43 protein-coding genes and 2 tRNA genes are annotated in these 44,472 nt (G+C 67.5%); 30 read left to right on the top strand and 15 right to left on the bottom strand.

Going from position 1 to position 44,472, the window contains the following annotated elements; translation table 11 throughout:
* Positions 1-287: 287 nt before the first annotated feature.
* Both C461_RS01400 and C461_RS01405 read left to right on the top strand, forming a co-directional pair.
* Positions 288-1,616, top strand: coding sequence for a DUF7094 domain-containing protein (locus C461_RS01400; protein WP_007997990.1), 1,329 nt, complete (start codon positions 288-290; stop codon positions 1,614-1,616).
* 99 nt (positions 1,617-1,715) lie between these two features.
* The gene (locus C461_RS01405) at positions 1,716-2,246 is read left to right on the top strand and encodes a type IV pilin (RefSeq protein ID WP_080506235.1); all 531 of its coding nucleotides are present in this window, start codon (positions 1,716-1,718) and stop codon (positions 2,244-2,246) included.
* Positions 2,247-2,321: 75 nt separating this feature from the next.
* Here C461_RS01405 and C461_RS01410 read toward each other — a convergent pair whose 3' ends face one another.
* Positions 2,322-2,945 carry a methyltransferase domain-containing protein gene (locus tag C461_RS01410; protein ID WP_007997993.1) on the bottom strand — a complete coding sequence of 208 codons (624 nt, stop codon included), beginning with the start codon at positions 2,943-2,945 and terminating at the stop codon, positions 2,322-2,324.
* Positions 2,946-3,109: 164 nt separating this feature from the next.
* Here C461_RS01410 and C461_RS01415 point away from each other — a divergent pair, with 164 nt between their 5' ends.
* The gene (locus tag C461_RS01415; protein WP_007997995.1) at positions 3,110-3,973 is read left to right on the top strand and encodes a DUF6663 family protein; all 864 of its coding nucleotides are present in this window, start codon (positions 3,110-3,112) and stop codon (positions 3,971-3,973) included.
* Positions 3,974-4,047: 74 nt separating this feature from the next.
* Here the strand turns inward: C461_RS01415 and C461_RS01420 are convergent, their stop codons facing one another.
* Entirely contained in the window at positions 4,048-5,022 is a 975-nt protein-coding gene (locus tag C461_RS01420) for a C-terminal binding protein (RefSeq protein ID WP_007997997.1), read from the bottom strand.
* Between the two features lie 185 nt (positions 5,023-5,207).
* Between C461_RS01420 and C461_RS01425 the strand changes: the two genes are divergently transcribed.
* Complete coding sequence (locus C461_RS01425) at positions 5,208-5,516, top strand: DUF7536 family protein (RefSeq protein ID WP_007997998.1); 309 nt, start codon at positions 5,208-5,210, stop codon at positions 5,514-5,516.
* Between the two features lie 65 nt (positions 5,517-5,581).
* Here the strand turns inward: C461_RS01425 and C461_RS01430 are convergent, their stop codons facing one another.
* Entirely contained in the window at positions 5,582-5,863 is a 282-nt protein-coding gene (locus C461_RS01430; RefSeq protein ID WP_007997999.1) for a MarR family transcriptional regulator, read from the bottom strand.
* A gap of 375 nt (positions 5,864-6,238) precedes the next feature.
* On the opposite strand from C461_RS01430, the gene C461_RS01435 reads away from it, so the two are divergent.
* The 6 genes from C461_RS01435 (at position 6,239) to C461_RS01460 (ending at position 12,431) form a co-directional block, all read left to right on the top strand.
* A complete protein-coding gene (locus C461_RS01435) occupies positions 6,239-6,547 on the top strand; it encodes an EMC6-like membrane protein (protein WP_007998000.1) in 309 nt (102 codons plus the stop codon).
* Position 6,548: 1 nt separating this feature from the next.
* Positions 6,549-8,369 (top strand): ribosome biogenesis/translation initiation ATPase RLI, encoded by a 1,821-nt coding sequence (locus C461_RS01440; protein ID WP_007998001.1) that lies wholly within the window; start codon positions 6,549-6,551, stop codon positions 8,367-8,369.
* 192 nt (positions 8,370-8,561) lie between these two features.
* A complete protein-coding gene (locus C461_RS01445; protein WP_007998003.1) occupies positions 8,562-9,263 on the top strand; it encodes a DUF4129 domain-containing protein in 702 nt (233 codons plus the stop codon).
* The gene (locus tag C461_RS01450; protein ID WP_007998005.1) at positions 9,260-10,192 is read left to right on the top strand and encodes a DUF7269 family protein; all 933 of its coding nucleotides are present in this window, start codon (positions 9,260-9,262) and stop codon (positions 10,190-10,192) included. Before C461_RS01445 ends, C461_RS01450 begins: the two co-directional genes overlap by 4 nt.
* Positions 10,189-11,685: a DUF58 domain-containing protein gene (locus C461_RS01455; protein ID WP_007998007.1), complete on the top strand. Its 1,497-nt coding sequence runs from the start codon at positions 10,189-10,191 to the stop codon at positions 11,683-11,685. Before C461_RS01450 ends, C461_RS01455 begins: the two co-directional genes overlap by 4 nt.
* Positions 11,682-12,431, top strand: coding sequence for a DUF7519 family protein (locus C461_RS01460; RefSeq protein ID WP_007998009.1), 750 nt, complete (start codon positions 11,682-11,684; stop codon positions 12,429-12,431). Before C461_RS01455 ends, C461_RS01460 begins: the two co-directional genes overlap by 4 nt.
* A gap of 47 nt (positions 12,432-12,478) precedes the next feature.
* On the opposite strand, the gene C461_RS01465 is transcribed toward C461_RS01460, so the two are convergent.
* A complete protein-coding gene (locus C461_RS01465; RefSeq protein ID WP_007998010.1) occupies positions 12,479-13,432 on the bottom strand; it encodes an AAA family ATPase in 954 nt (317 codons plus the stop codon).
* A gap of 188 nt (positions 13,433-13,620) precedes the next feature.
* On the opposite strand from C461_RS01465, the gene C461_RS01470 reads away from it, so the two are divergent.
* Positions 13,621-13,887: an HAH_0734 family protein gene (locus tag C461_RS01470; protein WP_007998012.1), complete on the top strand. Its 267-nt coding sequence runs from the start codon at positions 13,621-13,623 to the stop codon at positions 13,885-13,887.
* A 58-nt stretch (positions 13,888-13,945) separates the two neighbouring features.
* Here C461_RS01470 and C461_RS01475 read toward each other — a convergent pair whose 3' ends face one another.
* From C461_RS01475 to C461_RS01485, 3 genes are all read right to left on the bottom strand, one after another.
* Positions 13,946-14,584 carry an L-threonylcarbamoyladenylate synthase gene (locus C461_RS01475; RefSeq protein ID WP_007998014.1) on the bottom strand — a complete coding sequence of 213 codons (639 nt, stop codon included), beginning with the start codon at positions 14,582-14,584 and terminating at the stop codon, positions 13,946-13,948.
* Between the two features lie 77 nt (positions 14,585-14,661).
* Positions 14,662-15,171, bottom strand: coding sequence for a redoxin domain-containing protein (locus C461_RS01480; RefSeq protein ID WP_049906200.1), 510 nt, complete (start codon positions 15,169-15,171; stop codon positions 14,662-14,664).
* A 1-nt stretch (position 15,172) separates the two neighbouring features.
* The gene (locus tag C461_RS01485) at positions 15,173-15,469 is read right to left on the bottom strand and encodes a glutaredoxin family protein (RefSeq protein WP_007998016.1); all 297 of its coding nucleotides are present in this window, start codon (positions 15,467-15,469) and stop codon (positions 15,173-15,175) included.
* Positions 15,470-15,599: 130 nt separating this feature from the next.
* Here C461_RS01485 and C461_RS01490 point away from each other — a divergent pair, with 130 nt between their 5' ends.
* Positions 15,600-16,982: a hemolysin family protein gene (locus tag C461_RS01490; RefSeq protein ID WP_007998017.1), complete on the top strand. Its 1,383-nt coding sequence runs from the start codon at positions 15,600-15,602 to the stop codon at positions 16,980-16,982.
* A 312-nt stretch (positions 16,983-17,294) separates the two neighbouring features.
* Here the strand turns inward: C461_RS01490 and C461_RS01495 are convergent, their stop codons facing one another.
* Positions 17,295-18,026 carry a DUF5781 family protein gene (locus C461_RS01495; protein WP_007998018.1) on the bottom strand — a complete coding sequence of 244 codons (732 nt, stop codon included), beginning with the start codon at positions 18,024-18,026 and terminating at the stop codon, positions 17,295-17,297.
* 96 nt (positions 18,027-18,122) lie between these two features.
* On the opposite strand from C461_RS01495, the gene C461_RS01500 reads away from it, so the two are divergent.
* Positions 18,123-19,187 carry a hypothetical protein gene (locus C461_RS01500; RefSeq protein ID WP_007998019.1) on the top strand — a complete coding sequence of 355 codons (1,065 nt, stop codon included), beginning with the start codon at positions 18,123-18,125 and terminating at the stop codon, positions 19,185-19,187.
* A gap of 82 nt (positions 19,188-19,269) precedes the next feature.
* Here the strand turns inward: C461_RS01500 and C461_RS01505 are convergent, their stop codons facing one another.
* Positions 19,270-19,992: a queuosine precursor transporter gene (locus tag C461_RS01505; protein WP_049906201.1), complete on the bottom strand. Its 723-nt coding sequence runs from the start codon at positions 19,990-19,992 to the stop codon at positions 19,270-19,272.
* Positions 19,985-20,206: a ribbon-helix-helix domain-containing protein gene (locus C461_RS01510; RefSeq protein WP_007998023.1), complete on the bottom strand. Its 222-nt coding sequence runs from the start codon at positions 20,204-20,206 to the stop codon at positions 19,985-19,987. Before C461_RS01510 ends, C461_RS01505 begins: the two co-directional genes overlap by 8 nt.
* A gap of 980 nt (positions 20,207-21,186) precedes the next feature.
* Between C461_RS01510 and C461_RS01515 the strand changes: the two genes are divergently transcribed.
* Together C461_RS01515 and ubaA are read left to right on the top strand one after the other, a co-directional pair.
* Positions 21,187-21,777: a 50S ribosomal protein L15e gene (locus C461_RS01515; protein ID WP_007998024.1), complete on the top strand. Its 591-nt coding sequence runs from the start codon at positions 21,187-21,189 to the stop codon at positions 21,775-21,777.
* Positions 21,778-22,008: 231 nt separating this feature from the next.
* On the top strand, positions 22,009-22,821 hold the full coding sequence (gene ubaA, locus C461_RS01520; RefSeq protein ID WP_007998025.1) for an SAMP-activating enzyme E1: 813 nt from the start codon (positions 22,009-22,011) through the stop codon (positions 22,819-22,821).
* A 37-nt stretch (positions 22,822-22,858) separates the two neighbouring features.
* Here the strand turns inward: ubaA and C461_RS01525 are convergent, their stop codons facing one another.
* The gene (locus C461_RS01525) at positions 22,859-23,248 is read right to left on the bottom strand and encodes a zinc ribbon domain-containing protein (RefSeq protein ID WP_007998026.1); all 390 of its coding nucleotides are present in this window, start codon (positions 23,246-23,248) and stop codon (positions 22,859-22,861) included.
* A gap of 122 nt (positions 23,249-23,370) precedes the next feature.
* On the opposite strand from C461_RS01525, the gene C461_RS01530 reads away from it, so the two are divergent.
* From C461_RS01530 to C461_RS01565, 9 genes are all read left to right on the top strand, one after another.
* Positions 23,371-23,751, top strand: a complete 381-nt coding sequence (locus C461_RS01530; protein WP_007998027.1) for a Rid family detoxifying hydrolase — start codon at positions 23,371-23,373, stop codon at positions 23,749-23,751.
* Between the two features lies 1 nt (position 23,752).
* Positions 23,753-24,028: a hypothetical protein gene (locus C461_RS01535; protein WP_007998029.1), complete on the top strand. Its 276-nt coding sequence runs from the start codon at positions 23,753-23,755 to the stop codon at positions 24,026-24,028.
* 27 nt (positions 24,029-24,055) lie between these two features.
* Positions 24,056-24,137: transfer RNA gene (locus C461_RS01540), tRNA-Ser, on the top strand.
* A gap of 198 nt (positions 24,138-24,335) precedes the next feature.
* The gene (locus C461_RS15695) at positions 24,336-24,503 is read left to right on the top strand and encodes a hypothetical protein (protein WP_007998031.1); all 168 of its coding nucleotides are present in this window, start codon (positions 24,336-24,338) and stop codon (positions 24,501-24,503) included.
* A 596-nt stretch (positions 24,504-25,099) separates the two neighbouring features.
* A complete protein-coding gene (thsB, locus tag C461_RS01545; RefSeq protein WP_007998033.1) occupies positions 25,100-26,746 on the top strand; it encodes a thermosome subunit beta in 1,647 nt (548 codons plus the stop codon).
* 177 nt (positions 26,747-26,923) lie between these two features.
* The gene (locus C461_RS01550; RefSeq protein WP_007998035.1) at positions 26,924-27,943 is read left to right on the top strand and encodes an alanine dehydrogenase; all 1,020 of its coding nucleotides are present in this window, start codon (positions 26,924-26,926) and stop codon (positions 27,941-27,943) included.
* A gap of 48 nt (positions 27,944-27,991) precedes the next feature.
* Positions 27,992-28,498: a dihydrofolate reductase gene (locus C461_RS01555; RefSeq protein WP_007998036.1), complete on the top strand. Its 507-nt coding sequence runs from the start codon at positions 27,992-27,994 to the stop codon at positions 28,496-28,498.
* Between the two features lie 75 nt (positions 28,499-28,573).
* On the top strand, positions 28,574-30,874 hold the full coding sequence (purL, locus tag C461_RS01560; RefSeq protein ID WP_007998037.1) for a phosphoribosylformylglycinamidine synthase subunit PurL: 2,301 nt from the start codon (positions 28,574-28,576) through the stop codon (positions 30,872-30,874).
* A 127-nt stretch (positions 30,875-31,001) separates the two neighbouring features.
* Entirely contained in the window at positions 31,002-32,132 is a 1,131-nt protein-coding gene (locus C461_RS01565; RefSeq protein WP_049906197.1) for an ABC transporter ATP-binding protein, read from the top strand.
* A 56-nt stretch (positions 32,133-32,188) separates the two neighbouring features.
* Here C461_RS01565 and C461_RS15730 read toward each other — a convergent pair whose 3' ends face one another.
* The 4 genes from C461_RS15730 to C461_RS01575 all read right to left on the bottom strand — a co-directional run bounded on the left by C461_RS15730 (position 32,189) and on the right by C461_RS01575 (position 35,190).
* The gene (locus C461_RS15730) at positions 32,189-32,338 is read right to left on the bottom strand and encodes a DUF7550 family protein (RefSeq protein WP_007998039.1); all 150 of its coding nucleotides are present in this window, start codon (positions 32,336-32,338) and stop codon (positions 32,189-32,191) included.
* 202 nt (positions 32,339-32,540) lie between these two features.
* Complete coding sequence (locus tag C461_RS15250) at positions 32,541-33,215, bottom strand: hypothetical protein (RefSeq protein WP_152418287.1); 675 nt, start codon at positions 33,213-33,215, stop codon at positions 32,541-32,543.
* 460 nt (positions 33,216-33,675) lie between these two features.
* Complete coding sequence (locus tag C461_RS01570; RefSeq protein ID WP_152418288.1) at positions 33,676-34,458, bottom strand: hypothetical protein; 783 nt, start codon at positions 34,456-34,458, stop codon at positions 33,676-33,678.
* 150 nt (positions 34,459-34,608) lie between these two features.
* Complete coding sequence (locus C461_RS01575) at positions 34,609-35,190, bottom strand: DUF7344 domain-containing protein (protein WP_007998043.1); 582 nt, start codon at positions 35,188-35,190, stop codon at positions 34,609-34,611.
* Positions 35,191-35,665: 475 nt separating this feature from the next.
* Between C461_RS01575 and C461_RS01580 the strand changes: the two genes are divergently transcribed.
* From C461_RS01580 to C461_RS01605, 6 genes are all read left to right on the top strand, one after another.
* On the top strand, positions 35,666-37,249 hold the full coding sequence (locus tag C461_RS01580; RefSeq protein WP_007998045.1) for a CARDB domain-containing protein: 1,584 nt from the start codon (positions 35,666-35,668) through the stop codon (positions 37,247-37,249).
* A 97-nt stretch (positions 37,250-37,346) separates the two neighbouring features.
* Entirely contained in the window at positions 37,347-38,297 is a 951-nt protein-coding gene (locus C461_RS01585) for a hypothetical protein (protein ID WP_007998047.1), read from the top strand.
* A gap of 302 nt (positions 38,298-38,599) precedes the next feature.
* Positions 38,600-39,763, top strand: a complete 1,164-nt coding sequence (locus tag C461_RS01590; protein ID WP_007998055.1) for a signal peptidase I — start codon at positions 38,600-38,602, stop codon at positions 39,761-39,763.
* Between the two features lie 2 nt (positions 39,764-39,765).
* The gene (locus tag C461_RS01595; protein WP_162138516.1) at positions 39,766-40,959 is read left to right on the top strand and encodes a DUF5305 domain-containing protein; all 1,194 of its coding nucleotides are present in this window, start codon (positions 39,766-39,768) and stop codon (positions 40,957-40,959) included.
* 87 nt (positions 40,960-41,046) lie between these two features.
* Positions 41,047-41,119: transfer RNA gene (locus C461_RS01600), tRNA-Gln, on the top strand.
* 879 nt (positions 41,120-41,998) lie between these two features.
* Positions 41,999-44,472, top strand: a 2,474-nt coding sequence (locus C461_RS01605; RefSeq protein ID WP_152418289.1) for a BGTF surface domain-containing protein, incomplete at its 3' end; no start/stop codon positions are given.

Below are 44,472 nucleotides of genomic sequence, written 5' to 3' on the forward strand. Positions count from 1 at the left end.
TGCCTTGCCAGCCCGCTCAGAGATGTGTATAAGAGACAGGGCGATCACCGCGACGAGGAGAACGCGAGGCGCGGGGCTCCGCATCAACTCAGGCCACTCATGCGCCGCTCAAAACGCTTTCCATACCCGGTTTCGCCGCCCGAAACGGAGAGCGATCCGCCCGCTTAGAACGGGCGATTCGTTCGGGTACGGTAGGCGAGCCGTCCGAGTGCGGGGCGCAGCGAGCGGTGCGTCCGGGCACGGTCATTGAGGTGGATTTTTTATATCCGGAGGCGAACCGGAGAGTGATGAGAGCCCTCCCGGCCGTCTTCGTGTTGCTGCTGGTTCTCGCGCCGATCGCCGGCGCGGTCGGCCCCGTTGCGGCCGGCGGTTCCGACGCGCTCGACCCCGTTGCGGCCGGCGGTTCTGCCGCGGATCCCTCGATCGTCGCTACCACTCCCGACCCGGTGATCACGTCCGAGACCGCCGCCGACGTTCCCGGCGACCGGCCACAGGTCGACGAAGCGAACCTCACGTTCCGGACGCTATCGACCCCGGCGGACGCGTCGTCGCGAGTGGAGATCGGACCCCGCGGAGCGAACCTCGGGTCGTCGCTCTCGTTCGGGGTCGACGAAACGGACGCCGCGATGGAGACCGCGGCCGTCGTCCAGCGTATCGAGAGCGCCGACACCGAGACCGAGCGACAGCGGGAGATCCTCGCCGCGCTCAGCCGGGTGGAGCGCGACGAGGTGAGCCTCAACAGCCGGCAGAACGAGGCGTTCCGCGAGCACGCCGCGGGCAACATCTCCAACCGAGAGCTGCTCGACGAGCTCGTTCGCATCGCGGCGACGGCCCGCGAGTACGACGAGCGGCTCGACGAGCTGAGCGAGCTCGCCGACGAGACCGACGGGTTCAGCTCACCGACCCGACTCGACGAACTACAGGTGGCGCTCCAGGTGTACGAGGGGCCGGTGCGCGACCAGGCGCTCGCCGCCGCCCGCGGCGAGACCGCCGCCACCGACATCTACGTCGAGTCGAGCGACGGCGCGGTCGTGCTCGCGACCATCGACGACGGCGAGTACGTTCGGGAGGCGTTCCGGACGGACCGCTGGGACCGCGGCGGCGGCGAGATCAGCAACGACGACGCGATCAACGCCACGGCCGCGGCGTACCCCGAGACGGCGGCGCTTCGCGAGCCCGACGCGTTCGGCGCCGGCTCCGTCCAACGAATCACCATCCCGCACGAGTTCGGCACCCTCCGCACGTTCGTCAGCGGCGGGACCGAACAGGTGTTCGTCGAACACCAGCGGATCGCCCTCGACGCGTTCCCCGACTCGGAGCCCGTCACGGAGAGCGGCGACGGCTTCAACGTGACCGTCGACCGCAGCTACGCGGGCGGCCCGGTGACCGTGACGGTCCGCGACGAGGAGGCGGGCGAACCGGTCGCCGACGTCACCGTCACGAAGAGCGTCGGCGACGGCGACAGCCAATCGATCGGATCCACGAACCGAAACGGCGTCGTCCGCACCCTCTCGCCCGCGGACACCTACCGGATCACCGTCGTCGACGAACCTCGCGTCGTCGTCGTCTCCGGTCTGGAGCCGATCGCGACGCCGCGGCCGGCCGACGACGCGTAGCCGCCACCACCGCTACCACCCCTACCGCCACTACCGCCCCCGGCAGACGCGCCGATTCACCGGCCGGCAGCTTTTATTCGATACCGCGGCAGTCCCTCCGTGCGTCTCGATACTCCTCGGAGCTCGCGTCCGCCGACGCCCCCCAACTCGCGTCCGCCGACGCCTCCCAACTCGTCTGACCGCGCGCTCGCGCCGGTCGCCGGCGTGCTGTTGCTCGCGATCACGGTCGTCCTCGCCGGCGGCGTCGTCACCGCGGCGCTCGATGCGCCCGCCGAACCCGCGCCCTCGGCGATGCTGTCGCTGTCGGCCGTCGACGACCGGATCGCGATCGCTCACCGCGGCGGCGACGCCCTCGACGCGAGCGAGCTGTCGGTCCGCGTTCGCGTCGACGGCGAGCCGCTCGACCGACAGCCGCCCGTCCCGTTCTTTTCGGCGGCCGGGTTCCATCCGGGACCGACCGGGGCGTTCAACGCGGCGAGCGCCGACCGGTGGCGCGTCGGCGGCACGGCGTCGTTCCGCGTGGCGGGGACGAACGACCCGACGCTCGAGCCGGGGCGGACGGTCACCGTCGAGGTCGCCGTCGACGGGCGTCCGGTCGCGACGCTGGAGACGGTAGTCGAACCGGCGTGAGAACTGACTTCTGGCCTCTCGGTTATCGACCGCCGAAGCCCGCGATCGTCTACTCTTCGGTGGTTGTGAACCCGTCTACTCTTCGGGGACCTGTGCGACGGTCGTGATCGCTCGCGGGCTCTGTGGCGTCGCGCGCTGGATGTGGTGTTCGAACTCCTCGAATCCCGCCGCCGAGAACATCCGGTCCGCCTCCGCCTCGTCGTAAAAGAGCATGATCGCGTCGGCGATCCGCTGGAGGACGCGGTTGTGCGGGTAGTCGGGGCCGACGACGAGCACCTGTCCGCCCGGCTTCGCGACGCGGCGGATCTCCGAGAGCCCCTCGACCGGGTTCGGCCAGTACTCGATCGAACCGGACGACCACACGATGTCGAAGGTGTCGTCTCGGAAGGGGAGTCGCTCGGCGTCGCCGCGGTAGAAGTTCACGCGGTCGCGTTTGCCGAACTTCTCGAACGCCTTCTCCATCTGGTGGACGCTCTGATCGAGTCCGTGGACGTCGTCGGCGTGTTCGAGCAGCCCCTCGGTGCCGAAACCGGTCCCGCAGCCGACGTCGAGCACTTTCGGGTCGTCGCCGAACTCAAGCCACGAGAGCGCCTCCGAACGCATCTCGTCGTTCCAATTGAACCGATTGACCTGGTCGTACACCTTCGAGAGGTACTTATAGAACAGGCGGGCGTTCGACTTGTTCTCGAGGATCCCCATTTACCGTTCCGTTGGGCCGCCCGCCCCATAACGACACGGATCCGGGGCGGAACGGCCGCCTCGACCGTCGCCCTCGCCGTCGGCGCTGTCGATGCCGGCTTTCGGCCTCCCTTGTTGACGCCCGCTTCCGACCGGCTTATCCGGCCGCCGACCGATCTCCGGGTATGGATCCGACGACGAGCGGCCGGTTCCGCGTGCACGACCGCCGCCCGCGCCCGGCCATCGAGGACGAGGGAGCGGACGGGGATCACGTCCAACTCGACGACCCGACTTCGGGAGGCGACGACCCGGCCCCGGGAGCCGACGCCGAGCGTCCGGACGAGTTCGTCCTCGTCGAACTCCCCGACGGTCCGGTGGACCCGAACGACCCGAACGCGGCGGATCAGTTCGACCCGCTGTACGCGACCGCTGAAGGATACGCGGGCGACCTCGCGGAGCGCGTGTCGGCGCTGGAACCCGGCTTCGTCGTCGAGGCGACTCTGGCGTGGACGGACGGGTCGGCTCGGTTCGTCGATATCGACGTGGTCCGCGAGAGTCGGTTTCACTTCGCCGACGAGGTGGAGGGGATGTTCGAGGCGGCCGTCGAGACGTGGCGACAGATCCGGGCCGACGGCGAGGCGGTCGGCTCGATCACGACACGCTCGAACGACGGCGATCCCAACGGCGCGCTCTATCTGTTCGCCGACGCGCCCGGCGGCGACACCTTCGCGGACCTCCGGGCGGGCCGGCTGCCGATCGAGCCGCTCGTCGCCCGCGTCAACGAATTCCGCGACGACGGGCCGCGAGAGGTGTTCGTGCTCCGACCGATCGCTCACGACTTCGTCGCCGTCTACGTCGTCTTCGACCGCGACGGCGTCCTCGCACAGACCGTCCGGGACACCTACGGGCTCGGGCCGGGGCTGGCCGCCGGGCTGGAAGCCGGCGAGTTCGAGGCGGCGAAAGCGGACTCCGGCGACGGCTCCGCCGACGAGGCGTCGGGCGACACCGGCGACGCCGACGGCGACTTCGACGCCCTCGATCGGCTGTAGCCGCGCTCCTTCTCTCGTTCTCCGGTGTCACTCGTCACGAGCGTCGACCCCGGTGTCCGACCGTCGTCGTCGTCTCAGAGCCAGTCGGCGTCGGGATCGACCCGACCGTCCGGGACCTCACCGTTGAGGACGGCGGCGACGTCGGCGGCGCCGCTCCGGTTCAGTTCGTCGCGGGCGTCCTCGCTGTACCACGCCGCGTGCGGGGTGACTACCGTGTCGTCACGCCCGACGAGGGGGTCGTTCTCGGGCGGCTCCGCCGCGAGCACGTCGAGCCCGGCGCCTTTGATCGCGTTCGCGTTCAGCGCGTCGAGCAGCGCGTCGGCGTCGACGACCGGGCCGCGGCTCACGTTGACGAGCACCGACTCTTCGCCGAGACGGTCGAGCGCGTCGGCGTCGACCATCCCCCGGGTCGCGTCCGTCAGCGGCGCGTAGACGCCGACGTGGTCGGCGCGGTCGAACAGCTCCTCGAACGCGACCTTCTCGACGCCGTACTCGGCCATCTCGTCCGCTTCGACGAACGGATCGTACGCGACGAGCTCGGCGTCGAACCCCGAGAGCTGCTCGGCCGCGCGCTGCGCGATGGGGCCGAACGAGACCAGTCCGATCGTCGACGCGCTCACGCGCCGTATCGGGCGGCCGACCGTCCAGTCCCAGCCGCCGGCGGCGACGGCGTCGTCGTATTCGTCCAGCGACCGCAGGCAGGCGAGCAGCAACGAGACCGAGTGCGTCGCCACTTCGTCGGTGCAGTAGTCTGGGACCCGCGTGACGGTGACGCCGTTGTCCGCCGCGGCCGCGACGTCGACGTTATCGACACCGACAGCCGATCGGACGACCACGCGAAGATCCAACCGATCGAGCGCCTCGGCGGTCACGGGCGTGTTGATGTCCGTCACGATCGCGTCGGCGCCCGTGGCGGCCGCGATCAGGCTCTCGGTCGAGTCGAACTCGGCGACCTCGACGGTGACCGGCTCGTCGACCGCCTCCTCGAGGACCTCGCGGTACGTCTCCGGGTCGATCATCTCGAACGCCGACAGCACGACTGTTGCCATGCGCGGCGGTTCGTGCTCACCCCACTTGACGGCTGTTACTGACGCGTTCAGCCGCTGAAAACACCGATTTTAGATCGTGACGGTTTCCGCCGCGATCGGACTGTTCGATCGCTTTCGCCCGCTCGACGGCGTGCCGCCCGCCGCCGTTCCGATGGCTCTTTGACCGCCCGCCGGGTAGGGCGCCCGTGAGCGACGACAGTTCGACGAAACCGCCGATGCTCGTCCTCCTGGAGTCGTTGGCGTTCTACCGGAACGTCCGGATCGGCCTCCTCTCCGGGGCGGCGCTCGCGGTTCTCCTGTACCTCGTTCGGACGCTGGAGCTGTTCGGCCCCGTGATCGACACCCGGGAGTATCCGCTGTTCGGTCCCGACGTGTGGTTTCTCCTCCTGGCGTTCGTGCTGGCGGCGACGTTCGGGCTGCTGGTGGCCATCGGACTCACGATCGCCGAAGCGGTTCGCGGCGCCCGTGACGTCTCTCCCGACCGCGACGCGTGAGCGGGGACCGAGCGAACGGCGGAACCGGCTTGCGTCTCGGACGGTGACCCAAACCGTCTCCGTCGTCAGTCGGCCGTGCAGGAGGCGTCACTCTCGTCGCCGGTGAACTCCTGTGCGGGCTCCGTGAGCTTGTAGAGGTTCTGCCGGGCGTCCGCGAAGTATACGTCCTCGTCGACGACGCCGATCCCTTCGAGCCGTTCGAGCGCGTACCGGACGGTCCGCGCGGACAGCATCGACTCTTGGACGATCCCCTTCTGGGTCAACGGTCCGTTGTATTCGAGCACCTTGAAAACGAGTTTGGCGCTCGGCGGGAGGTCGTCGAGACCCTCCGTTTGGGTTCCTTCCATCGTTACGAATCGAAACCGTACATCGTCATAAATGTTGATGGACCCTCGGCCGTTTCAGCGGATTTCGACGCAGATGCCGGCAATTTATTCTGGTAAAACTCCGAATACCGGCAAAAAAATCCGTTTTATCGCCGACAGACTGACCGGTCAGTCAGTACGATCGGCTCGCGCGCGCTCTCGGTCGGCGGCGGAACTCGGGTCGACGAGTGCTTTGGGTGTCTTTCAACTGATACGATTTCCCGGCCCGACGGCGCGGACGATCCGTGCCGACGGGCGCAGCCGCCGTCGTGTCGGACCCGAGCGGGCTCGCGTGACGTTCGGGACGAGTGGGGCCGGAACGAACGGCTTTTCACGGGCGCTCGCGGATCCGTTGGTATGAGCGACGACTCGGGGATAACGGGCCACACCCGAAGCGTAGTCGTCACGACGATCACCTGTCTCGCGGGGATCGCCGCTGGCGTCGTGTCGGCTATGTACGTCGGGACCGACGTGGCCGCCGCCGAGAGCACGACCCTCGTGTTGGTGATGGGCGCGTTCGTACTCGTCCAGTACCCGCTGTATAAGGTCATCGGGGTCGGCGACTTCGGCGTTAAGGATAACCTCTACGTGGCGTTTCTGACGTTCACGCTGTGGTTCATCAGCTACACCGTACTGGCAACGTCCACCGTGCAGTTGGGTGTCTAACATGGCGGACGACAGCATCGCCGTCGTCGACCTCGATCGGTGCCAGCCCGATCGGTGTAACTACGAGTGCGCGAACTACTGCCCGCCGAACCGGACGGGCAAAGAGTGTATCACCGAGCGCGGCCCCGACACCGTCGAGGGCGACCCGGATCAGATACACATCTCCGAGGAGATCTGTCTCGGCGAGACGTGCGGGATCTGCGTCGAGAAGTGCCCGTTCGACGCGATCGAGATCATCAATCTCCCGTCCGAACTCGACGAGGAGCCGGTCCATCGCTACGGCGAGAACGCCTTCTCGCTGTACGGGCTTCCGACACCGGAGCCGGGCAACGTCACCGGTATTCTCGGGCCGAACGGGATCGGGAAGTCGACGGCGGTTCACGGGCTCGCCGGCGAGATGATCCCGAACCTCGGCGACCACGAGGGCGAAGCCGACTGGGACCGCGTGCTCGACCGCTTCCGCGGGACGGGTCTCCAGAACTACCTCAAGTCGCTGAAAGACGGCGACGTCACCGTCGCCCGCAAGCCGCAGTACGTCGACCAGATCCCCAAGCAGTTCGACGGCAACACCCGCGAGCTGTTGGAGCGGACCGACGAGCGCGGCGCGCTCGACGAACTCATCGACCGGCTCAACATCCGGCCGGTGATGGACCAGGACATCGACTCCATCTCCGGCGGCGAGCTTCAGCGCGTCGCCATCGCGGCCTGCCTCGCCCGCGACGCCGACTTCTACTTCCTCGACGAGATCACCCCGTACCTCGACATCGGTCAGCGGATGGTCGTCGCGCGGCTCATCCGCGAGCTCGCGGACGACGACACCGCCGATCGCTCGATGCTCGTCGTCGAGCACGACCTCGCGATCCTCGACCTGCTCGCCGACACCCTCCACGTCGCCTACGGTGAGCCGGGCGCGTACGGGGTCATCACCGACCCCAAGTCGGTCCGAAACGGGATCAACGAGTACCTCAAAGGCTACCTCGACAACGAGAACATGCGGATCCGTCCCTCCGCGATCACGTTCGAGGAGCACGCTCCGCGCGTCTCCTCTCGCAGCGAGACGCTGGTCGAGTACCCCGACCTCTCGAAGTCGTACGGTGAGGGCGAGTTCGAGCTCCACGTCGAGGGCGGGGCGATAAACCGGTCCGAGGTGCTGGGCATCGTCGGGCCGAACGGGATCGGGAAATCGACGCTCGCGAAGCTGTTCGCGGGGTCGTTGGAGCCGGACACGGGCGACCTCGATTTCGCGCTCGACATCGCGTACAAGCCGCAGTACATCGAGATCGACCAGCCGATGCGCGTCGACGTCTTCCTCTCGTCTATCACCGACGAGTTCGGTAGCTCCTACTGGAACACGGAGATCGCCCAGCCGCTCCAGCTCGACCGGATCATGGAGCAGAACCTCGCGGACCTCTCGGGCGGGGAGCGCCAGCGCGTCGCCATCGCCGCGTGCCTCTCCGAGGACGCCGACCTCTACCTGCTCGACGAGCCCTCCGCGCACCTCGACGTCGAACAGCGGGTCCGCGCGACGACCGCGATCCGTCGGTACGCCGAGAACCACGACGCGACCGTGATGGTGATCGACCACGACATCTACATGATCGACCTCCTCGCCGACCGCCTGATGGTGTTCGACGGCGAGCCGGCCGAACGCGGCCACGCGACCCCGCCCCAGGACATGCGCGACGGGATGAACGAGTTCCTCGCGGACCTGGACATCACCTTCCGGCGCGACGAGCGAACGGGTCGCCCCCGGATCAACAAGCCGGGCTCCCAGCTCGACAGCTCACAGAAGCGCGACGGCGAGTACTACTACTCCGGTTAGTCGCTCGGATCGAACGGTTCCGGTTCTCAGAGACCGTTCGCCCCCAGTCCATCGTCTCAGTATAACCGTCTTGCGGCTGGTACGGAGTGTATACTAAACCCCCTTCGGTGTGCCCGTTCCGTGAATGCAGCTGATCCTCATCGAGTCGTCATCGAGTAGCGGCTGTCTGTCCGTCACGCCCTCTCTCGCGTTATGAACCGGTCACGACTCCTGTCGGCGGTGATCGCGCTGTTGGCGATCACGTCGTTGAGCGTCGCGTCGACGACGCTGGAGACGAGCCTGACGACCGATCCGGACGAGGAGATAAACCCGGACTGGGAGAACCTACCGATAGGTCAGAACGACGCGGCCGCGATTCAGGAGTCCATCGAGGGCGGGGGCGGGGAGGGCGGAGGCGGAGAGAGCGCCGCCGGTGCCGGCGGCGGTTCCATCGGTGGCTCGGGGTCCGCGGCCGATGACCGCTCGCTCCTCGACCGCCTGCTCGCGCTGTTGAGCCGACTCTTCCGTCTCCTCCTCCCGATCGTGGCGATTCTGGGAGTGGCTGCGGTGGCGTATCGGTATCGGGGAGCTCTGGTCGACTTCTTCGGGCGCGACTCCCGAACGACCCCTGCCGCCGAGCCGCGACCGGCGGCCGGACGCTGGCCCGGGACGGACCCCGAACACGACGTGGACCGGGCGTGGGTGGAGGTGATACGTCGGCTGGACCCGGACCGGCCCGAGACGACGACCCCGGACGAGTGCCGTGCGCTCGCTCGCGCTCGCGGCGTCGATCGCGACGCGGTCGAGTCGATCGTCTCCGCGTTCGAGCACGTGCATTACGGCGGCCGTTCGGTCGACGCGGAGATCGACCGGGCTCGCGAGGGGCTCCGCGCGCTGGAGGGCGGTGTGAAATGAACGACCGAACCGCCGCTCACGACCGCGAACTCGACGCGACGGACGCGACGGACGCGACGGACGCGACAGACGAGACGGACGCGACAGACGCGACGGACGCGACCGACGTGATCGGTCAGACCGGTCGCACCGAACACGGCGATCCGGACGCACGCCGAGTCGACGACGGGGGGCTGCTCGCCCGCCTCGGTCGGGCGACGCGCGTCCTGCTTCTCTTGGTGGGGGTCGCGACGCTCGGTGCCGGACTGCTCGTCGCGTTCGATCCGGAGACGGAGGAGGTGCTCCGGATCGACGCGGCGATCGAAGCCCTCGGGAGCGACTACGTGGTGCTGGCGGCCTTCGGCCTTCTGGCGGTCGGGATCGCGTTGCTCCTCGTGGCGACACAGCGCGTCCGCGGCATCAGCGAGGCGACCCCGCCGGCCGTCGAGGGGGTCCTGACGGCGACGTATCCCGGTGCGTCGTTCGACCGCGTCGGCGACGGGCGACTGAGTCGGCTCCTCTCCGCTCGGTCGGCGCCCGACCGTCGCCGTCGGCTCCGGGAGGCGGCGATCCGGGCGACGATGCGCGCGGAGGGCCGTTCGCGCACCGACGCCGGCCGTCGCGTCGACGAGGGCACCTGGACGAGCGACCCCGTCGCCGCATCCTATCTTTCCGCGTCGAGACGCGGAGTCCTGGGCGGTACCCTCTCCTCTCTGGGAGTCACCGGCGACGGCGATCCGGCCGACCGGACCGTCGACGCTATCCTGGCGAAGGCGACCGGTGAGAGGTCGGTGGTCCGGGACGGTGATCGGGCCGGGAACGAGGACCCGAATGCGGCAACCGTTCGCAACCCGGGCCGGGGTTCCGACCGGGACGCGGATCGGGACGCCGGCAGAGCTTCGGACCGCCGCTCGGACGAGCGGCAGACGACTCAGGAGGGTATTCAATGACGCCCGATATCGCCGCCCTCCGTCGCTGGATCGGTCGTTTGGAGCGTCCCGAACGGACTGCGGTCGACAGGGGACCCCAGCGGGGCTCGGCGACCAGAACCGACGGCGGGGGCACGGCCGAACCGGCGTCCGGGACGGACCGACCGTCATCGGTTCGGTGGACCGGTCGCTGGCGGGGGATCGCCGCCGTCGCGCTTCTCGCGGTGGCGATCGGCGTCCTCGCGGAACGGCCCTCGCTGCTACTGATCGGCGCGCTCGCCGGCGCGTACACGGCCTATCCGCGCCTCACCGCGACTCCCGACCCCGATCTGTCCATCCGACGGGAACTCGATCCGGCGTCGCCGGCGGACGGAGAGCGGGTGTCCGTGCGGACGACGATCACGAACGAGGGGGACGCGGCGCTCGCCGACCTCCGGGTCGTCGACGGAACCCCCGCGATGCTTTCGGTCTCGGACGGATCGCCGCGACGCGCGACGGCGCTGCTCCCGGGCGACGAGGCGACGATACGCTACGAGCTCCGGGCGCGCCCGGGCCGCCACGTCTTCCGGCCGACGACCGTGCTCTGTCGCGACGCGAGCGGGTCGGTGGAGGTCGAACGCCCACTCACCGCTGCGAGTTCCTTCGAGTGCGAAGCGGAGATCCCGACCGTCCCGCTGCGCGCGCAGAGCGGTCACCATCCGGGTCCGCTGGTCACCGACGACGGGGGCGAGGGGGTCGAGTTCTACTCCGTCGAGGAGTACCGGCGCGGGGACCCCGCGAATCGGATCGACTGGCGCCGATACGCGCGGACGGGCGAACTCACCTCGATGGCGTTCCGCACCGAACGGCTCGCGGAGGTGGTGGTGTGCGTGGACGCGCGGCCCGCGTCGTATCGGGCCGCAGACGAGACCGAACCCCACGCGGTCGCGCTCGGCGTCGACGCCGCCGACCGCATCGGCGACGCGCTGTTCGACGCGAATCACCGAGTCGGTCTGGCCGGGTTCGGACGGCACGTGTCCGTGCTTCCGACCCGAAGCGGTCGCGATCACGCCAGCCGGTTCCACCAGCGGCTGGCGACGGACCCGGCCTTCGGGCTGGATCCCCCGGAAACGGCACGCACAGTCGAGCGTGAGGGCGGGGCGGCCCCGTCCCGCTCCGTCACTGGAGACGGCCCGAGCGGCGGTGGCGCGGGTTCCGACGAGACCGAACCGCTCGACACTCAGCTGTCCAGAATTCGGGCCGAGTTCGGGGCGAACACGCAGGTCGTGTTGATCTCGCCGCTGTGTGACGACGAGGCCTCCCGCATCGCCCAGCGGTTCGAGAGCGGTGGGACCGCCGTCACGGTCGTCAGTCCGGACGTCACCGCCGCGGAGACCGCGGGCGGGCGCCTCGCCCGATTGGAGCGGGCCCAGCGGCTGAGCGCGCTGCGGAACGCGGGTATCCCGGTCGTCGACTGGACGCCGGCCCAGCCGCTCGGTGCGGCGATGACAGCGATCGTCGAGAGGGGCCGATGACGGCGCCAGACGCGGCGGGACCGACGGCGGTGCCAGACGGGGAGACCGCTCGGCTCGTTCGCCGACCGGCGGTCGCGAGCAGCGTCGTCGCCCTCGCTGCCGGCGCCGTTGCCGTGTCGCTCGTCGCCGACGCGCCCCTCCAGCGGGAGATCCTTCGGCTGGCCCTCGTCGGCGTCGTCGCCTTCGGGATCGGTGGACGACTCGCTCGTCACGGCGAGACGGCTCTGTCGGCCCTGGGCGCGCTGGTCGCGCTCGGTGGCGGGCTCGTCGTTCTCGTCGCGGTGGGACAGGCGGCCACGCAGCCCCCGCAGTTCATCGATCGGATCGAGTTGCTTCCCGGCATCGTCGGTCTATGGGTGCTCTCCGCGGCGCTCGCGCCGGTTCGGTTCCGGTGGAGTCGGGCCCTGATTGACGTCGGCACCGGCTTCGTGTTCCTCGGCGTGCTCGTGACGGGGGTGACACAGGGGGCGGGCACCGTCGCGCTTCTGCTCGCGGCGCTCGGGGCGATCCTCGCGCGGGACGCGGCCGAGAACGCGGTGTCCGTCGGCGGGCAGATCGGCGTGCAGCGCGGCGCGAGGACCGTTCGGGCCGAACTCGCTCACGCGGGCGTCGCCGCGAGCGTCGGCGTGGGAGCCATCGCGGTCGCGCTCGGCGTGGCCCGTCTCGGCGTCGACGGCCTCCCGTTCGGCGCGCTCGTCGCGCTCGTCGTCGGCAGCGCGGTCCTGGTCCTCGGCTCTGACCGGTAGCGTACGCCCGTCGGTACCACGTCGGGGCGAGCGTGCGGTCGCGACGCTCAGGGACGCAGCTGCGGCACCGGCAGCTCCGAGAGGATATCGTCGACGATCTCCGTCGTCGAAACGCCCGCAACGCGCGCGTCGGGAGTCACCACGATCCGGTGGGACAACGCGGACGTCGCCATCGCCTTCACGTCGTCCGGCGTCGCGTAGGTCCGGCCCATGAGTGCGGCGTGGGTTCTCACGACCTCGAAGAACCGCTGGATGCCCCGCGGCGACACGCCCGTGTTCACGCGCTCGTCCGTTCGCGTCGCGCGGGCGACGTCGACGAGGTACTGCCGGACGCCGTCCTCCACGCGGATCGACTCCGGAACGCGGCGGAGCTGCGTGAGCGTGTCGAGCGAGCAGACCGTTCGGACCGACGGCGAGGAGGCCTCGCGACCCGCGCGCCGATCGATCAGTTCGAGCTCGCCCGCTCGGTCGGGGTAGCCGAGGCTGGTCTTGACGACGAACCGGTCCTTCTGGGCGACCGGGAGCTCGAAGGTCCCGTCCATCTCGACGGGGTTCTGCGTGGCGATGACGACGAACGGGTCGGGGAGCGGGTGGGTCTCGCCGTCGACGGTGACCTGCCCTTCCTCCATCGCCTCCAGGAGCGCCGCCTGCGTCTTCGGCGGGGCTCGGTTGATCTCGTCCGCGAGCACGACGTTCGCGAACACCGGTCCGGGCTGGAACTCGAAGCTCCGGGTCTTCTCGTCGAAGACGTTCGAGCCGATGACGTCAGCCGGCAACAGGTCGGGCGTGAACTGGACGCGCAAAAAGGAGACGTCGACCGCGTTCGCGAACGACCGAGCCGTGAGCGTCTTTCCGGTTCCCGGTACGTCCTCGAGCAGGACGTGGCCGTCGGAGAGCAACCCGACGAGAACGGTCTTCAGCGTCGACCGCTCGGTGACCACGGCCGCGGCGATTCCGTCGAGGATCTCGTCGCTTCGTCGCTGCGCAGTCGCAGGATCCATACCGATCGGACTGGCGTCGCCCCGTTGGTTATACTCCTCATAAACGCGGGTTCGGTCGGCTTACCCGCCGGTTCGATCGAGCGTGTCGCGTCGTCCACGCGGATTCGACGAAGCGGTCTCACCGGTTTTCGGGGCCGTCGATCCGCCGTACCGAAGCGATTAAGCACGGAACCCGCAAACGACGGAGTATGCAACACCTCATCATTCGCGGCGACCCCGGTATCCGGCGGGACGCGGTGATCGAGTACGACGGCGAAGAGCTGGTCTGTTTCGGAATCAACGTGCAGGGCGGCTGGCACGGCCCCGACGAACCGCAGCTCTGGTGTACCGTCGGCACCGAAGACGAGCGCGAGGCGTACGACAAACGGGAGTACGTCCCCCACTGGCTCGACGTCGACTCGGTCGACGCCGCGGACGTCGAGGTCCTCAGCGAGAAGGGCGAGCTGTCGGTTTAACCGGATTACTCGTTCGTCGCGACGACCCGCTTTTCGCGCACCCCTCAATCGAACCCGCTCACACCGGCGGGTCTTCGAGCCACGCCTCGATCGCGCCGGCCATCGCGCCCCGTCGATGGATCGTTCCGGCCTCGGGGTCGACGACGGTGCTCTCGGTGCCCGGCGTCTCGCCGCCGTCGACGATCGCGGCGACCCCGTCGCGGATCCGTGCGTCGAGGTCGGCGATGCGGGTGACGCTGCCCGACCCCGAAACGTTCGCGCTCGTCGCGGTGAGCGGTCCGGTCTCGCGAAGCAGCGTCCGGGCGACGGGGTGGTCCGGCACTCGGATCCCGACGCGGTCGCTCCCGGCGGTGAGCGCGTCCGGCACGTCGGCGCCGCGTTCGACGATAACCGTCACGGGACCGGGGAGGAACGCGCGAGCAAACGCGAGCGCGAACTCGCTCGGCCGGGTGTGCCGGAGCGCGGCGTCGACGCTCGCGACGCCTAGCGAGAGCGGGTCCCCGCGGTCGCGCTGTTTGAGTTCGAAGACGCGCTCGACGGCGGCGGGGTCGAGCGCGTCGCCGCCGAGTCCGTACACCGTCTCCGTCGGATAGACGACGAGGTCGCCGTCGGCGACGGCGGCGGCGGCCCTGCGGAGGTCCTCGCGGTCCGGCGCCCCGTCCGTCGTTCGCCGAGGATCGTCGCTGTCGGTCGTCACGGGTTCCCGTTCGTGGGCATCCTGAAAAAGGGTGACGAGTGGGTGCGTCGCACGGACCGACCCGTCGGTGCGGCGGCTCAGTCGACGAGCCGATCGATCGCGTCGTCGATCTCCTCGGCGTCGGGGAACTCGGGGTGCTCGCTCGCGACCCACGCGTAGTCGACCGTGCGGTCGCCGTCGAGGAGGAAGACGGCGGGGCGCGTCTCCGTGATCCCCGTCATCCCGTCGATGTCGTGATCGAGGCCGTACTCCTCGACGACGCCCGCGCCGGGGTCCGAGAATATCCGTACGCCCTCGCCGCGCTCGGCGAGCAGGCGCTTGTGGGCGTACGGCGAGGAGATCGACAGCCCGAGCACTTGGAGGTCGTCGGCCCAGCCGTGCTCGTCGACCGCGTTGTAGAGGTACGTCGCCTGAAAGGCGCCGTCCATCGGGTGGAACAACAGGAGGGTCGGCTCGTCGACCGCGTCGTCGAGCGCGCTGTCCTCCCAGTACTCCGCGTTGACGAGCGGGCGGGTGAAGTCGGGCGCGGTGTCCCCCTCCTCGACGTGGTCCGCCTCGGGGAGGTCGACGACGTCGAAATCGACCATCTCAGGCACCTCCTTCCGCGTCGGCTGCGCGGCCCCCATCGGTCGCCGCGTCACCATACGTCCCTTCGAGGTACTCCACGATGTTGGCGCTCTCGGACATCGTCACACCGGTCTCGCGGTCGACGATGGCGGGGACGCTGCGGGCGCCGGAGACGCGCTTGACCACGTTGCGCTCGGAGTGCATCGGCTCGACGTATCGAGACCGGTACTCCAAGCCGAAGCGGTCCAGGGTCCGGACGACGCGCTCGCAGAACGGACACGCCTGCAGTCGATACAGGGTGATCTGTGGCTCGGTCATGTTCCCTCGTTCGACCGCGGGACGTGTAATCGTGTCGGCACCGGCACGCTCGCTCGGCCGCTGAACCGTCCGTCGACCCCGGTGGCCGAAAGTAATCCTTTAACCATCCGCCGCCGGAAGACGAATGAACATGGGCTTGTCGACGAGCACGCTGCTGACCGATCTGCTACAGGTGCCGATGCCGGGCGAGAACGCCGTGGTCGTCCTCGGTGTCCTCGCGATTGTGGCGCTGATCGGTCTGTCCGCGTTCTTCTCCTCCTCGGAGATCGCGATGTTTTCGCTGCCGCAGCACCGCGTCGACAGCCTCGTCGACGAGGAGGTCAGGGGCGCGGAGACGATCCGCGACATGAAGGAGAACCCCCACCGGCTGCTGGTGACTATTCTCGTCGGCAACAACATCGTCAACGTCGCGATGACCTCCATCGCGACCGCGCTGTTCGGGCTGTTTCTCACCAGCGGGCAGTCCGTGCTGGCGACGACGTTCGGGATCACGACGCTGGTGTTGATCTTCGGCGAGAGCGCGCCCAAGTCCTACGCCGTCGAGAACACCGAGTCGTGGGCGCTCCGAATCGCGCGCCCGCTGAAGCTCTCCGAGTACGCGCTGTATCCGCTCGTGGTGCTTTTCGACTACATCGTCAAGGGCGTCAACAAGGTGATCGGCGGGTCGGCGGCGATCGAGTCGACGTACGTCACCCGCGACGAGATCCAAGACATCATCGAGACGGGCGAGCGCGAGGGCGTCATCGAGGAGGAGGAACGCGAGATGCTCGACCGCATCTTTCGGTTCAACAACACGATCGCAAAGGAGGTGATGACGCCCAGACTCGACGTCACCGCGGTCGCGAAGGAGTCGTCGGTCGAGGAGGCGATCGAGACGTGCATCCAGGCCGACCACGAGCGCGTCCCCATCTACGAGGGAAACCTCGACAACATCATCGGCGTCGTGACGGTGCGGGACCTGGTGCGCGAACTGCGCTACTCCGAGGGCAAACCCTCCTTGGAGCGCGTCGTCAAACCGACGCTGCACGTCCCCGAGTCGAAGAACGCCGACGAACTGCTCGCGGAGATGCAGGACAACCGCCTCCAGATGGTCACCGTCATCGACGAGTTCGGGACCACGGAGGGGATCATCACCCTCGAAGACATGGTCGAGGAGATCGTCGGCGAGATCTTAGAGGGCGACGAGTCGGCGCCCGTCGAGTTCATCGAGGAGAACGTCGCCGTCGTGCAGGGCGAGGTGAACATCGACGAGGTCAACGAGATTCTCGACATCGACCTGCCCGAGGGCGAGGAGTTCGAGACGCTCGCCGGATTCGTGTTTAACCGCGCCGGGCGGCTCGTCGAGGAGGGCGAGGAGATCGAGTTCGACGGCGTCCGAATTCGGATCGAGCGCGTCGACAACACCCGGATCATGTCCGCGCGCGTCACCGTGCTCGACGTCGACGAAGACGGCGAGACGATCGAGAACGACGAGGCGAGCGGGGCCGAAACGACCGCGGACGACGCGGCGTAAGTCGATCGCCGGGCGGGGCTCGGCGGTGGCGGCTATTTATAAATCGTTGCCGGCGTGGTGGGCGCGACCGCGACGGCATCGGTCGGCTGTGCCCTGCCCTGTACAGCACCGCTCCGCACCTCACGCCTCCCCAGCCTCGTCGGCCGGCGCTTATAAGCGCCGGCCGACTCCCTCGCGCTCGGATTCGCGCCGCGTTGCGGCGCTCACCGGAGCGCGCCACCGTGTCGCTTATTTATAAGCGGTCGTCGCCGCGTAGATCCCGTCTGCAGACCGTGTGCTCTGTGAACGCCCCGCTTTCAGCAATCTATCTCCTTAAATAGCGTACGCGCGAGCGGCGTCGACGAGCGCCTTCCGGTAGTCGCTCTCGGAGGGGTCCGGGCCGAGCGCGAGGAAGCGATTCTTGAACGCGTCGACGTCGACGGCGTCGGTGTCGCTGCCGGCGACGCGCGCGAGGTCGTAGATCCGGTGTCTCGGTCCGGCGATGTCGTGGCGCTCGACGAGCGCGAGCGCGAACGCGGCGTTGACCGCGGTGATCTCCGGGTCGGCGCCGGCCGTGACGGGCGGGGCACCGTCGCGCGAGACGGTCGGCCTGTCCGCGACGGCGGCCGCGAGCGTCGACTCGAGGAAGCCCAAGAGTTTGTCCGCGGGCGCGACGGAGAGCGTGATGTCGTCGGCGTAAATGTCCTTCATGTGGTTCGCGATCTGGTAACAGTGCGCGAGCTTTCGGCGCTCCACCTTCTCACCGGAGAGCCCCAGATACAGCGCCTCCTCCGTCGACTGGATGTGGGAGGCGTGGCCCTCCTCGTAGCGAGCCATGTGCGAGAGCTCGTGTACGGCCAACTCGCGCGCCATCGCGCTGGTGGCGGCGCGTTTCGAGACGTTCAGCACGTGATAGCCGTCGTAGTGACCGGCCCACGTTCGCTCGTCGGGGTCCTCGCGGACTTTGACGTGGACGGGATCGGCGAGTGAACACTCGGTTTCGAACAGGTCGGCGGCGCCGAGAAACGGGTCGGGGGGTACGTCCCCCTGTACGCGGAGATCCATGCGTATGATTCACACGCGGGGCGCCGATAAGTCTCTTGCGCCCGTCTCGCGCCCGTGTCGGACACGCCTTTGTCGCTGCGGGTCGAACCTCGACGTATGTCCACACGCCTCTATGCGGCCTACGACGACGGGCTTCGAGTCGTCGATCCCGACTCGGGGACGGCTTCGATCCGGTTGGCCGATCGCGACGTCGAGTGTCTGTCGGTCGTTTCGGCTGCCGACGCCGCTGACGCGGCTGACGCGGCTGACGTCGCTGACGCCCCTGGCGGCGAGGACACGCCCGCCGACCGCGTACTCGCCGGCACCTTCGACGGCGGGCTGTTCCGGTCCGTCGACGGCGGCGAGACGTTCGAGCGCGTCGCGGCGGCGACCTTGGGGCCGGGCGGATCGGGGCCGGACGCGGTCACCGCGGTCGCCACCAGCCCGCACGACTCGTCGGTCGTCTGGATCGGAACGGAGCCATCGCGCGTCTACCGCTCCGTCGACGGCGGCGAGACCGTCGATCACGTTCCGGGACTGACGGACGTGCCCTCGGCGGCGTCGTGGTCGTTCCCGCCCCGCCCCGACACCCACCACGTCCGGTGGATCGAGCCGTGTCCGGCCGATCCCGAGCGGTGGTTCGTCGGTATCGAGGCCGGCGCGCTCGTCGTCACGCCCGACGGCGGCGAGACGTGGATCGATCGGCCCGAGGGCTCTCGGTACGACACCCACGCGATCGCGACGCACCCCGACGCGCCCGACCGCGTGTATACGGCCGCGGGCGACGGGTTCGCCGCGAGCGACGACCGAGGACGGTCGTGGCGCGTCGTCGACGAGGGGCTCGATCACGGGTACGTCTGGGGGCTCGCGGTCGACCCCGGCGACCCGAAAACGGCGCTCGTGAGCGCGGCCGCCGGGGCGACCGCCGCCCACAGCCGCGGCGAGGCGTACCTCTACCGCTACCGGCACGGTGCGGGATTCGAGCGACTCGCCGACCGGGGTATTCCCACGGGTGAGGGGACCTTCCGGGCGGTACTCGCGAGCGGGCGATCGTCCGGGGAGATCTGGGCGCTCCACAACGAGGGGCTGTACCGGACCGGCGACGCCGGCGGCTCCTTCGAGCGCGTGTCCGCCGACCTGCCGGCGTCGCCCGCGCGGGCGCTGGCGGTCGGCAGCGACTGAGTGGGGACTGAGTGGGACTGGGTGGGACTGAGTGGCGAGCGATCGTCGGGGCAGATCGAGGCCGATCGAGAGGAGAGGTCGCCTACTCGCGCCGGACGGCGCCGACGACGAGGTAGACGATCGGCGTGTCGAGGACGGCGATCGCGAGTTTGAGGAGGTACTGACCGAGTCCGAGCGAGAGCAGGACCGCGGGCGGAAGCGGGTCGCCGACGCCCAACAGGGTCGGGGCGGCGAAGAACGCGACGCCGACGAAGATCGCGGTGTCGAGCGCCTGGCTCGTCGCGGTCGAGGCGATGTTGCGCAGCCACAGCATGCTCCGGCCGGTGCGGTCGCGGATCGCGTGGAAGACGAACACGTCCCAGTTCTGACTGACGAGGTACGCGAGGAGGCTCCCGGCGACGACGTTGGTCGCGGGGCCGAGTGCGGTGTCGAAGGCGGCGGCGACTTCGGGATCGATCCCCGGCGCCGCGAGCGTCGACCACACCAGCGCGAGCACGAGGAAGTTCGCGAGGAACGCGACGTTGACGACCACCTGCGTGGCGCGGCGGCCGTACAGCTCGGCGTAACAGTCGGACGCGAGGAAGGTGAGCGCGTACGCGAGCGCGGCGCCCGGCAGCGTGATCTCGGGCCCGACCACGGGGAGCCCGAACGGGAGCGGTAAGGCGATGACCTTCGCGGCGGTCACCTGCGCGGTCGCGAGCGCGACGACGAACAGGGTGATCAGTCCGACCGCGGCCACCGCGGTACGGTCGAGGGGATCGGTCGCGAACGGACCGTCGGTGCCCGCGACGGCCCGTTTACTCATCGGCCGCGTCGTCGCCGTCGGTCCCGCCTGCATCGTCTCCCACCTCATCGGTGAGCCGATCGTGGCGCGCGTCGATCTCGTCCAGCACGTCCAGCGTCTTACGGATGGACGCCCGGACGGCGTCGCTGCGGTTCACGAACTTCCCGTCGTCGCCGACGTGCTCGTCGAGGTCCGCGAGCAGCTCGCCGGGGATCTCGACGCTGATCTTTGGCATACCGACATCTCCGCGGGGAGCACAAAGAGAGTTATTATCCGACTATTCGTCAGGGAGTATCAACCGCGCGTTCGGGGAGTACGGCCGACCACCGCGATCGACCCGTCTCGTGCGGGCCGTGCGCGAGCGCGCACGGGTGTGCCTCACGGGTCTGTCGCGTTCGCGGGTCTGCCGACGCTATCGAATCCGCGTTCGCGGCGGTCGTTCGGCCCGGCGATCGGGCGCTGGTCGACCGGCGCGTGACGCTTCGAAGCGGAGACCGTACCGGGGGAAATGGCGCGCGGACGGCCACGACCCCCTACCCGAGGCGGTGGCGTGGCCGTCCGCGCCCGAGTCCACGTGCGTGCCCGATCCGCCTAAAGCTGCGGCGGATGGACGGAGCGAACGCACAGGACGCGAGGACCGCGGCAGCCGCCGCCGACAACTATTCATAGGTTGCCGAGCGTTTTTCGGGTGTCGTCGCCGAGCGGAACCCGGTCGGCCGCGGTTCGCCACCGTCCCGACTTGGCATCGAGATCGGCGCGCCGCGGCCGAGGTTCGCGAGGGCGCTGTCGCCCCGCAACGGTTCCCGGCCGCACCGCCCGTGCGACGGCGGCCCCGCGCGACGGTGACCCGGTACGACGGGTCCGCACGCGTTCTCCGCTGAATCACCGCCGACAGATCGGCAGCCGCAGCTCCGTTGCGTTGCCTTGTTGTTGGGTTACCTCGTTATTGCGTCACCTCGCTGTTGGGTTGCCTCGCTGTTCAACCGGGTCTCTCTGCGTCTTTGCCCGTCTCTGTTCCGACACCTGTCTGTCACCCACACGCACGCGAACCCTGGAGCGAAGCGCTTAACAGCGAACCGACGGAAATACGGACAACTCGCTGGTGCGGACACAGCGGGCACTCGCCACCGGCGCCGGGGACGCGCTCCCTGTGCCCGGGACGAGACGACATGTGGCCGCCTCGCGGCTGAATCGCAACCGTCCGCGGATACACCAATGGCACGAAGCTTCTACTCGCACATCAAGGACGCATGGCGGTCCCCCAAGGAGGGGAAACTGGCGGAACTGCAGTGGCAGCGCAAACAGGAGTGGCGCGACCAGGGCGCCATCGAGCGCATCGAGCGCCCCACCCGTCTCGACAAGGCCCGCGAACTCGGCTACAAGGCCAAGCAGGGCGTCGTCGTGGCCCGCGTGAGCGTCCGCAAGGGCGGCTCGCGCAAGCAGCGCCACAAGGCGGGCCGTCGCTCCAAGCGCCAGGGCGTCAACCGCCTCTCGCGACGCAAGTCGATCCAGCGCATCTCCGAGGAGCGCGCCTCGCGTAAGTACCGCAACCTCCGCGTGCTCAACTCCTACTGGGTCGGCGAGGACGGCTCCCAGAAGTGGCACGAAGTGATCCTGGTGGACCCGAACCACCCCGCGATCGAGAACGACACCGACCTCGGCTGGATCACCTCCGACGACCACAAGGGCCGCGCCTTCCGCGGACTCACCTCCGCCGGGACCAAGGGTCGCGGGCAGCGCACCCGTGGCAAGGGGACGGAGAACACGCGCCCGAGCGTCACGGGCAACGACCGGCAGGGCAAGTAACCCCCGGTCAGTTCACGCCCGTTCACCCACCGACTCCCGTCTCGGGAGCGCTGGGCGCTCGACCGCACGCCGATCACGTTTTTATTTTGGCCTCAACCCGTCTAGTGACGACGCCGGCGTCTGGGCCGCTTTCCGAGCCGTCCCGCGCCGCCGACACTCGCGTCGCTTTCCGCGCCGTCCGCACACCTGCTCGGGAAAGCCGTTATACGCCACCACTCCTCACTCTCAGACATGAGTCTCTCGCTCGACGCCACGCAGCTCGACCGCTACTCCAGACACGTCATCATGGACGAGGTCGGTCCCGAGGGGCAACAACGCCTCCTCGACGGGCGCGTCCTCGTGCTCGGTGCGGGCGGGCTCGGCGCTCCGGTCATCCAGTATCTCGCGGCCGCCGGCGTCGGCACCATCGGCATCGTCGACGACGACGTGGTCGAGCGCTCGAACCTCCAGCGGCAGGTGATCCACGGCGACGCGGACGTCGGTGAGCCGAAAGTCGAGTCCGCGGCGCGGTACGTCGACCGGCTCAATCCCGACGTCACGGTCGAGCGCCACGAGGTGCGCCTCGACGAGGGGAACGCCCGCGAGCTGATCGCCGACTACGACCTCGTCGTCGACTGCGCGGACAACTTCCGCACTCGGTACATCGTCAACGACACGGCTCGGATCGAGGGCGTCCCCGTGGCCCACGGCGCCATCTACAAGTTCGAGGGGCAGGCGACGACGCTCGTCCCCGACGGACCCTGCTACCGGTGTCTGTTCCCGGAGGCGCCCGAGCCGGGGACGGTCCCGGACTGCGCGACGACGGGGGTGCTCGGCGTGCTCCCCGGCACGGTCGGCTGCATTCAGGCGACGGAGGCCGTCAAGCTCCTACTCGACGCGGGCGAGACGCTCGACGGCCGGCTGCTGTTTTACGACGCGATGGACATGACCTTCGAGACGGTCCCGTACCAGCGGAACCCGGACTGCCCGGTCTGTGGCGACGACGGCATCGAGACGATCGACGGCATCGACTACTCGGGCGGCTGCCGCGTCGACGCCGACTGACCGCCCCCGATCGTCGACGCGGTCACGCTCCGCCGGCTCAAAACGACCCTTCCGTCATCGCCGATCCCGGCGCCGCACCCGCCTCGTCGTCGACGAACCCCGACCGGACACACCACCGGCAGTACCGGTACCCCGGCCGGTTCTCCGCGTTGCAGTGGCGACAGACGACGGTGTCCCCGTCGACGTCGAGCGGCGGCGGGTCCGGTCCGTCGTCGGGATCGGACCGGGATAGGTGTCGTTCGGTGCCCGCGGTGGTTCGCAGCGTCGTCGACCCCGGCTCCTCGTCGTCTTCCGGGACGTACCGGGCCGCACCCAACAGCTCGGCGGGGTCACGGTCCCACCGCACGAGCAGCCAGGTGATCACGAGGTTGATCAGGACCACCGTAGCGAGGATCGCCGCGATCGGGACGAGGTGGCCTCCCGTCATGTCTCGATCGTTAGCGGTCGAAGCGTATATGTACAACGGTGTTTGGTACCATGTCACAATACATTAGTTGACGAAATTCGGTCCCGGGAACTCTTAGTGGTGCCCGCCGAACGGCGATCCGTATGAAAGAGACGGTCCACACCGACGCGGCCCCGGAGGCGGTCGGCGCGTACAGCCAGGCGACGACGAACGGCGACCTCGTGTTCACCGCCGGCCAGATCCCCTTGACTCCCGACGGCGACCTCCTCGACGACGTCTCGATCGCCGACCAGACCGAACAGGCGCTCGACAACCTCGTGGCGGTGCTGGAAGCGGCGGGTGCGGCGCCCGCCGACGTGCTCAAGACGACGGTGTTTCTGGCCGACATCGACGACTTCGACGAGATGAACGAGACGTACGCCGGCTACTTCGACGAGTCGCCGCCGGCCCGCTCGGCGGTACAGGCCGGGGCGCTCCCGAAGGGCGTCGGCGTCGAGATCGAGGCGGTCGCGGTCGTCGAGTAGGATGAGCGGCGACGGCGCGGGCCCCGTAGACGCGGGTCGGGGACCATCGGCCGATCCGCTCTCAGAGCGCGTCCGGGCGAAGTCGGCCGCCCTGTGGGGAGCTGTCGGGGGATTCGCGTTCCTCGTCCTCGCACAGGGCTACCTCCTGATCGGCGGCGTCGGCGATCTGCCCGTGGGGTACGCGGGCCTGTTCGCGATCGCGGGCGCGATCGCCGTCGCGTCCGGCGGCCTCGCGTACGTGACGGAGCATCGACTCCACGCGAAAAGAAGGACTTAACAGTCCCACCGGATTATCTCGGAGTGAGCCAGGATGGCCGAGTGGTAAGGCGCACGCCTGGAAAGCGTGTTCCCTTCCGGGATCGGGGGTTCAAATCCCTCTCCTGGCGTTTTCCGCGATTTGTCTCGCACCGAGCAACGCCTGTGATCTCACTGACGATCGCGTTTTCGACCCGACCGTCGACCGCCGAGTACCGGCGACAGCGACGCCGTGAACGACAAGGACGGCGACGACAGCGACGACAGCGACACAGACGACCGCCCCGCCAGAAGACTCATTAGTGTGGGTAACGTTGTCACGGGTGACGATGCCAGACACGAAATCGGGCCGCGAGCGGAAAGGGCGAAACAAGCGTCAACAGCTGGAGAGCCACCTGAACCGCCGCGAGCTCGCCGCTGCCGAGGAACCGCCGGAGCCGACGCTTGACGAACTCGACTCCGAGTATCTCACCACCGACGTCGAAATCGATCGGTGAGCCGCGGTCGGTTCTCGACGGGAATTCTCACTGCTTCCGCGATCGGCGCCGGGAGTGGGTGTTGCAGACCGCCAGTGGCGACGTGATTTATACCTGATCGAGAGCGGCAGCGGCGACTATTTTATAACTGAACGACTGCGGTGGCGCGCGTCCAAACGGCCGCCCCCGGCGGCCGTGAGAAGCGCCCGACGAGGCTGGGGAGGTGTGCGGTGCGGAGCTGTGCGGTGCGGTCGAGCCGTTAGCACCGTTTCTGCCACGATCAACGACTGATAAACAGTCGACAGCAACACCACTGTTTCATCTATAAACGGTCACTCCAGCCGATCGATCCACTCACTCTCGCCCTCGATCGCTGCTGCCGCCGCCTTGAGCGGATCCCACATCGGACACCAATTTTGAGTATATAAACTGCCCGCTCGACGCGATCTGATCGTCATCCAGATCCATGCTAACTACCCACATAAATTGATCCGGACGACTGCGGTGTCATGCGATTTCGGCGTTTGCCGCTGCCGATTCGACGCCGCTACCGGATCGCCAATCAACGATGGGTTTATATAGAATCACAATCAATCAAACGCTGTATGAGCCAGCGAATGCAGCAGGGTCAGCCGATGATCATCATGGGCGACGACGCCCAGCGCGTCAAGGATCGTGACGCACAGGAGTACAACATCTCCGCGGCGCGAGGCGTCGCCGAGTCCGTACGGTCGACGCTCGGACCGAAAGGGATGGACAAGATGCTCGTCGATTCGACGGGCGGCGTCACCATCACGAACGACGGCGTCACCATCCTGCAGACGATGGACATCGACAACCCGACCGCCGAAATGATCGTCGAGGTCGCCGAGACCCAGGAGGACGAGGCCGGCGACGGTACGACGAGCGCGGTCGCCATCGCGGGCGAACTGCTGAAGAACGCCCAGGAGCTGCTCGAACAGGACATCCACCCGACCGCCGTCATCAAGGGCTTCAACCTCGCGAGCGAGTACGCCCGCGAACAGGTCGACGAAGTCGCGACCACGGTCGACCCCGACGACGCGGCGACGCTGAAGAGCGTCGCCGAGACGTCGATGACCGGGAAGGGCGCGGAGCTCGACAAGGAGACGCTCGCTGATCTGGTCGTTCGCGCGATCCAGGGCGTCACCGTCGAGGCCGACGACGGCTCGCACGTCGTCGACCTCCAGAACCTCAACATCGAGACCCGAACCGGCCGCGCAGCCGGCGAGTCGGAGCTGCTCTCGGGCGCCGTCATCGACAAGGACCCCGTCCACGACGACATGCCGACCGACTTCGAATCGGCGAACGTCCTCCTCCTCAACGATCCGATCGAGGTCGAGGAAGCGGACGTCGACACCGCTGTCAACGTCGAGTCCCCCGACCAGCTCCAGAAGTTCCTCGATCAGGAGGAGAAACAGCTCCGCGAGAAGGTCGACCGGATCGTCGACTCGGGCGCCGACGTCGTCTTCTGTCAGAAGGGCATCGACGACCTCGCACAGCACTACCTCGCGAAAGAGGGCATTCTCGCGGTCCGCCGCACGAAGAAGTCCGACCTCGGGTTCCTCAAGAACGTCCTCGGCGCGCCGATCGTCAGCGACCTCGACTCGCTGTCCGCCGACGACCTCGCGACCGGCACGATCACCCGCGACGAGGAGGAGGGGCTCTTCTACGTCGAGGGCGAGGACGCCCACGGCGTCACCCTGCTCCTGTACGGCACCACCGATCACGTCGTCGACGAGCTCGAACGCGGTATCGAGGACGCCATCGACGTGGTCGCGACGACCGTCTCCGACGGTCGGACGCTCCCCGGCGGCGGCGCCATCGAGGTCGAACTCGCGAGCCGACTCCGCGACTACGCCGACTCCGTCTCCGGCCGCGAGCAGCTCGCGGTCGAGGCGTTCGCCGACTCGCTGGAACTGATCCCGCGCGTGCTCGCCGAGAACGCCGGGCTTGACGCCATCGACCTGCTCGTCGACCTCCGCGCGGCCCACGAGGCCGGCGACACCGACGCCGGGCTGAACGTCTTCTCCGGCGAGGTCGAGAACACGACTGAGGCCGGCGTCGTCGAGACGGCCCACGCGAAAGAGCAGGCGATCGCCTCCGCCGCGGAGGCCGCGAACCTCGTCTTGAAAATCGACGACATCATCTCGGCCGGCGACCTGTCCACCTCCGGCGGCGACGACGAGGGCGGCGCCCCGGCCGGCGGCATGGGCGGGATGGGCGGCATGGGCGGGGCGATGTAACGTCGGGACGGAGACGCCCCACCCCACTGCGCTGACGACCCCGTAGCACCGTCGATCGACTGCGCGTTCGCACGTTTTTTCCGTTATTTTTCGCACTCTGACGCCGACCGCCGAGTGCCGTCTCGCGGTCGCCGCCGATCCGGAAGCCTCTAAATACCGTCCGGCAAATTTTGTGACATGCAGACGCTGCTTCTCAACAGCGACGACGTCGACGAGAACGCCCGCATGGACCGCGTCATCGATGCGGTTCGAGGCGCTTTCACCGCCTACGAGCGCGGAAACGCCAAGATGCCGCCGAAGTCGTACATCGACCTGCCCGAGTACAACGGCGACTTCCGGTCGATGCCGGCCTACCTCGACGTCCGCACCGAGGACACCGCCGAGGACGCCGGCTGGGACGCCGCCGGGATCAAGTGGGTGAACGTCCACACCGACAACCCGACCGATCACGATCTCCCGACGGTGATGGGGACGATGATCTACTCGGACCCCGAGACGGCGTTCCCGCTGGCGATCCTCGACGGGACGACGCTGACGATGAAGCGCACGGGCGCGGCCGCCGCCGTCGCCACCGACCACCTCGCGGTCCCCGACGCGACCTCGCTCGGGATCGTCGGCGCCGGCGTCCAGTCGTACACCCAACTCGACGCGATCGCCGAGGTCCGCGACATCGAGGAGGTCGTGATCAGCGACCTCGACGAGGAGCGCGTCGCCGACTTCATCGACGCCTTCGAGGGCCGCTTCGACGTCCGCGCCGGCTCCATCGCGGAGGCCGGCCACTGCGACATCCTCTCGACGGTGACGCCCGTCGAGACCCCCATCGTCGGCCCCGACGACGTGGGCGAGCACACGCACATCAACGCGATGGGCGCCGACGCCGCGGGGAAACACGAACTCGCCGACGACCTCCTGCTCGACGCCACCGTCGTCATCGACGACCACGAGCAGTGCACGCACTCCGGCGAGATCAACGTCCCGTACGCCGCCGGCACGCTCACCGACGCCGACATCTACGGCGAGATCGGCGAGATCGTCGTCGGGAACCGGCCCGGTCGCGACGACGGCGTCGAGGGCGTCACCGTCTTCGACTCGACCGGCCTCGCGATCCAGGACGTCGCGGCCGCCCGCGTCGTCTACGAACAGGCCGACGCCCACGACAACGGCTACCCGTTCGACCTGCTCGGGCTGGCCGAGTAGCGAGCGCACGCCCGCTCCTTTTTGACGCCGCCGCCCCTAGGAACTCGCGTGCAACTCGTCAGCGTCGCGGCGCTCGCGGAGAACCGGGTGATCGGCAGGGACGGCGAAGTCCCGTGGCCCCACATCGAGGCGGACGTCCGGCAGTACCGCGAGCGCGTCGCGGGCTCGCCCGTCATCCTCGGTCGGCGGACCTTCGACTCGATGCGCGACGACCTCCCCGGTGCCCGCCAGATCGTCGTGAGCCGCAGCGTGTCGTCGGTCGACGTGCCGTCCGCGGTCGTCGCCGGCGGCGCCGAGGAGGCGATCGAACAGGCCCGCCGGATCCTCGCCGACGGTGACTTCCCCGACGGAATCGTCTACGTCCTCGGCGGTGGCGGCATCTACGACCTGTTCGCGCCCCACGTCGACCGCATGGTCCTCAGCCACGTCGACGGCGCCTACGAGGGCGACACGTACTTTCCCGCGTGGGACGACGCGGAGTGGACGGTGGAACGCGAGACTCCGTACGACCGGTTCACGCTCCGCGAGTGGGTGCGGGATGTGGGGTCGGCCTAACGACTCGACGCGGACACACCACACAAACGTGCGCATAGAAAAGCATTAGAACCGGCTCGATAATCACGTAAGTGAATGAGTCTGCCCGAACCGGACCACGAGCTCGTGGCCGCCGAGCTCGGCCGGGAACCGACGACGGCCGAGGTCGCGCTGTTCGAGAACCTCTGGAGCGAGCACTGCGCGTACCGCTCCTCGCGTCCCCTCCTGTCGGCGTTCGACAGCGAGGGCGATCAGGTCGTCGTCGGGCCCGGCGATGACGCGGCCGTGCTCGCGTTGCCGGAGCCTGCGGCCGCCGACACGCCGCCCGCCGACCGCGACGCCGACGACTACGGCGACCAGTACGTCACCTTCGGCGTCGAGAGCCACAACCACCCCTCCTTCGTCGACCCGTTCGACGGGGCCGCCACCGGCGTCGGCGGCATCGTCCGCGACACCATGTCGATGGGCGCGTACCCGATCGCTCTCCTCGACTCGCTGTACTTCGGCGGCTTCGACCGCGAGCGCTCGCGGTACCTCTTCGAGGGCGTCGTCGAGGGAATTTCCCACTACGGCAACTGCATCGGCGTCCCGACCGTCGGCGGTAGCGTCGCCTTCCACGGCGGTTACGAGGGGAATCCCCTCGTCAACGTCGCCTGCGTCGGTCTCACGAACGAGGAGCGACTCGTCACCGCCACCGCCCAAGAGCCCGGCAACAAGCTGGTTCTGGTCGGCAACGGCACCGGACGCGACGGCCTCGGCGGCGCGTCGTTCGCCTCGGAGGACCTCGCCGAAGACGCCGAGACGGAGGACCGTCCCGCGGTGCAGGTCGGCGACCCCTACGCCGAAAAGCGGCTGATCGAGTGCAACGAGGCGCTCGTCGACGAGGACCTCGTTCTCTCGGCGCGGGACCTCGGCGCGGCCGGTCTCGGCGGCGCCTCCTCGGAACTCGTCGCGAAGGGCGGGCTCGGCGCCCGGATCGACCTCGACGCCGTCCACCAGCGCGAGCCGAACATGAACGCGATGGAGATCCTGCTCGCCGAGAGCCAAGAGCGGATGTGCTACGAGGTCGCCCCGGAGAACGTCGATCGCGTCGCCGCGCTCGCCGACCGGTTCGACCTCGGCTGTTCGGTCATCGGCGACGTGACCGACGGGAACTACGTCTGTACGTTCGCCGGCGACGCCGAGGCGGACGCCGAGGGCGACGCCGCCGATGCCGAGCCCGAAATCGTCGTCGACGTCGACGCCGAGTTCCTCGCCGACGGCGCCCCGATGAACGACCTCGCGAGCGAGGCTCCGACGCAACCGGAGCGAGACCTCCCGGACCCGGCGCCCGCGCTCGACGAGGCCGTCGAGTCGGTCGTCGCCGCGCCGTCGACCGCGAGCAAGCGCTGGGTCTACCGCCAGTACGACCACGAAGTCGGCGCTCGCACCGCGAGAAAACCCGGCGACGACGCCGCGATCATGGCGATCCGAGAGACCGCGTCGAGCGACGCGGCCGACCTCGCCCCGGACGATCAGGGCGTCGGTCTCGCGCTCTCGTCGGGCGCGAACCCGAACTGGACCGAGACCGCCCCGTACGAAGGGGCTCGCGCCGTCGCCCTCGAAAACGCGACCAACCTCGCCGCGAAGGGCGCGGTCCCGCTCGCGGCGGTCGACTGCCTCAACGGCGGCAACCCGGAGAAGCCGGACGTGTACGGCGCGTTCAAGGGGATCGTCGACGGGCTCGCAGACGCCTGCGCCGCGCTCGACGCGCCCGTCGTCGGCGGTAACGTCTCGCTGTACAACGACAGCGTCGCGGGGCCGATCCCGCCGACCCCGACGCTCGCGCTGCTCGGGACCAAACAGGGGTACGACGCCCCGCCGGCCGCCCTCGACGGCGACCGTGCGGCCGACTCCGAACTCCTGCTCGTCGGTGCCGGCGGCGGCGCTCTCGGCGGCTCCGAGTACCTTGCGCAGGCCGGCGGGTCGGATCGGTTCCCGGCGCTTCCCGACTTCGACTCCGGTTCCGACTCCAACTCCGCCCCCGACTCCCCCGCGCTCGCCGACTTGATCGCGTCGCTCGCGGCGGTCGCGCGCCACGAGTCGACGCTCGCGGCCCACGACGTGAGCGACGGTGGACTCGCGGTCGCGCTCGCGGAGCTGGTGACCGACGCGGCCGGCGCGGACGTGACGCTTCCCGACCGCGTCGCCGCCTTCGAGGAGACGCCCGGTCGGCTCGTCGTCCAGACGACCGACCCCGAGGCGGTCGCGGACCTCGCCGGCGACGTCCCCGTCCTCCGGCTCGGCGAGGTGACGACCGACGGGACGCTGTCGCTCTCGGTCGACGACGAGTCGGTCGCGCTCGACGCGGACGCGATCCGCGACCTCCGCGGTGTGATCGAGCGCGAACTGGCCTGAACCGCGGCGGCCGCGGAGCGTCGACCGCCATTGTCACCACGGGAAAGCGAGCGATATGCTTTTAGGTACTCCTAAAATATATGGTGGCAATCACGGGACGACGCCCGACGCGGCGCCCGATACACCGATGGCACAAACGCAATCAGTCGGCACGAGACGGTCGAGCGGGGAGTCGAGTGGAACGCCCGCCGAGTCCGCGCCGGATTCGGTGTTGTCGCTGTCGGCGGTCACGAAGGAGTTCGGTCCCGAGACCGCCGTCGACGGCGTATCGCTCGACGTGCGGCCCGGCGAACTCCTCACGTTCCTCGGGCCGTCCGGGTGCGGCAAGACGACGACGCTCCGGACGATTGCCGGGTTAGAGGAGCCCACGGACGGCCGGATCACCCTCGGCGGCGAGACCGTCGCCGGCGACGGCGCGTTCGTCCCGCCGGAGCAGCGGGACGTCGGCATCGTCTTCCAGAACTTCGCGCTGTTCCCGCACCTCACCGTCCGCGAGAACATCGCGTTCGGCTTGGAGGACGCGGACGAGGAGGCGACCGCGGCGCGCGTCGACGACCTGCTCGAACTGGTCGACATGCCCGAACACGGCGAGAAGACGCCCGACCAGCTCTCGGGCGGACAGAAACAGCGCGTGGCGCTCGCCCGGTCGCTCGCGCCCGAGCCGGACGTTCTGTTGCTCGACGAGCCGTTCTCGAACCTCGACGTGCGCCTCCGCGTGGAGATGCGCGAGGAGGTCCGCCGCATCCTGAAGGACGCGGGCGTCACCGCCGTCTCCGTCACCCACGACCAAGAGGAGGCGCTCTCGATCTCCGACCGCGTCGCCGTCATGAACGACGGACAGATCGAACAGGTCGGCCGCCCGGAAGCCGTCTTCGAGCGGCCCGAGTCGAAGTTCGTCGCCTCCTTCCTCGGTCGGGCGTCGTTCCTGGAGGGCCACCTCCGCGACGGGAAAGTCGAGACCGGGATCGGCCGGTTCGACGCCGTCACGCTGGAGGGGTACGACACGGTCTACGACGGGGCGCCCGTCGACGTGCTCGTCCGCCCCGACGACCTGCGGGCGACCCCCGCGACCGCCGAACTGGCCGACGGAACTATCGTCTCGCGGCAGTACGTCGGCCCCTCGTTCGTCTATCGCGTAGAGTTGGAGTCCGGCGACGTCGTCCACTGCCTGCACAACCACGTCGAGGAGTTCGACCTCGACGAACCGGTGAGTCTGGACCTCACCGCGGACCACCCGCTCGCCTGGTACCCGCGGTAAGCGGGCCGCTATCGGCAGTTCTCGGTGTGTTTATAAACCGCGAGCAGCGGCGTCGATCAGAACGTGAACAGGAACGGGATGACGTACGCGATCAGCAGTCCGATCAGGGTGACGGCCGCGCCGATGCCGACCTCGCGGCCCCCGAACTCCTGCATCGGGGCGGTCACGCGCTTGTCCGGGTCGGGTTCGTGGGAGTGATCGTCCATGCTCGCGGATCCGGTCGGGGGATACATAAGGGCACCTGAACGGTGTGACGGACGCAATGTCCGATCATCCCTATTTGGAACGATCGCCGGGGAGGCTTCTCAGACATTACGTGAATCGATACGTACGATCGGCGTCGAGGAGCGCTATGAGCGATTCACTTGGGGTAAAATAACCATTCTGAAAACGTGGCCCAAAGTCAGATTACTCTGAGTTTTCCGGGCCGGGAGTCGTCACAGAGATCTCGAGCGTTCCGCTCAGATTATCATCGACACTCGCGTCTTCTCCCGTCGTATCAACTATGATTTGGAATGCGACTTGCTCTCCCGGACCGAAGTAAGCGGAGTCAACTCCTCCCGGGTTACCTTCATGATAATCTGGGACGGTTTGCGAATCAGTATTTGTATCCGACCAGGGATTTCCCTGCGCGAATGGGCGGAACGTTATTTTTGATCCTCCGAAATCACTGTGCCAATTTAGATCACTTTCATCTACCCAGCTCCGGTCATCTAGTGTGTAATCAACTGAAATATTGTGGGCGACATTGTCGTTGTTCTGCACAACAAATGCAGTGTGTACGTCCTCGAGGTCCGTACGAACTTGGTCGAGGTCATCACCAATTGTGTAGACAGAATCCAAATTGATGCCCTCTCCATTCGTTCCGGAGAGATCTATCGAAAGAGTCCCATCGGACATCTCTACGGAATCATCCGCGCCTGTCCCTGCACTAAGCGAGATGATACCGCTACTGTCTGTGGTGACTTCAGCTACGTTTGCGCTTCGGTCTGCAGTGAATGTCGTAACCGCGCCCGTACCCATTGCAGCCGCGCTTCCCGTAGCCAATGCACCCGCGCCGATGATGAATTTACGTCGTTCCATGGTTGGTCTACCTCTGTTACCGCACGCGACCCGCGTCCGAGGACACGAGACATCCCGTGTCACCGGGGTCGCTCTACTTCACCCATGGAGCGTACCCACTATCGTTATGAGTCAGCAGAAGGTTCTCAGGAGGAGACTGAACGGATTTCTGGACTGGTCTGTGGTGGTTCAGACACACCCATCTACGACGCCAGTGGGGCGAGATCGGCCGCGGTGCTCCCGATCGATTGAACCGATTAGATCGGTCGGGCGCGAGTTGCGTCCTCGCCGTCGATCTCCTACCGTGGCACGTGAACAATCGCGGATGGATGTCGAGACAGTGATCGAGCCTCGCCCGAGTCGTTTGTCGCCGTCACACCTCTTCAGTCACTTTGTCGTCTATTGAACGCTGCTCGAACGGGGCTTTGTCACCTTTTGCGGGGCGTCGCCTGAGACCCGTTCGCGAGTTGGACCGATCTGCTCAGTCGTCTTCCTCTGCTGTCTCGCTGTCGGTGATTTCTTGGCCCGCACCGGTCCCCCAGTTGTCCGGTAGATCGTCGTCATAGACGTCATACTCCGGATGCACGAACGTCTGGTTCGTTCCGAGGAATCTGACTGCGACGAGCTTTCCGCTCGGATCGCCGTCGAACGAGTGCCTGAGCTTCTTCGAGGTGTCCCAGTCAAACGGTCCTTCCTCGGTAGCGTCGTCGAGATCGAGCTTGTCTTCACCATCACTTGGTTCGACGAACCACGCCTCCGCTTCGAGCGTTCGACCTCCGGCGCTCGCGTCCGCGTCTCCCGCGCCGCGGAAGGTCACTTCCGACACGGAGTCGATGCACGACACGTCGAACTCGCGCGTGTCGCCGAACAGTTTCGCGACCACTCCGGTCGCCTCCACGGTGACGGTTATCTCCACTTGCGAGGTCCCTCCGCCACCCGCACAGTCAACTTCTCCCAGTATCACATCCGTGTCTCCTGTCCCGAACTCGTCTCGCTTTTCTTCGACGATCTCGACCGTCGGAGAACTGTCGCCATCGTTCTTCGGGGAGACGTTGGCATCGACGTCGGTTATTTTTAAGTTGACGTTCTCGGGGAATCTGTTCTCGACGGTCACTAGGTCTATCATCCCGTCGCCGTTCTCGTCGGTCGGTACGATTCTGTCACGTGCTCGGTATCCCACAAACGCCTCGTCGTCCGATACGACGTTCACCTCCACTCCCCGATCCGCCTCCATGCTGCTGAACGCGCCGGTGCCGACGCTCATCGTGCCGGAGCTCGCGCCGCCGATCAGGAGGATGAGGTGTCGTCGTTTCATGTATGGAGATCCACGCTTCGGTCAGGTTACCCAACGCGTTCTGTCCCTATGGTTATACACTCCCAGAAGACCCGCAACGACTGCCTGAAACCGGGTCTCTCACACCAGTTCTGGGGGATCCTCGGGGTTGCCAACCTTCATTTCCGTCGTGTAGTACTTGTGCGTGATCGCCGAGAAGGCGAAGGCGACGACGATCGCGACCGTCCACGCGAACTCCGGTAGGAGGACGAACGGCCACGCGCCGACCCACACGGCGCCGGCGAGGGCGACGGCGACCCCGGAGAGCCCCAGGTAGTAGTCGCTCCACGGGATCTCCCTGCCCTTCACCACGTCCATGTAGAGGTCGATGTCGGTCAGCGCGGGGGTCGGCTCGACGATCCCGCGGCTCTTGTTGAACTCGACGACGCCCGCCTCGTCCATCTTCGGCAGGTGCGACTGCTGGAGCGCGGTGTAGACGCGCTTGCGCTCGGTGCCCGTGATCTCCGTCGTGTCGATGTCGTTTTCCCACGCCGCGATCTGCTCGGCCATCTCGCCGATCGCGATCGAATCGTCCGTCTCGCGTTTCAACAGGTGTACCGCGAACCGCCGTCGCTGGTTCGATAACACGTCGAACAGCTCGTCCTCGGTAATCTCTGTCGTCGGCTCGCCGCCTCCCCCCTCGATCTGCTGTACCGACGCCATTTCTGTCAGACACATATGAGCACGCCAACATAAATCCCGTGGTTATGATAGCTAGCTAAACTTTCTCGCCGTTCAAATAGCCGCCAAACTACAAAGAAAAATACCCCGATTTAACGCTGTTTGAGTGCTTAGAGTACGGATTAGCTAATTTGAATCTAACGCCTCCCCGTGTTTTTCTCTCCACACTTATATCAATATATAAATGTATTTGTTCTTGCCTATAACTGGTTCTGAGTTACCCTGAACGAACTACGACCGAATCTCAGGGCGGGCCTGAAAGGGCCAGATGGACTTCCGGCTGGACCTGAAACATGTCGCGATCGTTTAATATCACGCAGATGATTTTCTGGCGATTCATAACGATATTGGTAAGCGCCAATTGTTGAGTCAGCGCGATAGCAAACTCTCTTGGCACTGTTGACCATGCGAGTTGATCGAATTCAACAAACGGTGGAGTGATCCACACAATAAACAGATGCCCACCGCCCGCCGCACCCTGATCCTCGCCCTGCTGCTCGTAGCCGCAGGGTCGCTGGCGTTCGCCACGGGTGCGACGGTGCTCGACGGCCCGGCGGACACCTTCGCGGACGACGACCTCGCGGTCCAGCCGGCTGACGGCCCGAACGGGAACTACGCCTATTTAACTGACGACGACGAGATCGTCGTCGACGTCTCGCCGACGAACCCGAATCTCCCGGCGGACTTCGAGGGCGTCAACCCCGACGCGCTCGCGTCGGCGGACGGCGTGTTCACGATCACGTACACGGCCGACGAGTACGCGCGCGTGTGGATCGATCACCCCGACGAGACGGTGACGTTCACGTCGGACGGTGAGTCGATCGAGGGAGAGGCGAACAACGTCACGCTCGCGCCCAACGAGTCGGTCGCGGTCGGGCTCTCGATCGACACCCGCGACGAGGTCGCGGGGACGCAACTGGGCGCCGACGAGTTCTCGATCAACGCGACGATTGCGGACCCCGAGACGGCGGACATCGAGGACGACTCGGGGTCGTCGGGGTCGTTGACCGGCGGCGGCCTGACCACGACAGTGACGGCGCCGGACGCGAACCGGCGAGAGTTCGTCGCGTCCGACATCGGCCACGGAGCCACCGTCCGCTTCGGCGCGGACGGGATGGCGCTCGACGACGAGGACGTGACGCTCGACGGCCTCGACCTGGAGGGCGTCGAGAACGAGCGCGTCGAACTGCACGCGGCGGGGAGTCGGGACCCTCCCGACAACGGGAGCGCGCTGGACGCGCCGACCGCGCCGCGGTCGGTGGCGTACCTCGCGCTGGAGCACGACTTCGAGCCCGACGCGGTCGACGGCATGACGATCCGGTTCAGCGCGGACCGCGACCGTCTCAACGCGACCGACGTCGACCCCGCGGACGTGACGTTCTACCGGCAGACCGACGCGGGCGAGTGGGACGAGAAGCCGGTCGCGGTCGTCGACGACGAGGCGGTCGAGTCCGAAGGGCTCCCGACGGACCGCGTGCACTTCCGCGCGACGACCGAGGAGTTCTCCACGTTCGCGGTCGCCGAGCGGGTCCCCCGCTACGACGTGACGGCCGCGACCGTCGAGCCGGCGGCGATCGACCCCGGCGACGAGGTGACCGTTCGGGCGACGGTCGCGAACGGCGGCGGCGCGGCGGGCGAAGAGACGGTCACGCTGACCGCCGACGGCGATCCGATCGCGAACGAGACGGTCGCGCTCGCCCCGAACGAGACGGCGACGGTCGAGCTCGCCGCTGCCGTCGAGGCCGCGGGCAGCTACGACCTCGCGGTCGACGGGACCCCGGCCGGCACGCTGCTCGTCGGCGACGCCGGAACCGATACGAGCGGCGACGGAGACGGGGACGCCCAGGCGGGGAGTTCGGACGACGACGGCGCTGCGACCGGTGACACCGCGACCGACGATGAGTCGATCGACGACGGCCCGGCCGACGACGGCCCGACCGAGGAGCCCGGCGGTATCGGTCTCGCGGCGCTCGGCGGGTTGCTCGCGCTCCTCGTCTCGGTCACCGCTGGCGTCGCGCTGTTCCGGCGGCTACCACGGTGAACACCGATGAGTGCGACGCGTCGATCGAACGGCATCCCGCTCGTGCTCATCGGCGCGCTGCGCGGGCGCCAATCCTTATACGCTGGTCTACGAGGGTGTGACCGTGAGAGCGCTGTCGACCGACGGATCGGGTGCCGGATCGGACGACGGGTCGGGTGGCGGGCCGGCCGACGGGCCGGAGAGAAACGAGCCAGCGAGCGCGAGCGCGAGCAGCGGGTTCCGGGCGGAGCTGGCGGCGAGCGTTCGCGTCGTCGACGTCCTGCTGCTCCTCCTCGTTCCGGGGGCGCTGCTCGCCGTCTTCGCGCTTCCGGAGTCGGTTCGGCGGGGTCTCGCGTTCTCGTACACCGATCCGACCCTCGCGACCGCGTTCGCATCCCACTTCGTCCACCTCGATGCGAGCCACCTCGCCGGCAACGCGGTCGGGTACGCCCTGCTCGCCGGCGTCGGATACGCGATCGCGGTGTTGAGCGCCCACCGGCGGTTCTTCCTGACGGCGCTGGCGACGTTCCTGCTCGCGTTTCCGATCGCGCTCTCGGCGCTGAACCTGGCGGTCCCCCGCGACGCGATCGGCTTCGGTTTCTCCGGGATCAACATGGCGCTGGCGGGGCTGCTTCCGCTCCTGTTGGGCGTGTACGCTCGGGAGCGGTTCGTTCCGTCGGCGTCGCTCCGGGCGCTTCCGGCGGCGTTCTTCCCGCTGGTCGGGTGGATCGCGCTGCTCGCGCTTCCGCGATCGACGGACGGTTTCGGTCTCGCGGGAACCGCCACGGCGGTCGCGGGCGTCCTGCTCGGGATTCTCTACGCGTCGAGCACGGGGGTGCGGCTCCGCCGCTCGACGCTCGGGAGCGTTCGGGATATCGCGTCGCGTCCGGGGTACGGCGACCTGTTCGTCGCCGGCGCGGTGCTGGTCGTCGGGTACCCGGTCGTGGGCTTCCCCGCCGATCCGACCGGCGAGGGGAGCGTCGTGAACCTGTACGTCCACCTGCTCGGGTTCTGTCTCGCGTTTATCGGGCCGTTCGCGCTGCTCGCGGGCGGTGCGTTCGAGGAGTGACGAGGGATTCGGGCCGACGACGCGGTCGGAACGCGGCGCCTTTCACCCGCGACGGGTCCCGCTCGGAACCGCGAATTTATAACGCACCGATGACATTCACGGATCGACGCTACCTGACGGTAACACAACACGAACGACATCGTCCCGACTGGCCCGGCCGCTCCGACCGCACCGGCCGCGTCGGGGGTCGTCGCCGCCGCTGTCGCGGTCCCGTTCGCGGTCGCCGCCTCTGTCGGCGTCCCAACCCCTGCCGCGGCAGTGCGTGACGACGCGGGGCGGGAACGACGACACACCGACAACACATGTCCATCAAACGAACACTCTCGATCGCGCTGCAGGTCGGCGCCGTGCTCGTCGTCGTCTCGCTCATCGTGGGACAGTACCTCGGGCAACCGGTGCTCCTCAGCTTCGTCGAGACCGGGAGCATGCAGCCGACGCTCGCTCCCGGCGACGGCTTCATCGCGATTCCGGCGCCGCTCGCGGGCGGGATCGGCCCCGGCGACGTGGTCACCTTCGACGCCCAGGAGATCGAGGGGGGCGGCCTGACGACCCACCGCGTCGTCGAGGAGACGGAGCGAGGGTACGTCACGCAGGGCGACAACAACCCCTTCACCGACCAGGACGGGGGTGAGCCGATCGTCCAGGACGCGGACGTCGTCGCCAAGGCGCTCACCGTCGGCGGGGGCGTGGTCGTGATCCCCCACCTCGGGACGGTCGCGATGGCGTTCCAGTCGGCGCTCGACTCCGCACAGACGTGGCTGGCGGTCACGTTCGGGGTCCGGTCGCTACAGGGGACACAGGGGCTGGCGTACCTCCTGTTCGGGCTCTCGGCGGTCGCGTACGCGGTCGACTGGTACCTCGAGTCGGGCACCCGCGAGCGGGCCGCGCGCGACCGCTCGCGCGACGACGGCACCTCGGTGTTCCTCATCGTCGGGATCCTCGCGCTCGTGTTGATGGCGACGGCGACCGCGGCGATGGTCGTTCCGGGCGGCACACAGGAGTACGGCGTCGTGAGCGCCGAGTTCGAGTCGGAGAACCCGACGGTCATCGAGAGCGGGCAGAGCGAGGACCTGCCGTACGTCGTCCCCAACGCCGGGCTCGTCCCGGTGTACGCGTACGTCACGCCGGCGAGCCCCGGCGTCGAGGTCGCGCCCGAGCGGGTCGCCGTCGGCAGTCGGGGGGAAGCGGAGACGACGGTGACGCTTACCGCCCCCGACGAGACCGGCTACTACCGGCTGTTCGTCGTCGAGCACCGGTACCTGGCGGTGTTGCCGCCGGGCGTCATCGACGCGCTGTACCGGATCCACCCGTGGGCGCCCCTCGCGGCGATCAACGGGCTGCTCGGCGGCGGCATCCTCGCGCTCGGGCTGGTGCTGCTCCGCGGCGAACCGGCGCGGATCCGTTCTCGGGAATCGCGCGCGAAACCCCCGCTGTACCGCCGTCTCCTCCGCGCGTTCTACAGGTAACTATGAGCTCCTCGACATCCCCAGACGAAACCCGCCTCCGGCTTCGGGCGGTGCTGCACGCACAGTTCGCCGCGATCCTCGCGGTCTGTCTGCTCGTCGCCGCGGTCGGCGGCGGGGTGGCGTACACGACGCACGTCGACCCCGGCACGGAGACCGAGACGCGGACGGTCTCCTCGCTGACCGTCGAGAGCGAGTACGTCCACGCCGCGGAGGTGACAGAGCCGAACTCCGTGTTCGCGACCGGGACGGTGCTCGACGATCGGAACACGTACTTCACGCGGATCGCGCCGGTGCTCGACGTCGACGCGGAGACGACCTATCAGGCCGCGAGCGCCAGCGACGTCGACGTGCGACTGGAGTCCGTCCTCGTGATCCGCAACGTCGGCGAGGAGGGCACCGTCTACTGGAGCGAGCGCGAGACGCTGGCGAACGAGACCGTCTCCGACGTGGCGCCGGGCGAGACGGCGGCGGCGTCGTTCGCGCTCAACAGCTCCGCGGTCGACGCGACCGCGACGTCGATCGAGGAGGAGCTGGGCGCGTCGCCCGGCGAGACGGAAATCGTGGTCACGACGGACGTGGCGATCGACGGGACGATCGACGGCGAGGCGACCTCGTACTCGCGGACGATCGAGCTGCCCATCGACCACGGCGGCGACACGTACACGGTCAACGACCCCGGCGTGCAGTCGGACTCGCCGGACCGCACCGAACAGGTCACCGTCGAGCGGAGCTACGGGCCGCTCCGGTCGATCGGCGGGCCGCTCCTGCTCGTGATCGGACTCATCGGGGCCGGCGGGCTCGGGTACGCCCGTCGGGGGGACGACCTCGCGCTCACCCCCGCCGAGCGCGAGTATCTCGCGTACCGCGACGACCGCTCGGAGTTCGCCGAATGGATCACCCAGATCCGGCTGCCCGCGTCGGTCCACGAGCGCGAGGCGGCGACGGCGGGGAGCCTGCGGGACCTCGTCGACTTCGCGATCGACTCCGACACCGGCGTCATCGAGGACCCCCAGACCGGCGCGTTCCACGCGGTGACGCCCGACCTCGTCTACACGTACCGCCCGCCGTCGCCCGAGGGAGCGGCCGACGCGGAGCCCGACGAGCCGCGCGCCGCCGATACCGCGGCGGACGACCTCGATGCGGGCGACGCCGACGCGGCCGACGCCGATGGCTCCGACGGCGACGAGCCGAACTGATTCGGGATCGCGGCGGGCGATCCCGGACGGCGCCGCGGGTCTGCGAAAAGTAACCTACTTGAGGGCGCGCGGGCAACCGACGAGTGCAGTCCCGTGGTGTAGTGGCCAATCATAATGGCCTTTGGAGCCATTGACGGCGGTTCGAATCCGCCCGGGACTATTCTGCGGCGAGCAATTCCGCGAGCCGCGGGTACGTCCAGCGTCTTTCTCCGGTTCGAGATTCGCCCGGGACGATCCCGCGACGAACGATCCCGCGAGTCACGACGCCGGCCGTGGCGTCGGCCCTTAAAAGACGCAGGAAACGGCACAGCCCGGAGCGACCGTCGATCGAGGGCTACCCGGACGGATCCGACGCCGCAAGCCGTGGATCGCTCCGCTTCACTCGTCGGGTGTGAGGGCGTCGTCGCCGTCGCGTCGGTTGACGCTCTCCGAAGGTGCTCTGTCGAGAGCACTCCCGCCGAAGACGCTCTCGCGGATAGTTTGGTCTCCTCGCGTGGGCACGCGGGCGCGAAGACTAACTTGGAGCGCGACGGCACGACACCCCCGACCGTTATTACGCCGAGCGTAACCGTCCGCATCTCCCGCGTCACCCCGTCATCGATCCGGTGCGGGGCACGTCGTCGATTTGGGTTCGATCCGTCATCGACAGCACATCGGCGGGTGCATTACCCGCGCTTCGGTGGCGGTCCGCGCGCAAGCCCGGCGCGGGTGATCGGCGCCGCGATCGGCTGTGAACCGCCGCTGATCGACGATTTATAAACCCGTCAGACGGCCGTCGCCGTCGCGGCCCGAACGCGGATCGGCCGGTACAGCCCCCAACGAGGCTGTGCGAGCGTCTCACACACGCATGACACCCCACAAAGCATTTATATCGACCGCCTCATGTTTCGCTTGCAACCCCTACCCAATGACTGCAGTATTAAGTACCGAGAACCGAGTCCGGTCGCATCCCGATGAGGATGTTGGCGGCGACGACGAACGGGCGCGACTCGAAGGTGACGGGAAAGCTGCTGTGGTCGATGCAGAACACAACTAAACAATGACAAACGAAACAAACTATCGCACGAAGGCCAACGCGGTCTTCTTTGCGGCTATCATGGTGGTTTCCATGGTTGCAGTCGGCTTTGCGGCAGCGCCTGCTGCTGCAGTCGACGGCGACGATACCATCGAGTTTGAGGAGCAGGACCTCAGCGACGATGGAGAGGTAACGGCAACGATTACAGACGGAAACAACAGCACTCCGGTTGACGGTTCTGTTGTTGTCACCTACAACGATGGCTCCGATGAAATCGTTGCAGGTGTTTCAGATGTCTCCGAAGAGGGAGAAGTTACCATCGAAATTGAAGATGCTGATGGTTTCCCCGGAGACCACACTGCTCACGTGACCAACACGTCTGCTTCTGCGCAGACTGTTGGTGAGCCGGTAGATGCCAGTGGTGTGCAGGATTCGGCTACGGCCCTCGTCAACGATGAAGACGTTGACCGAGTGGTCGCCGACGGAGACCTCCACGGTAACGAACTGGTCTTCCAGGGCCAGACGCTGCTCGTGACCGGTCTGAACGCCTCCGCGAACCCCACGCTTCAGGAGCGTGTCGATGACGAGACGACGCGTACCCGCGCACAGCTGTCCACGAATGCACAGGGTAACGTCATTGTCGAGACCGAAAACCGCGCAGAGGGTGACTACTTCCTCTCCGGTGCCGGCTCTTCTGGCACTTCCTCGAACACGTTCGAGGTCATTGCTCAGGACCTCTCCGTTGAGTTCGACGAGGATGAGGTCGACAACGAGGGCGACACCAATGTCGACTTCGACGTCGAATCCGACCTCCGGAGCGACTACTCGCTGACGATCACCGAGGCTGACGAGAGCCTCGACGCAGAGGACCTGGAACAGATCTTCGGTGACCTCGACGCTTCCGAAAGCGACGACAATGAAGTTACGACGGATGCCGACATCGAAGACGGCACCTACTCGGCTAACTTCAGCGAGATCAACGCAGACGACTACGAGTTCGAATTCGAAGTCGTCGACACGACCGCTTCCGACACTGCGTCCATCACGGTGAACGAGGGCGAAGAAGGTGACGTCAGCCTTGGCGAGCAGATCGTCAACGAGAACCAGGGCGACGTTGCGGAAGTCACCATGGAATTCGACGACGACGTCGACGAAGGAACACTCGTCATCGGTGACGAGGAAGACGTTGGCTACCAGGGCAACGTGACTGTCGATGCTGACGGTGAGGAAGAAGTGACGATCCGCTTCAACACCTACACCGCTGGCATGGATGGCGATGCATCTGCATCTGACAACAACGTTGTCTCGATTGCAGACGCTGACGACTCTGATGCGGAGATCACCAGCTTCAGCCAGAACGAGGTTCGCGAGGGCGACGCCATCCTCGGTACGGGTGACTACGACCTGAGTGTGGCTGCCAGCGGCGACGCTGCTGACACGCTCGAGAACCCGGATACTCTGGGGACGCTCGTGATCGAGCCGCGCGAAACGACGAACCAGCAGATCTGGACGGCTTCGAGTAGCACCGTTGACGACATCCTCGACGCCGATGAGGATGAGCAGGTCGACGAGCTGACGAGCCAGATCGAGAACGACGCTGTCACGCAGACCGACTCGATCGCCTACGACGAGGACGCCGACGAGGGCGACGTCGTCATTCACCAGTTCGAAGCGTCTGGTCTCTCGGGCCTCCTCGAGAGCACTGGCGAAGACGATGAAGCTGCCCAGGTTACTGATCTCCTCGACAACGGTGACGGGATCGATGACGACGATTCGCTTGACCTGCGTATCCGCGAGACTGAATCTTCGGCATCCGCGAATGCAGAGCGCAAGCAGCTGCAGGGAGATGCTCTCGCCAACGCAGAATTCGTTCTCGTTAGCGAAGAGACAGACCAGATCTTCGTTGCGTACAACATCGAAGACACGAACGTTGAAGAAGGCGAAGAGTACGACGCTCGCTTCCGCGTTCAGGACGAGCGCCTCCTCGACATCAGCGACGATGACCGCGAGGACTACACGACAACGGAACTCAAGAATGAGTTCTACCAGTCCGTGAACGCCGCCTTCGGTGTCGAAGAAGCAACCTTCGACTTCGCACAGGACCCCTACAACGTGACGAACGCTGAGGGTCAGGTTGTTGAAGGAACGACCAATGTCGCACCCGGCAGTGAAGTGACTGTCCGCGTGCGCTCGGACTCCGGTACGAGCCCGTCGTTCATCAAGACGGCTGAGGATGTCAACGTCGGCGCCGACGGCTCCTGGAATGCTGAATTCGACTTCAGCAACCAGAACGTCGACGACGAGTTCACCATCACCATCCGCAACACGATCCTCGACGAGGATCCGGAAGTTGACGGAATGGTCGTCGAGCAGGTCGACGAGCCTGACGATGACGACTCCACGGACGACGACTCCACGGACGACGACTCCACGGATGACGACTCCACGGACGACGACTCCACGGACGACGACTCCACGGATGACGACTCCACGGACGA

Origin of the sequence: Halorubrum aidingense JCM 13560, from assembly GCF_000336995.1 — an archaeon.
In the GTDB taxonomy this organism is placed as follows: Archaea; Halobacteriota; Halobacteria; order Halobacteriales; family Haloferacaceae; genus Halorubrum; species Halorubrum aidingense.

Coding starts and splice junctions, on each gene's coding strand:
- C461_RS01505 (WP_049906201.1), bottom strand. CDS start 19,992: ATGAGTAAACGGGCCGTCGCGGGCACCGACGGTCCGTTCGCGACCGAT.
- C461_RS01565 (WP_049906197.1), top strand. CDS start 31,002: ATGGCACAAACGCAATCAGTCGGCACGAGACGGTCGAGCGGGGAGTCG.
- C461_RS01440 (WP_007998001.1), top strand. CDS start 6,549: ATGGCGGACGACAGCATCGCCGTCGTCGACCTCGATCGGTGCCAGCCC.
- thsB (WP_007998033.1), top strand. CDS start 25,100: ATGCAGCAGGGTCAGCCGATGATCATCATGGGCGACGACGCCCAGCGC.
- C461_RS01515 (WP_007998024.1), top strand. CDS start 21,187: ATGGCACGAAGCTTCTACTCGCACATCAAGGACGCATGGCGGTCCCCC.
- C461_RS01415 (WP_007997995.1), top strand. CDS start 3,110: ATGGATCCGACGACGAGCGGCCGGTTCCGCGTGCACGACCGCCGCCCG.
- C461_RS01480 (WP_049906200.1), bottom strand. CDS start 15,171: ATGGTCGATTTCGACGTCGTCGACCTCCCCGAGGCGGACCACGTCGAG.
- C461_RS01535 (WP_007998029.1), top strand. CDS start 23,753: ATGAGCGGCGACGGCGCGGGCCCCGTAGACGCGGGTCGGGGACCATCG.
- C461_RS01495 (WP_007998018.1), bottom strand. CDS start 18,026: ATGGATCTCCGCGTACAGGGGGACGTACCCCCCGACCCGTTTCTCGGC.
- C461_RS01470 (WP_007998012.1), top strand. CDS start 13,621: ATGCAACACCTCATCATTCGCGGCGACCCCGGTATCCGGCGGGACGCG.
- C461_RS01460 (WP_007998009.1), top strand. CDS start 11,682: ATGACGGCGCCAGACGCGGCGGGACCGACGGCGGTGCCAGACGGGGAG.
- C461_RS15730 (WP_007998039.1), bottom strand. CDS start 32,338: ATGGACGATCACTCCCACGAACCCGACCCGGACAAGCGCGTGACCGCC.
- C461_RS01525 (WP_007998026.1), bottom strand. CDS start 23,248: ATGACGGGAGGCCACCTCGTCCCGATCGCGGCGATCCTCGCTACGGTG.
- C461_RS01530 (WP_007998027.1), top strand. CDS start 23,371: ATGAAAGAGACGGTCCACACCGACGCGGCCCCGGAGGCGGTCGGCGCG.
- C461_RS01550 (WP_007998035.1), top strand. CDS start 26,924: ATGCAGACGCTGCTTCTCAACAGCGACGACGTCGACGAGAACGCCCGC.
- C461_RS01575 (WP_007998043.1), bottom strand. CDS start 35,190: ATGGCGTCGGTACAGCAGATCGAGGGGGGAGGCGGCGAGCCGACGACA.
- C461_RS01570 (WP_152418288.1), bottom strand. CDS start 34,458: ATGAGCGTCGGCACCGGCGCGTTCAGCAGCATGGAGGCGGATCGGGGA.
- C461_RS01410 (WP_007997993.1), bottom strand. CDS start 2,945: ATGGGGATCCTCGAGAACAAGTCGAACGCCCGCCTGTTCTATAAGTAC.
- C461_RS01580 (WP_007998045.1), top strand. CDS start 35,666: ATGCCCACCGCCCGCCGCACCCTGATCCTCGCCCTGCTGCTCGTAGCC.
- C461_RS01490 (WP_007998017.1), top strand. CDS start 15,600: ATGGGCTTGTCGACGAGCACGCTGCTGACCGATCTGCTACAGGTGCCG.
- C461_RS01420 (WP_007997997.1), bottom strand. CDS start 5,022: ATGGCAACAGTCGTGCTGTCGGCGTTCGAGATGATCGACCCGGAGACG.
- C461_RS01455 (WP_007998007.1), top strand. CDS start 10,189: ATGACGCCCGATATCGCCGCCCTCCGTCGCTGGATCGGTCGTTTGGAG.
- C461_RS01510 (WP_007998023.1), bottom strand. CDS start 20,206: ATGCCAAAGATCAGCGTCGAGATCCCCGGCGAGCTGCTCGCGGACCTC.
- C461_RS01430 (WP_007997999.1), bottom strand. CDS start 5,863: ATGGAAGGAACCCAAACGGAGGGTCTCGACGACCTCCCGCCGAGCGCC.
- C461_RS01465 (WP_007998010.1), bottom strand. CDS start 13,432: ATGGATCCTGCGACTGCGCAGCGACGAAGCGACGAGATCCTCGACGGA.
- C461_RS01485 (WP_007998016.1), bottom strand. CDS start 15,469: ATGACCGAGCCACAGATCACCCTGTATCGACTGCAGGCGTGTCCGTTC.
- C461_RS01435 (WP_007998000.1), top strand. CDS start 6,239: ATGAGCGACGACTCGGGGATAACGGGCCACACCCGAAGCGTAGTCGTC.
- purL (WP_007998037.1), top strand. CDS start 28,574: ATGAGTCTGCCCGAACCGGACCACGAGCTCGTGGCCGCCGAGCTCGGC.
- C461_RS01400 (WP_007997990.1), top strand. CDS start 288: ATGAGAGCCCTCCCGGCCGTCTTCGTGTTGCTGCTGGTTCTCGCGCCG.
- C461_RS15250 (WP_152418287.1), bottom strand. CDS start 33,215: ATGGAACGACGTAAATTCATCATCGGCGCGGGTGCATTGGCTACGGGA.
- C461_RS15695 (WP_007998031.1), top strand. CDS start 24,336: ATGCCAGACACGAAATCGGGCCGCGAGCGGAAAGGGCGAAACAAGCGT.
- ubaA (WP_007998025.1), top strand. CDS start 22,009: ATGAGTCTCTCGCTCGACGCCACGCAGCTCGACCGCTACTCCAGACAC.
- C461_RS01500 (WP_007998019.1), top strand. CDS start 18,123: ATGTCCACACGCCTCTATGCGGCCTACGACGACGGGCTTCGAGTCGTC.
- C461_RS01450 (WP_007998005.1), top strand. CDS start 9,260: ATGAACGACCGAACCGCCGCTCACGACCGCGAACTCGACGCGACGGAC.
- C461_RS01590 (WP_007998055.1), top strand. CDS start 38,600: ATGTCCATCAAACGAACACTCTCGATCGCGCTGCAGGTCGGCGCCGTG.
- C461_RS01595 (WP_162138516.1), top strand. CDS start 39,766: ATGAGCTCCTCGACATCCCCAGACGAAACCCGCCTCCGGCTTCGGGCG.
- C461_RS01445 (WP_007998003.1), top strand. CDS start 8,562: ATGAACCGGTCACGACTCCTGTCGGCGGTGATCGCGCTGTTGGCGATC.